This window comes from Rhodococcus globerulus NBRC 14531, from assembly GCF_001894805.1.
Taxonomy (GTDB): Bacteria; Actinomycetota; Actinomycetes; order Mycobacteriales; family Mycobacteriaceae; genus Rhodococcus_F; species Rhodococcus_F globerula.
Genome location: NZ_BCWX01000006.1, coordinates 57,672 through 115,342 on the forward strand (window position 1 = coordinate 57,672; position 57,671 = coordinate 115,342).

Below are 57,671 nucleotides of genomic sequence, written 5' to 3' on the forward strand. Positions count from 1 at the left end.
CACGGTAAGCCGTCGCGTATCTCGTCGTCGTTTGAGGCAGCCTTCCGTGTTTGCGGCAGGTGCTGTGGGCGGGTGTCTTGGCGCAGGATCTTGTAGGTCTGCAGTGCATTCCAGTAGATCGTGGAGGGGAGTACCCGCACAGCTGCGCCGGCGACGCGTCCAATCAGGCCTTGGGTGTGGCCAGCTTCTCGAAGGGCGAGCAGTATCTCTCGTTGTTCGCGGTCTGCAGCCTTCACCAGCGCTGCACCCGACTTGCCCAGCGCTGCTCGTTGGAACGTCCACGGAATGAGCACGAGGTAGCGTGCCCGTGTCTGGACCGTGGAGATCCCGGGGAACAAGAGGTCTGCGAGTCCGTCCCTGATCTGGCCGATTCCGAGATTGTCGAGAGTTCCAGGTTCGCTGAATAGCGCAACCAGCTCGCGCATTCGTCGTTCTTCTTCAGAGGACGTATCAAGCCAGGCGATTAAGGACATGGGTAATGCACGGCTGCTTTCACTTCAGTGGCGACACGGGACGATTGCTGTCAGGTTACTGCAGGTGTACCGCGTATGAAGCATCGTGCTTTCGGTTTAGGTTCTTCTACAAAGCATGAATGATTGACGATGCGTTCGACGGGCAGGACTAGTGCACGGTTCGCTAACGCGCATTTGATGAGGTGCACCTATTTCACGCTGGGCGGTGGGTGTCCTGGAAGATGATGTCGACATAGCTGTCTAGAGTTGGTTTCGATTTTGCTATCGAAGGGGACAAATATGGCGTACGAGTCAAATGATGAACAGTCTGACATCGACGGGAGCGAATTGCCCGCCGATGTGGCCGTTCGGCTCGATCGTCAGCTTGTGTCCTGGCGAGAGAAGCTTCTCGCACTTGATCGGCGTCAGCGATTGCTCTATTTCAAGCACACGAAGAGCGCATCTCTCGAGATTCTGCTGGGAGGGACCGAGGGACTTCTCGAGATGGTCACCGCCGGTGACGTGCCTGTCAGACCTCAGCCCGAAACTGGTGAGGCCGTACCAGCACGGTCGATCGTCGTGAGTAACAAAACGAGTGACACTCTGAAGACAGCGCTTAGTCGACTCGACCAGCAGTCTCAGCAGTCGTATGCCGACAGAGGCGTTTGGACCCTGCATTTGGGTCTCGGGATGCTTCGTTGGAAAGACGCAGGCGACGATGCTCTGGTCGAGAGTCCAATCCTCATGGTCCCGGTGCAGCTCAAGCGGACAGGTGCAGACTCACCGTATGTCCTCTTCCGCGCTGAGGACGATATTACGGTCAACCCGGCTCTCAAGCTGAAGATGGAGGAGTATGGGGTCACGTTGCCTGACGTGGATCCTGATTCGCCGGACGTTGGTGCTCTGACGTCGGAGATCGCCCGAGCGATCCAAGGGCGTGAGGGTTGGTCCACAGTTGATCGTGCGGTGTGCTCGAGTTTCACATTCCATAAGGAAGCCATTTATCGAGACCTTCTTGCGAATTCAGAAGCAGTTGCAGCGCATCCGATGGTGCAGCTCCTAGCAGTCGGCCCCGACGCACCGTCGGCGGGAGAATTTGCATTCGATCCGACTCCAATCGAACGCTTGGACCAAGTATTTCCGCCTGAACAAATGTTCAGCATTCTGGATGCAGATTCCAGTCAGCGTCGTTGCATCCTCGCTGCCACTGACGGGCAAAGTTTCGTCATGGATGGGCCTCCCGGTACGGGAAAGAGCCAAACTATTGCCAACATGATCGCCGAGTTGATCGCGCTAGGAAAGACGGTGCTTTTCGTCAGTGAAAAGGCCGCGGCTCTCGACGTAGTTCGGGATCGGTTGAAAGGCGCAGGCCTGCAGCAGTTCCTTCTCGAATTGCACAGCCATGCTGCCACCCGAAAGCAAGTGGTGCAGGAGCTCGCCACGACGCTGACAACTCGGGTATCTGCTCATCGAACATTTTCCGGAGGTGACGAGGGCCGCCTCGTCGGAATTCGCGAAGAACTGACCGGATATACCGAGGCTCTGAACGAAACGCGCTCGCCGCTCGGGTTATCTGTGTTTGAAGTGCTGGGGCGGCTCGAACAGCTTTCTGACCATGTCGATGCATCGGCAGATCGGGGTATTAGCTGGAGCAGCCTAGATGCACGTGCACTGTCCCAACTTGGTGAGGTTGCCACGAGACTTGGCAACCTATGGCATGTCTCCGAACGTGGCGATGATTTCCTGTGGCGAGGGTTGTCTCGGCGGGATCTCGGCGCCCCTGAGGCTCGCGAACTCAAACGGGTTGCTACGCGTGCAGCTGAGACGGCGAGTGCCCTAGCGGTAAGGCTTGACACCGTGGATACTGCCACCGGCCTGAGATTGACCCGGAACTTGGATGGAGTGAGGAAGCGGTCGGCTTTGTTGGCGTTGCTTGAGGGCTCGTATGCGGTTCCAGCTGAGTGGTTTTCACGCCTTTCCTTGCAGCCGGTTCGCGTTCGGTTGTCTGAGGCAAAGGCAGCTGTCGAGAATATCGTTTCAAAGTCGAACGAACTCGATCGCGTGGTTGGACCGAGATGGAATGAGCTGGACGAGGCTCATTTGTTGGTTCTCGAGAACGGCCTCAAAGACTCACTTCTCGACGGTCGGATGGGTCCGACTGCGATTGAAGCTCTGGAGCGACAGCTAGCTGAGGTACCGGTACAACTTGCAGCAATACAGGACGACGCAATCCAGCTGGCTGCGCTCCTAGGCGTTCCATCTGCAGGACTTACCACTGCCCGCGCGGCTGAACTCGCAGAACTCGCCTCCTTGGGTGGCGTTGTAGAACGCCCAGAAGGGCATTGGCTTAATGCGGCGTTGCAGAGTCAAGTTGCAGAGTCGATCCTCGCCATGGACAAGATGGTGGATCACGCGAGGCGCCGCCAGGAGGCCATGCGCGAATACTTCACTCCCGCTGCGCTCGAACAGGATCTAGGTGCACTGGCAGTTCGATTCCGAGATGTGTACAAGGGGTTTGGAAAGTTCTCCAAGGCAGCTCGGGCCGACAAGAAATCCCTTAGAGACGTAACGGTGTCCGGCAAGTTGGACAAGGCTCTCGTCGCGCGCTTGGAGGAGGCCGCGAGCTGGCAACAGGCTGTACAAGAGCTTGGTGCTGGTGAGCAGTCTCACGCACCACGGTTGGGTAGTGCCTATCAAGGCTTGTCAACAGATTTCGACAGTCTGCGAGTTGCGCTGGGAAATGCGCGGCGTGCCGCGACTCTCGCCGGTATTGAGGTAGATCCGGATCGGCTGGCTAAGCAGCTGGCGAGTGGTGGCGAACCGGACCCCGCGTTGATTCTGATTGCCGACCGACTGAAGGCGGCGTTGATCCAGTGGGGCCGGACCGTTGCGGCATTGTCTGGCCACCTTGAGGATTCGGCCGCACACTCCAGACCAATGGAGAGCATTAGTCAGTGGGCAATCGCCGGTGTAGCTCGACTGACCCCGGTACGCAATGCCCTAGTGCACGTTTCCACAATTGCACAGCGGGAAGTTGGATTGCATGAAGGCGTCTCGCTGATCGCAGCCGCGCGGAGCGTGCGAATTAGCCTCGCGGACCTTGAATCGGACGCCGCAGCGGATCCTGCGCTTTTCGGAGATATAGACCTCGATCTCTCTACCGACTTCGAACTAGTTGAGCAGCAGCTAGATTGGGCAGAGGCTGTGCGTCGTTCCGTTGGGGTTCCGATTTCTGTTGGGGTTGCGAAGAGACTGGAGTACGTGACGGTTCCGGCCAGTGAACTAACTGGCGTTGCCACGAAGTGGGAACAGGTCAGCGCGGAGCTGGTTTCGCATTTCTCCACCGGACGTAGCGCCGAGTTGGAGGTCGATCTGCTCGAGGATGTCGACGGAGCTGCGGAGCTACTGGCAGATATGGAAAGCACCGCGATTCCCGATATCGAGAACTGGTGCAACTATTTGCGAGATCGCGAATGGATGCAGGAGAAGGGTTTCGGAAACGTTCTTGCCGAACTCGAGAAGAGTCCCAGATCACCCGAGATTGTCGCGCATTCGCTCGAGTACGCGGCGTTGGAAGTTTGGGTGGACGAGGTTGTCCGAAGTGACAGCCGATTGGCTGGCTATCAGGCCGAAAATCGAGATGCCTTGGTTGCAGGCTTCAAGAGCCTCGATCAAACCCAGGTGCACGATGCCCACGCGAGGGTTATTGAGATGTGCAACGCACGGGCGCCGCGTTCCATCATTGGTCGACCGGCGCAGGTAATTATTCGCGAGGCCCAGAAGAAGACTCGACACAAGCCGGTTCGACAGCTACTGGAGGAGTCAGGTTCCCTCGTACAGGAACTTAAGCCCTGCTTCATGATGAGTCCGCTGTCCGTCTCGCAGTACCTTCCGACGGGAATCAAGTTCGATGTGGTGATCTTTGACGAGGCGTCGCAGGTGCTCCCTTCGGACGCCGTCAACTGTGTATACCGCGGTAATCAATTGATCGTTGCAGGGGATCAGAAGCAGCTACCGCCCACGAGTTTCTTCTCGGTTAGTGATGACGCTGCGGGCGAAGACGAAGATGATGAGATTGATGTGTTCGAGTCGGTTCTTGATATCGCCAAGGGCGCCGGTGGGCTGACGTCTCTGCCATTGAACTGGCACTATCGCAGCCGTCACGAAGATCTCATCACCTATTCGAATTATCGCTTCTACGGCGGAAGCCTGCACACATTTCCGGGCGCTGTGTTCGACGCCCCAAATCTGGGCGTTGAGCTGGTCCCTGTCAAAGGTACGTATCGCCGTGGAACAACGAGGGATAATCCCGTCGAGGCCGCCAAAGTTGTTGAGCGCGTGCTCTATTTCGCTCAGTCCTTTCCATCGGAGTCGATCGGCGTGGTGACGTTCTCGTCTGCGCAAGCTGATGCGGTAACAGCGGAGTTGGAACTACAGTCGGCGGCACATCCGGTCCTGGCAGGCCTGCTCAGTGACCACGATCGACTGGACGGATTCTTCGTCAAAAGCCTTGAGAATGTGCAGGGTGATGAACGCGACATCATCATCTTCTCCCTCGGATATGGGCCTGACGAGAACGGGAAGTTCACGATGAACTTCGGCCCACTCAACAGGGAGGGCGGCTGGCGCAGACTCAATGTCGCAATTACCCGCGCAAGAAAACGTGTGGAGGTCGTATCCTCGTTCCGTGCATCCGAGATGTCCGCGACGGTTAACGAGGGCCTACGCCACTTGAGGAACTACCTAGACTTCGCGGAACGTGGGCAAAAGGCGCTGGCACTTGATCTGGACGAGGGCGATGGTGATGTGGAAAGCGTTTTCGAAGAACAAGTTATCAATGTCATTCGAGGTTGGGGGTACGACGTAGTACCTCAGGTCGGTGTTGCGGGCTACCGGATCGACATGGCCGTGCGGCACCCCGACCGTCCTGGTCAGTATGTGATCGGTATCGAATGTGATGGTGCGGCTTATCATTCGGCAAAGACAGCCCGCGATCGAGATCGCCTTCGTGAATCGGTTCTCCGCAATCTCGGTTGGGAGCTGCACCGAATCTGGGGGCTGAGCTGGTGGCGTGATCGCGAGGTACAGGAGAAGCGACTGCGAGAGGCGATCGAGGTCGCGATAGCTGAGAGCGATCGTCCGATAGCCCCAACGGCAATTCCGGAGATGGTTGCCCCACCAATTGCGGTCGAGGAAGTGGATTTTGATATCCGGCCGGATTGGGCAACGGAATACACGATGGTAGGTACACCGAGGTGCCTCAGGCGCGATCCCAAAACTCTTGAGGGGCAGCAGGATCTACGAGCGTACTTCGTTCAAGTTGTCGAGGCCGAGGCGCCGGTTCACCGCGACGTACTCTATGAGCGCTTCAAGCAGGCGTGGGGAATTCAGCGGCTCGGCGCCGTCGCGAAGCGAAGTGCTGAGAATGCGCTCGCTGCAGCCAACATCAAGGGGCGTTCGGTTTCGCCGATGAGTGACGGCGTATGCCGATTGCCGGATCATGCATTGTCTGTAGTACGGATACCGGGTGCTGATCAACCGCCCCGTAAGTTGGTACACATCCCGGAGGAGGAACTCGACCTCGCTGTCACACGCTTGATCGAGGATGCGCGCTTGCTGGACGGAGACACTCTCGCGCAGCAGGTATCCAAGTTGTTCGGCTGGCAGCGTGCAACGGAAGAAAACCGTTCGGTGACAGAGCTTTCCGTTGACCGATTGATCGGACGTGGTGAAGTGGAGCGTGTTCGCGGAGGCGAACTGGCTTTGGTGACGGAATAAGGATTCCGCCCTGCTTGATAGTTCCGCTGGCAGCTTGTCGGTTGTCTATGCACTTCTGCTAGCTTTTGATTGCACAAGGTCGAAATTCTCATGAACGAGATTGGTGAAGTTAGTGATTGAGTTCAACTGGTCCGGTGGCAGGATGGCCGACGAGCCCGATGAAATCGCCGATGCGTTGAATTACCTCTTGTCGGTTGATGCGGAACACGAGGCCGACGCGGTCCGGGACCGAATGGAAAGAGCAGTGTGGGAGAAGAATCCGGGCTCCACGGTTCAAGCGGAAGTATCTCCAGTCAGTCATAACGTAGTAGCTGTGCCAAATGGTACTCAGGTCGGTTACCTTGTAACTCTTATCGCAAAGATCATGGTCGATATCGACTTCAATTTTGATTGACTAGATGACCCTCTTAGTGAGGTCAGAGGTAACCCGTTGCCTCGTATGGGCACTCGATCCGGTTGGCGCACTGTTGTTTTCACGGCGATCGCTGCGCGATCTACTGCAGGTACTTCGGTTGCGGAACATTCCGCTTGCGGTTCGGGTTCTTCCGTTTCTTGGCTTTTGGTTGGGTGCTTTGCTTCGCCGGTTTTTTCGCCGGAGACTTCTTGGCGGCATTGAGTTGACGTTGAGCGCTCAGCGCATTCCGGCGAACCTTGAGCTCTTCGTCGCTCTCCGACTCCTCTGACGCGTTGAGCGGTCGGAGTGCATGTTCAGCTAGGTAACGATGTGCATTCGCGATGACAGATTCGAAGTTGAGGCAACGTACGCACCGCGACGGTTCTCGCTTCCCGAGATTGCTGGTCGATCCGCACCATGCGCACTCTTTTGCAGGGGCATGTTGACTGCGTGTGGATCGTCGGGAAGTGGGATCTGACGCGTTCGCAGCGGCAACGTCGCTGGCACCCCACTTGGGGGTTCGTGCATCCGCAGTCGGGTTACCGGTATGAAGATTCACCCCGCGTCGTGCACGAACCATCCGGTTGCCTCTCTCAGACCAAAGAACTACTTCTTCGTCTTGCCCAACAGCTCGGACCTCTTACCGCTCCAAGTGACGATCAGTTCGTCTCGGGCCCGGCTCGAAGCAACGTAGAGCAATGAACGCTCCCGCAGCATCGCTTCGTCACGATCCTCCGGCGCTACCGCGCGCAGCGATGCGGCAGACGGCACGTGGGCATCATCGACACTCGCGAGTACCACCCGTGAGAACTCCATGCCTTTGGATCGGTGCATGGTTAGAACCTGAACGAACCCTGGCGCAGGGGGATTGTTGTCCAAGGCGCGCGCCTCAACGCTTCGCTCGCCCAACGCGCGGACGAAGCGTGCTCGATCGTCCTGGCTTCGGGTGAGCACAGCAATGGTCTCGGGATCGAGTCCGTCTTCGATCCACTCATAGACGTGCTGGGCGACTTTGTCGAGTTCCTCTGTCTGGTCTTTGCATTCGATCAGCTGCGGTACCGGTCCGCTGCGAGCCGAGCGGTATTCGGCAGTTGACTCGGCACCTGTCTCGAGGTCCTTGTATTCAGCGCCAGCCAGGATGCCGACAGCAAAATTCAAGTTCTGCGCCGTAGTGCGGTAGTTGAGAGTCAGTCGTCGCGAGCGGCCGACAATCTTGATTCCGAGTCGACCCAGAACTACCGGGCGTCCATAGATTCGCTGATGTGAATCTTCTGCAATGAAGAGATCATTCGGTCCTTCGTCGACCAATGCGCGGAGCAGTGCCCAGTGTGTGGCATGGAGATCCTGGGCCTCGTCAACGAGGACGTGGTCGGCGAGTCGACGTTTGCCAGCTTCGTGAGAGAGGCGCAAGGATTCTGCGGCGAGTGCCAAGACTTCGGGGAAACTGATGGCCCCTTCCATCCGGTTGTGGCGGCGGTACCCCTCGACCAGCTTCCAGACTGCGATGCGTTGCGGACGAGTGAGGCGCACACCGCGTCCCGGCCGCGCTACCTTTGCGTACTGCTCGAGTGTCGTGACTTTGTTTGCGAGTACAACCGCTACGTACTCGTCTTCGAGGAACGAGGGAGTCGCCAGGGTAGCGTCGAGTCCACTGTCGACAGTCTCGATAACTTCGCGCCACACTTTGTCAGAGCGGTTACGTCCGCGCGTATCGACGCTGGCACCAAGAACTGCCTCGCACGCCTCGTCTACGTTGTCGGCCTGATCGAGTACCGCCTTGGCGAGTGCATCGACGCCTTTCACATAGACACCGACTGCACCGGGCTTGGTCGCAATGTCGACGCCGGGATCAAGCGCCTTGAGATCGCTTTCGAGTCCCATCGCCAATGTCTTGTTATACGTAGTGAGGATGATCCTGGCTTTGGGGTTCTGCCGTGCCAGCTTCCGTGCTCGGTGGATGGCGACGACGGTCTTGCCGGTGCCGGCGCCGCCGGACAGACGGAACGAACCATTCTGGTTCGCGTCCGCGTACTTTCGCTGTTCCGGGTGGAGGAAGGTTCGCCAAGCGCCGAAGTCGCCGCTTTCGATAACCCGGCGCAGCTCCTCGTTGTCTTCGATAAATGCGAACTGCAGCTGAGACGCCGGGTGCTTGAGAGCTTCGAGGATCTGCTCGTCCTCGTCGAGGTTCTCGTCAGGTAGTGCAGCTTCGTCGAGACCGTGCTTTGCACGGATGTCTTCGATACTGATGCCGGTGATGAGGTCGGTGAGAGCGCTGCCCTGCCAGGCCACTGCGGTTTGTGCGATTTCGAATACGGCATCCTGGCTGGATGCTTCGAATGCGAGTTCTGAGATTTCCGGGTCGAGGCCCAAGCGTGTTTTGAGATCGTCGAGGGCGAAACCGAGACCCTCGAGGTAACTCGCCAGCGGCGCAGCGGGCTTGATCTTCTTCAGGGTGCCGTCTGGGTCGGGGACAGCGACCAGCTTCTTCCGGTCATCCACGCCGTCGAGCTCGCCAATGATGCCTTCGAGCACACCGTTGACGGGATTGACCCGTAGGACTGATCGCTCGGCAAGGCCATTCGCCTCATCATGCGGCCAAGTGCCCATATAGATGTAGGTGGTGTCGCCGAGTTTGTCCTCCACCTTGAACAAGATTGCGCGGTAGTGCTTGTCGACGCGGGCCGTGCGCACGCGAGGATCTTTGGAGGCCTGGATCGGTTCGATGTGCAGGCCCGAGCCGGTGTCGTCTGTGTTGAGCTTCTCGATGAAGTCCATCACCTTGGCTTTGACGGACCGGTCGAGCTTTCGCATCGCCTTGTTGTTCGATGCGATAACCAGATGTGCCACGTCAGAACTCCCCGCTCGTCTTCAATGCTTCCAAGATGGATGCCACCTCGGGTGAGCACAGTGTCCACCCTGCTTCGGTAATCGTATTGGCCACGTCGTCGTCATGCTCGAACACCACGCCGACTCGGCTGGAATGCCACGCGAGGTCGAGTACCTCGCCCTCATCTGTCTCGTACCCGAGTTCAGGTGGTGTCAGGGTCGGAGCTGCAGTGCCGAGGGCGTGAACCAAACTGCGCTCAGCTTCGGAAACCGCGTTGTGCAAGGCCTTCTGCCAGATCGGTGACAACTGCTCGGGCTCCGGTGCCGATGTAATCGGTGCTGCGATAGGTGCAGCGTCCAGCAATGTGCGAGTCGTGATCTGGTGCCGGCCTGCTAGTCCGAGCCAGTTCGAGAGACGCAGCCATTCTTTCCACGCACGACCTTCATGGGCTTCGAGCGCGTCGTTACGGTCGTCCAAAGCAAGAACTGCAGTCGCAGATTTGTCGGCACGCGACGTCACTGCGACTGTCACAGCCAACGGGCCTTCGGTCAACGACCAGCAGATATCCGTGCCCGAGATCGAGAAGGGTTTCCCTCCGTCAAGTGCAGCGAGCGCAGAAGCCAGCATCGATTCTGCGGTCGACTGAACCCGATTGTCAGTCCGCAGAAACAGGTACGGCATGGATTGGCTCAACGCAGTCCACGAATCGAGGTCAGGGTCAGCGACAAACGCCAGTAGCTGAGAAATGGGGTCTTTGGTGAGGAGTCGCAGTAGTCCGGGCTTCAAATTGAAGCTCTTCGTTGCGAACTGTGTCGACTTGCTGTTCAACCATGAGGGCTCGTACTCGTCGTTGTTCTTGAATCGTTGTAGATCCTCGTGCCCGAACGACCAGACGATGTGTCCTGATTCGCGGAGCCCAGCGCGTTTACCGGCGTCGTCGGTTACGCGGTTGTGTTGAGGCGATGCGTGATAGCGGCGACCGTCAGCGAAAAGAGCGATCTCCGGGATAGATGTGTCGGAAGAGGTCAGCATAAAGTCAGGAAGAACAAATCCCTTCTGCACCTGCGGGGTCAACGACCACCGGCGAACAGGCTTGCCTTGCAACGTGATAGTTGCAGACGGCCCGTAAGTACCAGGTTTTTCGACCACTGTTGCGCCCATCCCGCGAAGGCGACCGATGAAGGAAGTGTAGAAGTCCTTTTCGAGGTGCGACTCGTCGCTGGCGGGAGGTGGCGGTGGTGCATTCTCGGTGAGTGAGGTCAACCAGTCTTGGATGTCAGGTTGGGCGCGACGGCCCTCCACATCGAGGATCTTGTCGAGGACCGTCAGAGCCGTCATGCGCGAGACCTTGTCCATCTCGTACGGCGCTGCGAAGGGGAGCAAACAGCGGTGGCAAGCGAGACGATCTTCCTCGCGGCAAGGGCATTCGCGCACCACCTTTCGTGCTGCGACCAGAACTTCCCATACTCTGTTCGGATCGGCGAACTCCGCGAGATAGCCGGTTCCGCCGGGAACCGTGTCGTGAATTAGAAGCGCTCGGCGGTCTGGCGTGCGTAGGGCATCGCTGATGGTGACCACGTCGAGGTGTTCGGGAGAACCGCCAATGACCTGTCGGAGTCCGAGAAGCATTGCGGCACTCAAGCTCGGGTGCGCAAAGGTGTCGTATTCGAGCTCCGGAGGCAAGTGCAGCAGCACGCCCTGAGTTCGCAAAGTGCGAGACAGTGCGATTTCGCGAACATCCTCGTTCTTTGCTTTCCTCAATCGGCACCAGGTGCGATGCTCGAACTGGTTGTTGCTCCCGGCCTTGCCATCGAGCTGCCCGCAGGCCGCGCACACACGGAAAAGGCCGGTGTGTGATTCTTGCCCAGCGATGATGCGCTGCTTGCCCTGTGAGGTTCGCTTGCCGAGGTTCAGCCAACGAATATCCATGCGGCGTAGATACTCTGCACCAAAATCTCGATCGGCGACGTACCAGGATCGCCCAACCTGGGCCGGGTCGATATCGGCCGCGACAGTGACGGTGAAGGGTTCTTGATGGCGATTGTCCCGACCGTCGTTGATCGTGGCTTCGTCGCGACGTACTTCTGCAGATACACGCGTCATCTCGACCACTTGCAAGCGTTGACTGACGTCAGCGATTGCAGTGCTCTGACAACGAGGGCACGACGCGATGGGGGCGAGAGTCGCCCCAGCTGGGGTGATCGCAACCCACCCGCACTGCGGGCAGACCTGCCATGTGTGGATATTGGACTCACCGGTACCGAGATCGACAGCATCGATCTTGACTGCCAATCCTTGTGCGTAGAACGTGGCGCCGGGAGCGAGCTCGGTTAGCGCGACGCGGGAACCTCGCTGGTAACTGAGTTCATCACTCATGAATGCCGAGCTGTCCGCGTCGATCCATGTGACGCCGACGTCCAAAGTGACGCTGTCGTCGAGGAGCGTGTAGTTGGGGAGAACCCCGTAGCGCTCGAGTACCGAGATCCAGTAGTCGAGGGTCATGGACACGATTTGTGCACCCAGCAGCTTGATCGACCCCTGCGCAGTGCGCAGCGCGCGACGGTCGTCCTCCGTGGCCGCGGGGGAAGCGAACCTGCGCTCGAACTCTGGCAGCTGCTCGGTGACGGTGTCGCGTCGAGTAGTGAGCTCGGCCAGATCCCGGTTCCACCGATGGACAGTTTGTTGAAGGTGCAGAGTCAATTCGCTGTGGCTGCCGTCGGCTGCTGGTGTTGCCCACGTCTGCAGGGCGCTGATGGCATCGTCGCTGAGCAGCCCGTCGAACTGTCCGAGGAATTCTGCAGTCAGCGTTGGTGCTTCGCTGTCGGCGATAGCGATGAGGTTCGCCATCCAAGTGCCGTCGTCGAAGCTGCCGAGGACAGCTCGGGCTTCCTTGAGCGCTACGGTCTGCGGATCACGGGCAAACCGGTCGATGATGTGTGCGACGTACTGACGCTGCAGGATCTCTTCGGCCCGCAGGAAGGTGGCGGGTGGGCGGACGTCGCCCTGAATGACAGACAGGGGATCAAACAGCTTGGGTAGGTGTTCCCCACGACCACGTATGTAGGCCAGGACAAGTGAGTTTCCGGTCAGACGGCCGGCGCGGCCGACTCGCTGAAGGTACGACGAGACGGTTCGGGGCATCGACCCGAGCATGACGGTCGACAGGTCGCCGATGTCGATACCCATTTCCAACGTCGGTGTAGCCACCAGAACGTTCGGTGCCTGTGGGTCTGCCCCGCCGTTCTTGAAAGCGGTTTCGTATGCGAGGCGCGTAGCGGTGGGCAGGAGCGACGTGTGCTCGCGCGCGACGACGCGTTTCATCTTGGTTGAGCTGTAGAGACGTTGGTAAAAGTTGTCGGTACGCGCTGAGCGGCGCAGTGTTCCGGGGCAGCGCACCAACAGGCACGGTGCGCCCGACATTTCCTTGGTGGTCGTGATGCTGCCGGGGACTGGTGCTTGGCATACGTCGCAGATGAGAAGGTGCTGTCCATCAAGGAGCGCCTCGCTATCGGGAGCCGATAACTGCACCATTGTTGGCTGCAGCCCATAGACGGTGAGGCCGGTCTCGCTGGTGATGGTGTCGAGGATGCGCTGCTCGGTCAGGAGTGTGAACAGTGATTTGGCGAGATGCGTTCCGTCATAGGGCGATACACCAAGGCACTGTGAGGCCCACCTTGCGTACCACGAAGACGGTGCGGTGATCGAGTCAAATCCCTCGGGAAGCGAACCTTGCCCGGATCCGGAGGCTGGAAAGGTAGGGGCTGGACGTCCTTTCGGGAACGCCGGCATTCCTTCCCCTTTGGGTCGGCCACCCCAGACATGGTATCGATTGGCGTTCTTCTCCAGGTAGCTGCGCAACCACTCGTGCCGGATACCGCCCTGGGTCCGGATGCGCTCGACTGTTCCTCGTACCCATCGGGCCAAGGCTACCGGGTCGATTTCTGGTTGATCTGCTTCGCCTAGACGCCCTTGTTCACCGCGGGGGTCGACGAACATTCCCTCTTGTTCGCCTGGAATTGCAGCATTAGTGAGTGCGAGCTGCAGATGCTCGGTGTTCTCGACAGCCAGGCGACCAAGTGTTTCAGCGCGTCCCGGCAAGCCTAGATATACCTCGGCGACCACGCTGCCGGTGAGTTCGAGTGTTCGACCGGTCCGAGACTGCAAGCCGAATTCTAGGTCGATGTCGAATTGCAAGCGGCGCTTGGCTTTTTGTTCTGCAGCGCGGCGGGAACTGTGGTGCGCATCGGATTTCCAGAACGCCGTGAAGTCATCGCGATCGACGATGTCTGGGGGGAGCAGCTGGTAGCGACGGGTGGGATCATTCTCGGCGCGTGCAACCACCGACTGGGTAAGTTCCGTCAGATCGATCGGTGTGGGGCCGAGGGCGCCGCGCAGAGTTGAACGCAAGCTCAGGCTGTGTGAGCGGGATTGCACGAATCCGGCGCGGTGGGCTGCATCTTGGACGCTGTCGGTGAACATCAGCGCCTTCTTCTCGCCGGCGTTGAGATCCTTGTTACCGAACATGTTCGACAGGGTCACCGAGAGTTGTGTTGCAACAGCGCTACCGAGGAATCGGATACCGTCGTCGACGCCGCAGGACGGGCACGCATCCTTCTTCGACAGCTCATCCGCGTCAGGTCCAGTGAGGGTCAGAATCGGAAGCGCTCGGGCGTCGAGGGCATCGTCACTGTCGGCGTCAGGTGCGGCGTCGAGGATCTCGCGGTCATCTATGTGGAACCAGCGCAGCCCTTCGATCTTGTTTTTGTCGGTGTGGAGCTGTGCCTCGGCAGGTGCGGAGATCAATGCGCGGAAGCGAGAAGCGCCAGCTGCGTGGTCGGCGCGGATCGCCTCGTCGGTGACGTCGAGGGCCGTACCTGTGGGGGCGAGACGTGCACCCCATCCGGAGCGTCCACAGTGTCGGCAATAGACGGCAGGCAGGAACAGGTCGTGTTGATCGGCGACAGTGCCGTCGTCTGACCAGCGGTAGCCGGCAGTGGCGTGAACGAGGCGGTCGACTCTGCTGAGTTCTCGTACCCATAGGTGGACATCAACATTCAGTGCGCTGGGGCCGACCTCGGCCCGGATATGAGACAGCAATGCGAAGAAATAGTCGAGGAACTTCTGCTGAGCCGCCGCGACCCGGTGAGCATTGCGCTCGAGCGTTGGTGCGGTGAATACTCGCGATGCCAGATCTGCGAGTGAGATTGCGTCAGTGGCATGTTCGAGGATCCCCGCGAGCAGCGGATGCGATTTGATGAGGTGGAGAACATCCTCCTTGTTGCTCATCACTTTCAAATCCGCATCTGTCAGACCATGGTCTGAATCGGAACCGTCTGTCCGTTCGAACAATTCGGCCAGGACTGCGCGGGCGATCACAGGATTGATATCGGGGACGGTATCGCGGCTCTGTTCGACGGCCTTGGCGATCTTGTCAACAGCATCGCTGACAACAGGATCGATCGGTCGGAATAGTCGATCCAGATCGGGTTGCCGATCGGAGAGCCATTGCTTGGCAGTAGTGCGTGTTTCGCCAACTACGGAATCGTTGTCGAACTCTTCCCCGAACACGGTGTGGGCGAAGCTCAGCATTGACGTGGGATCAGACTTGGACCCGAGGGTCGCTGACGTCGCGACTGGAGTGATCTTCCCGAGTGGTCGCGCTCGATCGGCGTCGGTGGCTTTCGAGGCTCCGGTCCAGTAACTCTTCACTGTGAGGCCAAGCCGACGGAGCAGCATCGCGACGTCCGTGCCTTGAGCGCCGTCGTACGTGTGGAACTCGTCAAGGACGATGTACTGCAAGGATTCTGCTGATTTCCGCCACAGCGCTGCGTCTTCGGGCCGGAGCAGCAATTGGTCGAGCATCTTGTAGTTGGTAAGCAAAATATCCGGTGGGGTATCGCGCATGATCGATCGATCGCTGATCAAGCCATGCTCCGACACCTGTGTTCGGCCGGTCTTCTGCTCGCCGGTGTACAGGCCCGCAGTCACGGCTCCCAGCTCCGGGTACTTCGTGATGAGACGGGCTAGACGCTCGGACTGGTCGTTAGCCAGCGCATTCATCGGATATAGGATCAGCGCCTTGGTGCCGGTGATCCCGGCCTGCTTGGCGCGCAATACATGGTCGATGATCGGGTACAAGAAGGCTTCTGTTTTACCGGACCCGGTTCCGGTGGTGACCATGGTGGGCAATGGTCGGTTCTGGAACTTGGTCGATAGCCGTTCAAAGGCCTTGGCCTGGTGGCCGTATGGCGTGAACCCGTCTGGTCGCCAATCGAGCGGCAAGCCCCAGTTTCCGCCAGCAGGAGCAAAGGGTAGCCGCAGCCGCCCGTAGGGGCCTTTGAACATTCCGCCTTCGGGATCGCCGATGAAGTCCGTCAGCGCGCCCTGCGCATCTGGGTCGGTGAGCGCGAACGTGGTCGCGAGGTAGTCGGTGAGACCCTCGCGCAAATGCTCGGCCTGCAGAGTTGGTAGCAGTGCCCCCATGGTCGGTATCCTTCAGGTAGTCGATGAAGCGTAGGGAGGGTGTTGCGTTGCCGTTACGGAAGGAGCTTCCTGAAGTGTTCGTGCGCCAAAATCATATCTTTTTCACGATCAACTTTCATGAATGGCCCTCGGTACACTTGACCATCTAATTCAATTTTAAATGGGGTAAGTTTTCGTTCTTTATGCAGTTCGCCGACGACTTTCGCAGGAAGCAACCTTCCTTCGCTGTCATAAACTGCTGCATTCTCATTCGTGATTAAAACTGGGAACTGGGCTCGATAAAGTGCAATGAATTCTTCTGAATCAATTTTCAACATCACCGCAACGATGGCATCAATTTCTATCAGCGCCTGTCGGCGATCGATATCTCGCCTTACCGGTGTGGAACGAGTCCAATCTTGACTAATGTCTCCCAGCGGGGTTCGATCATGTGGGCAACCTGAAATGCCAGAAACCCAGGAATGTTCCATCCATTCCGGCGAGAACAACTCCTCCCATAGATCGGAGTACTCCTGTACAAGGCAATTTAGCCGCATGATTCTATGAATCAGATGATGCTCCAGAGGTGAATCATCAATGAACGGTATGGTGGCAATGGTTCCTATGAGGAGATCGGAGAAACCGGCAGCTCGGACTAGGAAATCGACTGGTAGTGACGCCCAGATTCCAGCAGCGATAACTGTCTCTCGATTAGAGGGGAGCCTTCCCGTCATAACTTGATGTACGTGACAAAGGCCTGGAGGTGCGATTGCGGCAAGTACGGTTCGCTCCATAGCATCGTCGAGTCTTCGGCGCCAAATTAGTCGGTAAAAATCGCTACTCGACTTGGCTTCCCATTTAGGATATGCGTCAAGGTATTCGCGTTGCGGTTTGGATACTTGATACCGACTTCGCGGTATGAAGTCTTGATCAATTTTTTCTAGGTCAATTTTTTCGTAGTCTCGATGGCTTTTTGCTTCGATTTTCGTTTGCTGAAATAGTGGATTTGCCACAGAAATTTGCGGACCTTGATAGATGGACTCAGTCCAGGACTCTGGATATGCGGGTCTTTTTACGTAGAAGCCTAAGCCTAGATTCTTACCTTCGGTCCATCCCTGAGTGAAATCGAAATTTTCCCGATTCATTCTCGGAGCTTTCGCGATCTTGTCGAGGGCAGAATTTGCAGAGTTGTTGCAAGTGTAAACCATTCTTGCCGCCAGGCTGGGCGTTCCTGGCGGGTCGACTAGGTCAGACCATGTTCGGAGGACTGCTTCGGTTACCGTAATTATCCTGTCGGCGTGTGGAATTCGTGACCAATTTCCATCCACATCTTTCATGCCCGGTGGAGTTCCGGATCTGTCATGGACTAGCGATCTCTCAATGGTGTCTGGGTGGTAGATGTGGGCAGCGTGAAGGAAATTTGGTTTCGAAAACTGATTTCCGTAGATGTTAACACTGTAGGGGCGCGTGTTACCAATCTCTTCGAATAGTTTGATTTGGTTTCGAAATTCCCAATGTCGCCGCAAAGTAAGGTAACATTTTTCCCGCAACGCTGCTGCATTAGGTTCGATAAAATGATTGTCTGGGTGCAGTAATGCGACCACTCCGTTTGTCCTTCTGGAGCGCCAGCTATGTTCCATGAAAGATCGATATAGATTGGGGTGTAGTCCACGTAGGATTGGATGATTTATAGATGACCCGATGCTCTCGGCGGCGCCGGCTTGTAGGCTTCGTTGGTCGAGGATTTTTCGTATTGCGGAAACATCGTTGTTTATATACTCAATATGCTCTTTCCTGCCCTCGGGCGTGATGTCAGCGGTCAATGTCCACCATGGATCGAACTCGGCGAATGCTGAGACTTCATCCCAGCCTGGGCGCACCCATGGAGGATTTCCAACCTGGAGATCAAAGCCGCCTGCTGCAAATACAGGAGCAAAATCGAGTTCCCAGTGGAAGAACCCTTGAGCTACCGAAATTGATTCGGTGAGCACCAACCATGGAAATTCAACGACTGCATCTTCTATTTTTTTTGCACCACTAAATAAGATGTCGTTAGATTCGGCTGCGTCGAGCTCGAACCAGTCCAAATCGGCAAACATATTGAGCTGCCCTTTTGTGGTCGGCGGTTTCTCTTTGCGCGGAATTCCGAGAATCGCTTCAAGTCCAGCCGTCCACTGATCCCAGTCAGGGGCGTTTATATTCGTTGTCAATGGCCATGACCACAATGCGGACCAGGAATCCATAATTCTCCGCAAGCGTCGGTAGGCGCCATTCGCGTCGTTTAGTGATAGTTCGATATGTTCGCGAGCAATGGCCGGAGTGTATTCAAGCTTTTCGGTGCCCCAGATATTGATATTGCGGTGAATTTCCGACTCGGCGATTTCTAGGCGTCGTGCCGTGAAATCCCATAGGGTTTCAACGCGTTGGGCGAGTGCGCTGAGGCGTTTAACAATTGTCTTGCTTGGGTTTCCTCGAATCCCGTTACGCCACAGACGCAAATCTTCGCGTTTGTTGGCAGCGTAGGTCTTGGCTTCCGCTGTGTCGACAACGGCACCCCAACCTTGCGAGGGGACCAGGAAGTGGTGGATTCCGGCGCCGATTTCCTCGTTCAGCGGTACATCTTTCGGGACTGTCGTCAGCCAGGACTTCTTCGTGAAGAGGCTTGGCGAATAGACTGCACGTCGAGCACCGATCAGGGAGTTTCCGCAGCGCAGGTGAAGACCAAACCAGGGCGCCTGAAGCCCAGCGACCATTGTGTCCAGCCAGAGAGAGATTTCTGCCAATTCAACGGCCGTGGCATTGAGGTCGACCCCATAAACCTGATGAAGCGCGATGTGTGCCTTGACTTTTTGCAGCTCGAACGGAACTTTATCTGCATCGATCCGCTTGCCAAGGTCCTCCTGCTTACGCTTGAGGTACTCAGCGGCTAGCTGGCGTACCGCTTCGATGGCGAATGCACCGGAACCGAGAGCAGGCTCGCAGATGGTGAACTGCAGGATCTGCTCGGGGGTGGTGCGGGTTCCGTCCTGATCGAGCAATTCTTCGAGCGCCTGAGACACAACAAACTTCGTCAAGACCTCGGGTGTGTAATACGAGGCTGATTGCTGGCGCTCACGACCGGCAAGGCGGAAGACAAAGCTGCCTTCCTTGTGTACTACCGGGATTGGTTCTTCACCTGGTTCGCTGGTCAATACGAAATCAGACTTAGATAGGTGGTCCGCTCTAGTCACAGGGACCACCCACGATCCCTTTTCAGAATCGCCATTCTTGGCGACCTCGTAAAGATCTTCCCCAGCGAAGAAGCCGGTGTAAGACATCAAACCCTCGTACACGGCGCCGAGCTGGTTGATGCCTAGTTCGGCATAGCTGATGAAGCCGCGATCGGTGCCCTTGCGTCCCTTCGACTCCTTTGACAGGAGTAGATGCTCAAGCACCTTCTGTGCGGTCTCGTTACCCAAGCCGACCTCATCGATCAGTGCGGTTGCCTTGGGGGAGAAGAGATCAGCACGCAAGCTGTTGAACTCAAGGCCGGGGGCAGGATCGTCGGTGACATGCTCGGGCGCATGCGGGGTGTGGCCGCGGTCAACTAGACGGAACAGTGTCGCTAGAGACTCATACAGGTGTGTTCCGGACTGTGCGTGAGGTGAGACCAATTCCGTGAGGGTCAACTCGCGCAATCGATCTAATCCGTAGCCTTCGCCATACTCGGGTGCGCCGGTAGGAAGCACACGCATCTCGGGTGATGCCTCTGCGTAGAGCAGGAACAGGATTCGGTACAGGAAGCGAAGCGAGTGTTTTGCTAGTTCCTGCCCGTTGATGCCGTCGAGCGTCAGTTTCTTCGCGGCTCGGCGGTTCACCACCTCGTTGGCAATCAATTCGATGGACAGTCGAATGCCCTCGCGTAGATCCTTCGATACTCCGACGGTGTGCTTGACGGAATCTTCGAGAACACCAGTCCACCAGATGTTTCCGTCAGCATCGGAAACTAGAGACTGCCGGCCGAAAATCGCCAGTGCTCTGTCGATTTCGCCGCCGCGCGCCTCATGGCGTCGCTCTGCGACTACGAGGAGATCTACTGCGAGATAGCGTCCTTCCGCCCACCGTTCAGCCTCTGCCAGTAGCAGCCACTGACCGGCCTGCACTACAACGAAGGCTGGCGGTTCGTCGGTGTGGAACACTTCCGATACTGCCTTGGAAACGGCGTGAATCTGCTTGTTCTCAACAATTGCTGGATCGATAAGCTGCCCGGTCGTGGGATCGAGTAGATCATTGATCGATTCGACAGGACGTGCCTGTAAGAACAGGACCTGATCGACGCCAGCCAGTGCGGCGTCGGGGACATCAACATCTGTTCCGGCCCGCTCACCGTGGAAAGGTGCGAGAGTGCCTGCAAAGCCCAGTGATTCGCGAATCAGTGCGTGTGCTACAGGAGCGGCACCAGGATCCTCGGCCAGCGCGGCGATTCGAGTATGGAGATCTCGGCATGCGGCGAGGAAAGCCTGCCGCACTGTGTTGAGGCCTTCCTTGGCCTCCGCATCCCAGTGCTTGCGGAGTTCGAGGACCTTGCCCTGAAACGACTCTTTGACGGAATCGGTAGTGAAATAGTGTTCGCTGATCCAGTCTTCGCCGACGACGATGGAATCAAATGTAGCCACGGTTACTGGTCCTTCTCAGTGGAAACCGCAGCGGAGGTATCTGCGGGAACGATTACGAGCAGCGGGCGCACCAACTGCTGGGTGGGTGCCATCATCTCGGCGAGGCGTTGCTCTTCCTCGATGCGTCGAGCAAGGCGGTTCACTTCTGACTTCTGAGTACCAAAGAGCGCCAGTTGCTCGGCCTCGGAGTGCCATCGGTCTGCGCGAATACGCCATTCGTCGAGACGTTTCTCCGCGCTGGCTTGCTGGGCTGACAACGTCAACGACATTGCATTCTGTGCCTCGGTGACCGCAGTGGGTATCAGCGACTTGTATTGCCCAGCATTCTCGATTCCACCAGGATTCGATGAACCTGGTCGAAGCCCGGTCTCTTCTGTGAGGAAACCCAGATCCGCGTGCGTCTGGACAACGCAGGACGAAGGATTGGCGGGATGACGGAAGACTGCCGTCGAAAACACCCTGGAGATGAGCTGTCCACGGCGGTTCATCAGCGTGCCCATCAGTAGCACTGTCGGGGCTTCCACATCACCACGGATCACAAAGATCTGATTGCGCCCCAGAGCACTCAGTGCGCGGTCGCTGGCCCAATCGAGGACTGGGTGCAACGGGCCGAGGAAATGGGCCTCGGGCCATGTGGTGTTGTTGACGCCCTTGCCTTCCTTGGCTATTTGCAGTTGTGTGTTTCCAACTGCTTTCGACGTGGCGAGCTTGAGTCGTTCGAGAATGCGACCGTGTTGCAGATAGTTCTGCGGCAACTGTCCGAGTCGCTGACGAAGATCCTTGGGTGGTATCAGCTCAGCGATCTGGTGCGTGGTGTTGATCGTCCAGCCCACACCGCCATCGTCAGGATGATTGCCCGGTGCATCGTGAAACGCGGCATGCAGGGCTTCGTCCAAGAAAGTGATGTCATCCCTGTACAGGCTTTGCCTCGGAGCGTCGGGAATCTGGGTGGCGGAAGCGTCGTCAGCGTCGAATTGCGCGAAAAACGCATCCAGATCATCTCCGTCGGCAACGTCCTCGGCGCTACGGACAACTGCGTCGATGTTGGCGCCCGTAGCCAAAACCTTTCGAATTTCTGATTCTTCTTCTCCGACAGTGTGTTTGCCCATGAGAGAAGCGACGTCCCCGAGGGCTGAATGAGCTTCGTTTTCACGTTCGAGAAGTCGAGACAGGATCCGGAGATCGCCAGAGAAGTCGGGATCGGATGGCTCAAGAATCAGCGAGGAGATGACAGGAGGGAACTTCTGTCCATACCGGTCGACACGACCGTTGCGCTGCTCAATCCGGATGAGACTCCAGGGGATGTCGTAGTGAATCAGGTTGTGGCACTGAGCATGCAGATTCACTCCCTCCGATGCGACGTCGCCTGTGACGAGAACGCGGATAGGTGAAGTTGATAGCTTGAAGCTGTCGACGATTTCCTGTTGTTCTACGTCGGAGAGACCGCCGTGCAACATTGCGATGTTCTCAGGCTTGAGTTTCAGTGCCGTAGGAAGATTTTCGGTGAGCCAGTGCAATGAGGCCACACGTTCGGCGAAAACCACCGCTCTGATATCTGATTTGGGACCAACTCCGATCTCGCGGAGACGATCGACTAGCGCGGAGAACTTCCCGGCTTTTTCATTGAGGGCTGCGGCGTTCAACGCATTCAGAGTGGCCAGTGCGTCGAGCTCGAGCCGCTGTTTCGCGTCGTGTTGATCGAGCTTGTTGCGACGCTGCTTGATCGTTTCGGCGAGAGCGGCGGGGGAGGAGAGAAATGCCTTTGCCAACGTCCATCCGAAAAGGGCCTTGGTATCGCCGGAATAAGGGGACGAGGTACCGACTTGGGGATGTAGCCAGGTGCGCGACAGCTCCGCTGCGACGTCGTCTTCCGCGGCCGACGGTGAAATCAACTTGTGTATGGGCTCTGCGCGTTCGGCCCAGTCGCTTCCCACCTCGGCAGCTACTTCGGGGTGATGACGGTGACGTCGGATCAGCAGCGTGTCGACGTCCTCCTTGGTGAAGGAACCGTCGGGGGCAACCATCGTCGGGTCAAGTAGGCGTAGGAGTTCTGCGAAAGACTCTGTGCGTCCATTGTGAGGAGTGGCAGAGGCAAGGATCAGGGCTTCGGTTTTCGGCGCCAGCACTCGCGCCAATTCGTTATTCAGGCTGTTTGTGTTGGTGAGGTTATGGGACTCGTCGATTACCACAGCATCCCAATTGTGGCGCTCTAGATGCGCCTTGTAACGGGGACTTTTCAGCGTGTCGATCGAGATGATGGCGCGCTTGAAATAGGTAAAAGGGTTGCGAGTTGCGGGCAGCTTCTGACGAACCTTTTGAATGCCTGCCGAGTCGAGCCGCACAAATGGCAACGCGAATCGGCACCACAGTTCATGCTGCATCTGCTCGAGTACATGCTTTGGCGTGACAATCAGGATCCGCTCGCCGCGCCCACGCCGGACCAACTCCGACAGAATCATTCCGATCTCGAGAGTCTTTCCCAAACCGACCGCATCGGCGAGCAGAATTCGAGGTCGAATATGTCGTGGGTCGAGGGCTTTCGCCACGGCGGCGCGCTGGTAGCCGAGGGAATCGGCAAGCATGTGGTTCGAGACGGTCAACGACTGCTCGCCGTACGGTACCGGCGTTTTGCGAGTCAGCGCTTCGAGCCACAACCGACTGTTTCGGTATCCGTTCGAGTCGTCGGCGACTACCTGAACGTCCTTGGGGTCCTGGACCTCGATCTTGTCGAGACTCGAATAGAATGCGGCGGTGGTATCCGCGACCAGCTCGGACAGGCCTCGGACTCGGATCAACCAGCCGTCAGAACCCTGCTCGGCGGAGGTGACGAGCCACTCCTCATCGCGCACCACGACAATCGATCCGGGTGCGACATTGAGTTCTGTAGCAGTGGACGTCATCTGCGACCGCTCCGTTCGTTTGACCAGCATGTAGGTGCTATCCAACCACTCGGGCAAAACGGTGCCGGTATCAGGGATGTGCGGCCGGTTTTCTGTCGGTCCGGGGTGTAATACTCGATATCGATTTAACGACAATACGAAGAACGTCTTCGAGGCATCGTCCAAACAAATCCGGCTTCAATCGTGGTGATTGTCGGTGGGTAGTGGCATTGTGCGTCTGCTCAACCGAATTGAGAAAGAGGTGAGAACCGGTGGGGGACCCGTCGTTTCTGGAAAACTGGCTGAGTGACGAGGAATTTCGCCTCAGTCGTTTGCTGGAGAAGGTTTCCCTTGTCATCGAAACCAACCTCAGTGAAGATGAAGTCCGGCGAGCTCAAGGCTTCTACGGTAAGCGCGCCGAAGGCATGCTTCGGCGAGGTTTTTCGCACGCAGACGTAATCAAGAAGTACCCTGCACTCACCCTCACGATTCTGGTCGGACATGCCGCGCTGGCATACGAGCAGGGGCGCTACTGGGAGGATTTCTGGGACGAACTCGGCCTCGATCGTGACCCCAACTTCGAGAATGTGCTTCGTGCCCAACTTCGCACACTCTTCAAGCGCTACCAGCTTGCCGAGTTCGAGGATCTAGGGAACGACTACGTTCGGCTGCTCACCCTGCATGCCGGAGTGCCGACGTATTGCCTGGGCGACTTGGTCGGAATCATCGGGTCCCACCTTGTGGGCGGCAGGGATGCGTCTGGAGCGTCCCTAGTCGAATGGCTCAATGAACCCGGCAAGCAGTCACGAATGAATCCGTTGGACGTTCCTGTCCGGAACTTCATTCTTCGCGGCGGTGATTTTTCGCTCGATATATTGGACCGGATCTTCGAGTTCGTCGAATACACCATTTCCCAACCGGATTCGTGGGACGAGCTGACACTCGATACGTCGACAACAGGCTTACCCACGATGATGCTGGATGGGCTCATCGATCATCTGCGAGACCACCCCATCGGAGGCGTTTCATCTGGAAACGCGTCGTCGATACGGCGTCGCCGCAAACCGACACTGGTGTACGACCTGCAGGACGATCAGGTCTTTGTGTCCATTCCATACCCCACCGATGAACCGGAGGTGGCGTGGCGCGTGTCCTTCGACGGTGACACGCGTGAGGTTTACGCGGAGCGTGGTTGGGGCGTAAGCGGGGATCAGGAACACCCACCGACGTTGGTGCCGGTAGGTTCGCCGATTCGCACTATTCAGCTGAAGCACCATCCGAGCAATGAAAGCCACCGGCTGCCGGTCGTAGACAAACGGGATCCGTTGATTCTGTTTGCAGCGGATGGTCGTTGGATCCAGCAACGTGCAACTCTGCCCAAGGGGCAGGTGATCGCGCTCTTTCCCCGAGATGCACAGCTTGTTGACGCGGTCACTGACAGCCCGATCGAATTAGGGGTCGAACCAAGTGCACCCGTCGGCTGGCAAGGTTGGACGACGGCTTTCGTTGATCTGACCGAACATCACTCCATTCGCCTTGCGAGGACGCAGACGGCCGAAACTGGCGTCGCACGAAGTGTGAGGAACTCCGCCTCGCCGACCTTCGCATTCGGTGAGTCCATTCTCGGATTGAAGGCACTCAATGGTTTGACCGTCTACTCAACCCGTCCCGAAATCACGTTGCCTGCCCACCACAGTGCAGCCACAGTTTCCTGGCGGGTGCGCGTTCGCAGAGAAGGCGAGACTGCTTGGTTGGTGGACGAGGAGTGGATCACGGAGGCTGAGACAACCTCGCTGGATCCGTTCTCCGACAACACGTCCTCGCTGCTAGGACTTTTCGAGATAGCTGTAACCGGTCCACTCGGATCAGACATTCGTCAGAAGGTATTTCTGGCCGAAGACCTCGCGATTTCATTCGACCGCGATTTCCGGTACCCAGTGGTGGGCGGCCTATCACCGATAACCGCCACCGCTGACAGCGTCGGAAAACTCGAAGTCGATCGGGTACAAGTGAGCTTCGACGTCGCGACGCGAGACGCCGAGATTCGTGTGAGCGATGAGAGTCGCAGCTTCCGTTTGGTGATGACACCTCCCTACGTGGAGATGCGATTGGACCCAGTCGGGAAGCCTGCACAGTGGCGTACTTCCGTGCAGGTCCTCACCCCGGGCGACTTGGAGGACTACTCCGTAATCGCTGCACGAATCCCTGGAGATGTCTCTGTCTCCTTCGCGCTGCTCTCGCACAATGGCGACCTGCTTCAAGAGGTCACTCCGGATGTACCGTCCGACAACACGTTTCAAGTCCTCTCGCGTACATTTGTCGACGCGGTTCGGACGGCTACGGGAGACTGTCGTATCGCGGCACTGGTAGACGATTCCGACGGCACGACAACGAGTGTGGCACTTGCCAATATTCGGCCGGCGGAACTGTGCAGCGGAATCGCCGTCGTCGATGGAACGTTGATCTTCGAGGATCTTGCAGCCGAGGACGACCTCGCGATCTATTTGTGGTCGACAACAGCGCCCTGGCTACCGATGCGAACGCTCGAAATCAGTGAAGGCCGAGTTGTACTGCCGGCGGAACTCGTGGATGCCGGGCCTCTCCTGGGGCAGGTCTTCGTCGACGATCCATGGGTGACTATCACTCCGCCGCGCTGGCCGGACTCCTCAGCAATCAGAATCGAACAGCGTGGGTGGGTTCGTGACGCCAACGGAACCCGGGACAAGTTGGCTCGGTTCCTTGCTGGAGAAGGCTCGCCGCCCACCTCGGGATTAGCGATGCCGGAGACCTGGGCCGCACTTGCGATGCTGCGCGAAGATGCAGAAGACGTCGCAACGCAGAGATTGCGTGCGGCACTTGTTCGCATTCTCGCGATCCACCCTCGGTCTGCCTTGGAAGCGTTGGGTAGCAGCACCATTCCTGCCGAGGAGATGGTGGCACTGCTGATCCGGACAGGTCTCGTGAATCGAAGCTTCAGCGCCGAGTACACGCTCAATGATCTCCACACCAACCCGTGGGTCGGTTCGATGGTTGAAATCGCTGACCTTCCGTCCTTGTTCGAACGGCGTGGTGCTGTCGGGGAGGAGCGGGCCGAAACAATCTCCTATCTCTCCGAGCAGTGCGGTCCGGTGCTGTTCGAGGTATTGCGAGGCAGCTCAGAGGCTCTGAATTCAGGGTACTTCGATCTGAATGTCGCACGCGTACACTCGCTTTCCAAGCCCGCGGTCGACAAGATGTTCGAGCAATTCCGGCTAGTTCCCGGAGCTCTGCTCGATCTCGATACCCGTGTGGACGCAACAATCGATGCCTTTCACCGCCGAGGCGAGTGGATGTCATCTGGAGCACATCAGATGCTCGCCTCGGAATCGTTGAAGTCGCTGCGTTTGGTTCGACAATCGTCGAAGGCGATCTACAACGTCATCTCATCCCGAAGTGAGGCATTGGACGGAGTCGACACAGTGACGCATCCGTGGATGCTGTTGTCGATGCAATCTCTGACGCTCGCAGCACTTGCACGGCTGGATGCCCACGGAATGCTCGCATACTCCCCATTGACGACGGGGTTGATGGAAGCCTGGGCACGTATGGCGTGGCTGTGCCCGAAACTCGTTATGACTGACCTGCTGATCGCTGAAGCGCTGGTGACTTATGCCCATTGTGGGGACTTGATCGGAGTGGAAAATGAGTGATCGTCTAGACCCGCTGGAAACCGGGCACCAGATCGAAGACGGGTACAAACGCTATCTCAAGACACTCCTAGCGCCGAGTGATCCTGCGATCGCGCACGCGTTCTCCGGCGCTATTGACAACACAGATCTGTTGACCAAGGGGCCATTGCTCGAGCTGACACCGCCGTACGCGGCAGGCAGCACTTTGCAGGAGATGGTCAACGACGGCGTGCTGCACCCGGAATTCGTGGGGATCAACAGCCGCGTCGTCCCTTTGGATCGACCTCTGTACGTGCATCAGGAGACAGCGATCCGCAAAGTTGTGGCTGGGCGCAACCTCGTCGTCTCGACCGGTACGGGTTCTGGCAAGACAGAGAGTTTTCTGCTTCCCATCCTGAATTCGCTGATTGTGGAGCGTGCGGCAGGGACATTGGGACCAGGAGTGCGGGCATTGCTGCTCTACCCGATGAACGCGCTCGCGAATGACCAGCTCGGGCGTCTCCGCGAGATGTTGAAGGTGCTGCCAGACATCACTTTCGGACGTTATACCGGCGAGACGCAGGAAACTGCAGCAAGAGCGGAATCCCTGTACAAAGCCACGAACCCAGGGCAGGAGCGACTGCCCAACGAACTGCTCAGCCGTCAGGAAATGCGCGAGAACCCGCCCAACATCCTGCTGACCAACTACGCGATGCTCGAATACCTGTTGCTGCGTCCGACCGATCTTGATCTATTCGACGGTCCGCACGCGGGAACGTGGCGATTCATCGCACTCGACGAGGCGCACGTATACGACGGTGCACAAGGCTCGGAAATCGCGTTGCTCTTGCGGCGACTCCGCCAACGAGTATCTGCAGGAAATGATTTGCAGTGCATCGCCACCTCAGCATCTCTGGACGGTGATCCAGCGGAAGCAATGACGTTTGCACGCAATCTGTTTGACGCCCCATTCGAGTTTGTCGACGGAGATGCCAACCGTCAAGATTTAGTCCGAGCGACGCGTCAAGCGCGAGCGGCCACGCCAACATGGAAGATGACAGACGAAGAGCTCTTCGAATGGGCTGCCGCTGACGGTGACCTCACGAAACTCGAGACCAAGACGTCTTCAGGCGATGCTGCGGACGCATTGCATAGTGAATACCGGATCGCTGAACTTCAAACGCACCTACGGGCTGAAGACGGTGAAGCGATTGGCTTACCTGTCGCCGCACAGGACTTGAAAAGTCGCCTCTGGCCGCATGATTCTGCGGCCGAAGCGAAGCTGGAAGCGCTTGTTGCGCTTGGAAGCAAAGTTCACGACGCCTCTGGCAATCCTGTGTTGTCGGCCCGGTATCACATGTTTGTGCGTGCTACTGAAGGCGCTTTCATCAGCTTTGCTGACGAAGGTCCGAAGGTGATGCTTGGCCGTCACGAAATCGATCCGGAAACCAGCCGTGCAGTATTCGAGTTCGGTACCTGCCAACGTTGTGGTGCTGTCCACTTGGCGGGTGAAGTGGAGAACCGACAGCGCCAGCAGTTCTTCATCCCGCCAAAGGACGATTCATCTGTGCGCTGGCTTGTGCTGGCAGATGGAGACTCCGACAGCACAGTGGACGAGGACGAAGCGACCTTGTCCGACGAGGAGGCCAAGGAAGAGCCAGGTATTCGGTACCTGTGTACAGGATGCGGTCATCTCGGTGATACTGACGCAGGCTGCGGTCATTTGGACTGCCCCGGGGGCGCGGTGCGTCGTGTACGAGAACACAAGTTTGCGACCAGAGTAATGAGTCAATGTACCGAGTGCGGTGCCCGCGCAAGGCAAGTGATTCGCCGTCTGCGAACTGACACAAATGCTGCTCCGGCTGTGATCACCACCGCGCTGTACCAACAGCTACCACCAGCAACGGATTCGACGGTCGAAGAGGTTGGTGAGGGTCGCAAGCTGCTGATGTTCTCGGACTCGCGGCAGTCTGCAGCCTTTGCGGCGCCGTATCTCGAACGAACCTACGGACGATTGCTTGAACGTCGGTATCTCACTCAAGCATTGCAAGATAAGAAGTACGAGGACGACGATCTCACGGTCGAAGACTTGGCGTTGGTGGTCCGCAAGAAGGCTAAGGACGCCAGCCACTTTCCCGAGAATGCCGGTCGTGTGGCCATGGAGAAAGCCGCCAACGAGTGGGTGGTCGGCGAACTCATGACTATGGACCAACGACAGTCGTTGGAAGGGCTCGGACTGATGCGTGTCTCGCTGGCACGTTCGAAGAAGATAGCGCTTCCAAAGGCATTCGGTCGACTCGGACTCACAGAGGATGAGAGCTGGGGCCTACTCGATGAACTGGTAAAGACCGCCAGGCTTCAGGGCGTCATGAACCTGCTCGACGAGGTCGACATCAAGAGCGAGCGATTCGAGCCGCGAAATATGCGGATTCGCATGCGGCTGATGGAATCCGACCGAACCAGGAAGGTCCTCAGTTGGCTGCCCAGTGGCCGTGCAGGTACGACGAACAACCGTGTGAAGTTTGTCGACAAGGTTCTTCGCGCGGTGGGCGTCGATGCGCCTGTGGAGAAGGTTCTTGATGGGTGTTGGCGTTTCTTGCTCGATGCCGGCTACATCTCACCTGAGAGTGACAAGTTCGCAGCCGACGTTTTTCAGATCAATCACGCCAAACTGTGCGTTCACAACGGTCTTGATGTCGACTGGTATCGCTGCGATGCATGCCGCCGCGTGACGGCGTTCAGTGTGCGGGGCGTGTGCTCAAACAGCAGCTGCCCAGGGACGTTGGAGTCGTATGTGATTCCGTCCGTCGAAGCTGACAGTAACCACTACCGCAACATCTACCGGACTCTCAATGCTGCGCCGATGTCGGCGATGGAGCACACCGCACAGTGGGATGCCAAGGAAGCAGCCACTATCCAGAAAGACTTCATCGACGGCAGAGTCAACGTTCTGTCATGTTCGACGACATTCGAGCTCGGTGTTGATGTGGGCGACCTTCAATCCGTCGTCATGCGGAACATGCCGCCGAAGACCTCCAACTATGTTCAGCGGGCCGGTCGAGCTGGTCGACGAGCGGCTTCGGCGGCATTGGTCGTGACATACGCCAACCGCAACTCTCATGACCTGGCGAAATACCAGAGCCCTGAATCCATGATCGCAGGGAAGATGCGTATCCCGTGGGTGCCTATCGAGAACGAACGAATCGGCCGTCGGCATGCACATTCAGTTGCTCTGTCCGCATTCTTCCGGTATGCGTTCCAATCGGGCGGGACCACGTGGAAGTATGCCGGAGAGTTCTTTACCCCACCTGAGGCGCAACAGGATTCGCCAGCATCGACGGTGCGTGCATTCCTCACTCCGGTCCCTGCGGAGATCAAGGATGCATTGCGTCAGGTCTTGCCGCTGGAAATCCAGGAGGAGATCGGCGTCGAGACCAACGCGTGGGTCGAGTACTTGGACAAGCTGCTTACGCTGGCTGAGGAAGACGTTCGAGAAGACCTGAAGGTCTTCCGGCAACTGATCGACGATGCGAAAGAGGTTGACCAACTTGGCTTGGCCAACAAGCTGTTGAAAACCCTTCGGACAATCGAGAATCGTCAGTTGCTGGGATTTCTCGCGAACAAGAACATCCTGCCGAAGTACGGATTCCCTGTTGACACAGTCGAACTGCGTACCCTGCACTGCCAGGAGCCAATCGGCAGCAAGCTGGAGCTGTCGCGCGACCTGAGCCAGGCGATCTACGACTACGCGCCTGGCAACCAAGTTGTTGCGGGCGGCAAAGTCTGGACGTCACGTGGGTTACATAAGCTTCCCAAGAGAGAACTCGACGAGCTCAAGTACAGGGTGTGTCGCAACTGTGCTCGGTTCCAATGCGGTCGCGAACTCGATGTCGATGAGAGGTGCCCTAGCTGCGATGCTCAGTTCGACAAGATTCGCTCCTTCGTGATTCCCGAATACGGGTTTGTTGCGGATCGCGAAGCGCACGATGTTGGTACGGTGCCGCCTGAACGGCGTTGGCACGGAGCAAGTTATGTCGAAAATGTAGGCGACCAAATCGATATCTTCACATGGAACTCTACGGGCGGAATGGAAGTATCCGCGCGGGCTGGAACGAGAGCCACGTTGGCAGTCATCTCAGACGGTGATGGCGGCGGCTTCTACATCTGCGATTGGTGCGGGTGGGGTAAACCGGTTGGCGGAAAGCTCTCGAGTCGGAAGCATGAACGGCCGCATACTGGTCAAGCGTGTGATGGCCCACTTCGAGTTGTTTCGCTTGCACATCGATACCAGACCGACGTTGCCGAGTTCACGTTCGCGGACGTTGCCTACAGCAAGGAAAGCGAAGCACAGTGGATGTCGGTGCTTTACGCACTCTTGGAAGGCGCGTCCGAAGCACTCGAGATCAGCCGAGACGATATTGACGGAACGTTGTCGTGGAGCGCCGACGGGCGACGAAGCATCGTACTGTTCGACACCGTCCCGGCAGGTGCGGGTGCAGCGAAGAAGATCGCCGAGAACCTCGGTTCTGTTCTGGAAGGAGCCGTTGAACGCGTCCAGTCATGCGAATGCGGCGAAGAAACTTCTTGCTACGGATGTCTTCGTTCGTACAGAAACGCACGACACCATGAAAAGCTCTCGAGGAGAGGCGCTCTGGCGATCTTCCGACACCTACAGATCGACGGTGCGGATTCCACTGGCGCATGGGGGCAGGATCTAGAAGGGACTTCAGCGTCAGTTTCCGAGTTGTTGTTGGCACTCGCTTTGCTCGGGGTTCATAAGCCGGAGATGGGAATCGAAATGGGCGACATCGGGTGGCCTGTCGAAGCAGTATGGCGCCAACCTGCCGTCGTCTTGGTTGAGGGAAACGATGGAGAGCGTGACACCTGGCTCAAGGACGATGGCTTTGTAGTGGTTCATGCGGAGGAAACGAACGCAGACCTGCTGGTCGGGATGCTCGCGCGAAACTAGGTGGGACCGAGCTCTCGCGACAATTGGTCGTAGATGAGCGTGCTTCCTGATGACTGCGTAATCGGGAGTGGAGGTTCGGCGATCGGGGTTGGCACAGGCGCCCCGATCGCCGGGAACGATTCGAGCAACACAGCGATCAAGCGTTCTGCCATCTGCTGATCCAACTGAATGGATTGGCTGCTCTTCGGTGAAGACTTGCGATGGTCCGAACCGAACGTGCTGAGATGGACGAGCCGCGCTCCAGACTCGTCGTCAACCAGGTTATAAAAGCAGTCAACCTCGCTACTGTGTGCACGAATCGACTGTGTCCCGGGCTCAATGGTGCGAATGCGTGCCATGTCCGAATCGTATCGAGTATCCTTCCCTAGTCCCAATCGGTTGCTCTCCGAAGTGCGTGAAAGTGAAATCGATACGTCGAGCTATGTCGATGACATCGAAATCATTGTCGGTATTAGCGTGTAAGTTCGGTGCTCGAAGGCATGCAGGCCTGAATCTCCAGAACGTGAACCGTGTTCGGTACGAGGAGATCACCCTGTTGCTTTGAAGAATCCCTGATCGCCCGCATCTTAGGATCGAAGGTAAATGAAGACAGTCGTCATTGTTGCAGTCATCGTCGTGATTGTTTCGGGTTTGGTGATTTGGAAGTATCTCGAGAAGCAGAAGTTCGATGCGCTGTCTCCAGAGGTTCAGCAGGCCCTTACGCTCACGAAAGATCGAAAGAAGTCGTACAAACGAAAGGCAAAAGAATACGATCAACGAGTGAAGGTGGCTCAGCTAACGCTAGACGCCTTGAAGGACCAAAAGGGGCGTCGTTTGAAGAATGTTGGCGGTGTGGTGCTCTTTGAGAGGTGGATAGAAACCCCACAAGGCTCCGGTTCGATCATTGGTGTCAAGGCAACTGCAGCCGATGAGTCGAGCATCAAGCAGCGGCTCACAGCGACCAGGATCGTGGCGCTGGGGGTCTTCGCGCTCGCGGCACCGAAGAAAAGTGGCGGAGGAAACGCGTACGTAGTGGTTGATGGCCCGAAGGTCTCTGGAGTCGCGACAATTTCGGGGAAGAGCAACACGAATGCGGGTCCTGACGCATTCGCTTTTGCAGCTGCTGTCAACAACGCGGCGCGAGCGGAAGAGATTGCAGCCTCCACGAGGCCCCGAGACATCGAATGCGCGAGTAAGGCACTCACACAGGCGAGTGATAACGCCGATCTAGTGCGAGAGAAGGACCTGTACTCTGCGGCGATTGACGCATTGCCTGCCGAGCTGGCTCAGTCTTTCGCGCGCCCGTAGTAGTGGAATAGCGACGCTGGGATTAAGTGCGGCGGCGTATCTTGGGTCTCAATTTCTGCTATTCGCCTTCCGAACCGGCTGTATGTGGGGGTTCGAGGTGTGTTAAAACTGCGGACTTCTTGTCAAACGAGGCTTCAGCATTAGCGTATTCGAGGAAGCTTCGGGATTTCCGGGTGAATACGCGGCCCGTTGGAAGCATGTCAATTTCGGCACGGCGAACTGACCAGGGAAGATTCGTGATCCGCGACTTTCCTCGAGCTCGTATTCCGCAATCTGTATGGTTATGACTTCTTGTACGTACAACCTGACAACGTTTGGGCATCACTCTGCTTGCTAGATGCCGACTCGTTGTTTTGTCGGCTGTCGCATTGCGGTTTGCGTGCTATTGCTTGCTGCTCAGACCGGCGCAGTCCGTGCGGTGATGACGGAAGTCAGAACAACATCGGTATTGCGCTTCCGCGCTGCCGAGCCTCGTGAACCCGAGCATTCCAGCGCTTGATCAGCCACATTTCGATCAGCTCGGGGCGGGTTTGGGCAGTGGTTGCCCACGAACTGAGCAGTTGGTTGTAGCGGTGGTACCTGCGAAGTGTGAAACCGCTGACCGATGGATCTTCCAGCCAGCCTTCGTGAATCAGGGTCGAGACACCGAATTGGTCGATCAACTGGGCACGGCCACCTGCCTCTGATACTTCCGCTGCCCACATGAATGCAGCAAGGAGGGAAACTCCAACGCCAGGTGTCACCGGCCACCCTGACCAGGTGCCGCGGTGGATGGCTGGCAACGTGCGAGTTTTCAAGCAGTAATCGAGGATGGACTTGATCGGCTGTAGCGGATCCTCGCCCTTCGCGATTGGTGCGCCGAATACGTCGGGAAATCGGCGTTTGAAGCGACGTCCTCGGTGAGCGCTTTGCCACGCCGCGCAGAGAAATAGCAGTCCGAGACCGTCGTGGGTCGCGATAATGAGTTCGCTGCCAGGCCGAAGGTCATTTCGCTGTACGGTTGCTATTCCCTCGGTGACGATTTTTCCATCGTCGTTTCGACCGCGTAGCTGAATCTCGTGCTCGGAATCGCGCAGGTGGGAGTTCCACCAGTCGAGGTCGACGCTGGCTTCGTCGTCGAGGATATGCAGATCGTAAGTTCTTGCCTGGCACCAGTGAACGCATGCCTCTGGCGGTTCGAATCCAGCGTCTTCGATCGGCATGTGGCGATCCTGGCACGTTTCGCGGCTGTTGTGGTGTAGCCGCGCTTGCACTTCACGGTATTGACTGAATTAGCGTTCGCCGTGAAGGTTGGATTCTGTCGCTTCCGGCAGTCCCGAGAAGCGACGACAAACGTCAACGCGCGTACACCCCTGCAATCGCAGAGATGCACGCGCGCAATATAAGTCGTGGGGTGCGGGCTACTTGCCGGGCGTCGACACGACTGCTTTGATATCGATCTCGCTGTCAGGTGCGTCATCGCCGCAATCGCAGTCACAATCGTCGCCGCAGCCACCGGTGTTGCATTCGCCGGCGTAACTGTCGTCATCTTCGTCGCAGTCGAGGGTGCCGCCGAAGGACTCTGCAAAATCGTCGTCGAGCTCGTGAGTGAAGGCGTGAACCTCGTCGACCAGGTTGAGGAGATGCTGCGGGGCGAAGGGGTCCGCATCAAGCATCGTCGAGACCAGCAGGTGGTCGCCGCTGAAGGCGAAGCGCAGGCGCGGCCATTCCTGTGCGAGTTCGATCAGCTGGGTTGCAGCATGGGCGGGATTACCGAGACCCGTGAGGACCGAGGACCAGACGTTGATCTGGGGGCCGTCATCCGCGACCGTCACGTAAACGACAAACCCGTGAACCGGCACGACAATGTCGCCGTCATCGTCGGTGTCGGGCTCGCTGCCCAGCAGTTCGGCGAGGGTCTGAACGCACAGGCGAACCAATTCGTCGCGCTCGTCCGTCACTAGGGCAATGGCGCCGTTGATGTGGAGGGGCTGGTCGGCGGTCGTGTCGTGGTCGCTCATGGATCCTCATGTTCTGTGCCAGTCCGAGCAGGCGCTTGGCACTGTTTTCGTGCGGTGGGTGTCAGGTCTACGGTAGTCGGCGCACACTCTTGTCCGCTTAGTGGATCATCCAATAGTGTCCCTTTCGACGGGCGCTGAGTAGAACTTCGCCGGCGCAGAGCGACGTGACTCGAGTCCCGACAAATCCGGCAGCTTTGTGGCAGTGAGTATCTCGGCTTGTCGGTAGGTAGATCTAGTCTCCACAAATGACGGGTCAGCGAGTTCGACGAGCTTCACATCTGCGTTTGGTGCCTGCATTTCAAGCGGCACAAACCGTCCGTACGCCGAGGCAGATGCGGAATCAGCGTCGACGGCCGGAGGTGGCGAACTTTGTCATGCGGATCGAACTTGATTGCGTCGCGCCACCCATTTGGCGAAGGTTCTCGGTGCCGTCGAATATCGAACTCGACCAATTGCATTCGATCATCCAGGCGGTCATGGGATGGGGTGATCAACACGCACATCAGTGGGTGAGCGTCCATCATTCAACGAGCAATGGCCCAGATCGGTATATCGCGCGAGAGGCGATCGAGCGCGATGGATATCAGGAAGACGAGTTTGGTGAGGACGAAGTCCGGATCGACGAGGCGGTCACCGGGGTAGGGGACTACGTCCGATACGAGTACAACGTCCGCGCGAGGTGGAGCCACACGTTGGTTCTCGAGCAGATTGTCGAAGACCAGCCGATTTCTGCGCCATCCTGTCTTGATGGCGCGAGAGCGTGCCCGCCGGAGGATTCTGGCGGTCCGGTCGGGTATCTCGAGTTCCTGAACGCGCAGGTGAGTACCGGGCTGTTCGATCCCGAACGTTTTGTTCTCACAGAGTCCAATGCGGCAGTCACCACTGCAGTGGCACTGCATAAGTCACCGCCTGTGGGCAGCTCGCTGTTCGAGACGTTCTTACGCCGTATGTCGGTTCATTCCGCGCCGAAACTGTTTGCCGCAGTTGCCAAAGCGGAGCTAAGTGGTGGGTATGACAACTACTTCGAGACGATGCGTGAGGGAGCAACCCGCCAGTTGCTGTGGCTGCTGAACTCCGCGCGAGGCGGTGGGATTGTGTTGACGTCGTCCGGGTCACTGCCTCCGGACCTTGGTGCGTCTGCCCGAGACGAACTCGATTGGGACAGTGAGTGGATCGATGCCGCGGTAGGGAGTGACTCGCAATTAGCAGTACTTGTTGAGATCGCCAAGACCCTGAGATTGGTCCGGAAACTCCGAGGCACTTTGATTCTGACTCGACTCGGCGCGTCAGTTCTAGCGTATGAAGGCGAGCTGTGGCGCCACATCGTGATGACCATGCCGTTGGGAAAGGGCGAGCTGGCGCAGGAAGCCGGCCGAATTCTGTTCCTTACGTTGGCTGCCGGCTTGTCGGAGTCCGAACGTAGTGAAGTGATGATCGAAGGACTCACGGCATTGGGTTGGTCGACAACAGACGGAACACTCCTCGGCGACGACGATTGGACGTGGATGGTGAGAGACACTCTCCTGTACCTGCGAATGATCGGGGCGATTGTCTCCAATCCGTTGGACCAGCATGTTTCCGCCGATCCTGAGTGGGGCCGACGTTTTGCCCGGATGGTTCTGTCTAAATAATTACCCGATCGAATCGACCGTCGATATCAATCGATGCAGAGTTGTTATATGTGCTGGAAGCGCATGATTTTCCGGCGACGGAATCCCGAATATTTTCGGGTGGCAAAATATGCGAGTTTTTGTTCGAAATTGCCATCATGCTAGGGTCGATCCTCAGTTGTTGAATTGCGAGGTCGAGCCAAAAGCTTGCGCAGAAGATTTATTTTGTGGAGGTTGGGTTTCGGAAAAGACGAAGTGCGTGTTGCTAGTCAATTGAATATGTGACCGGTGTTGGTATGACGGTCGCTCCTAGGGCGTGCAGAAGCGAAGCGCAAAGATCCTGAACAGGGGTTTTTGTGCGTCGTTCTGCCGATTATGTGCGAAGGATGTGGCGTGTGACGGGGTCCGACATGGTCCAGTTCAGTACCTTGGTAATTGTTTCACTGCTTGTTGCTTTTTATGGTGGAACATTTCTGATTTCTCTTCGTATTGGTAAGAAGCAGGAAAATGCCGACGGTTTTATGACCGCCGGAAACAAATTAGGATTTGGTGTTTCGGCCGCGAGTATGACGGCCACTTGGATTTGGGCGTCGTCGATGTACGCATCCGCCACTTCTGGCTACACCTACGGAATCTCCGGCCCCATTCACTACGGTTTGTGGGGCGCGTTGATGATTCTCTTCATTTATCCCTTTGGGCAGCGAATTCGTAAAGTAGCGCCGAAAGCCCACACTCTGGCTGAGGTCATGTACGCGCGGCACGGACGCTCGAGTCAGCTGATGCTTGCGGGCTCCAATATCGTCGGCAGTCTCATCAGTTTGATGTCGAACTTCCTCGCTGGTGGTCTGCTGATCGCGTTGCTTTCGCCGTTCAACTTCATCCAGGGTGTGTTCATCGTCGCGCTGGGCGTCCTGCTGTACACGTTGTGGTCAGGTTTCCGTGCTTCGGTGTTGACCGACTTCGTTCAGCTGATCGGAATGCTCGGTGCGGTAGCGGTTTTGGTGCCGTTCATCTTCTTCGCAGCTGGGTTCCCGGCGGCCTTCGAATCCGGCGCAGGCAACCTCACTGCTGAGCAGGGCAACTTCTTCTCGAGCGTTGCCTTCTTCGAACAGGGTGCACCGTACATCGCGGCAGTTCTTGCCTACGCAATCGGCAACCAGACCATCGCCCAACGACTCTTCGCGGTCCGCGAAGACCTGATCAAGCCCACCTTCATCACCGCAACTGTGGGATACGGCGCAACGGTCATCGGTGTCGGAATGCTGGGTGTTCTCGCGCTGTACCTCGGAATCGAGCCAACTGATGGTGACGTCAACAACCTGATTCCTCAGATGGCCGCGTCGTACCTGCCCGGAATTTTGCTTGCTGTCTTCTTTGTCATGATCATCGGCGCGCTGTCGTCGACGGCGGACTCGGACCTTGCTGCACTCTCGTCCATCGTGATGACCGACGTCTACGGCCAGGCTGTCGCCGGCAAGGGTAATGCGAACCCTCGACGGATGCTGCTTATCGGCCGAGTAACGATGATTGTTGCCACGGCGGCGGCTATCTCCTTGGCAAGTCTGCAATTGAGCATTCTGGATCTGTTGGTTTTCGTCGGCGCGCTGTGGGGCGCTTTGGTGTTCCCGGTTATTGCGAGCTTCTACTGGGGCAAGGTCACCAACAAAGCCTTCACTGTGTCGGTGCTGGTGGCTCTTGCTGCCTTCTTGCCCGTCCGATTCAGTTGGGTGCCGATGGATGGGATGTTCGGGATCCTCTCCGACATCGTTGCCGTTGTCGGTATCGGAGTGGTGCTGGGGCTCATGACATTTGGATTCTTCGGTCTGAAGGTTGCGCAGATCGTCGGTGGCCTGGCGATCGTGCTGTCCGCGCCGTTCGCGATCGGCTTCCTGCACGACTACCCAACGCTCAGCGGATCTTTGGTGGCCTATGCCGTCAGTACCGTCGTGTGTTTTGCGATGTCCGTCAATCAGCGTGAGACGTTCGATTTCGAACTGATCAAGCAGCGGACGGGAGACTTCGACAAGGAAGAGTTTCCTGCTGTGGGAGCGTCCGGAAAGTAACCGTCGAGGCAAGTGGAAGGGATACGAATGAGTACAGCTCTACTGACCATTTATGTTCTGATCTGGCCGGCGTTGGTGCTGGTTGTCTTGGGAGTCATCAGCAAGGGATTCTTCAAGGATTGGGCAACTGCTCGCCGCAACGGTGAGGATCTGGTCTAGCTGTTCACGCCGCCACCGACGCACTTGCTGTCGGTGGCGGCGGTCATATTGCGTCGGACACAGGGGTCGGCGTTATAGTTGCTCAGTGCAACACAACGGAGCAATGTCGCTCACCGGGCCGCCGGCCGTCCATGACGAGCTGGTGCATCTGACGCGACAGCTGATGACGGGGGATCGGCATTCCGACGATCAGCCGTCCATCGCGCAGCACTCGTTCCTCTCGTTCATCGGCCGCAATGACGGCTGCCGGGCAACAGAGATCTCCGACGTTTTCGGCGTCAACCGCTCGACCATCTCGCGCCAAGTGCGTGGATGCATCGACGCAGGCTGGGTGTATGCCGATCCGGGACCCGTTCGCTTGGGCAATCCGCTCCACCTCACTGACGAGGGTCGCAAATATCTCGACGCCGCCGACGCGCGTCGACTCGACCAAGTCGTCAGCAGGCTGCACGATTGGACTGAGTCCGAGATCGAGGAATTCGCCCGTGCACTTCACCGCTTCAGAATCAGCACAGAATCGCAGACCGACGGAGATGACACCCTGTGAGTGAGTACAGCGCCAAAGCCCAGTTCACTATCTCCGACAACGAGTCGGTGGTGCACACAGTCTTCACTCACGCCGAGCGCACCCCGAACCTCACGGTGTTCTCGCGGCCGATGGGCAACGGGTGGGTCGACGTCTCGGCGAAAGAATTTGCCGAGCAGGTCATGGGCGTGGCAAACGGGTTGATTGCCGCCGGTGTTCAGCCAGGGGACCGCGTCGCGCTTCTGTCGGCCACTCGCTACGAGTGGACGCTTTTCGACTTCGCCATCTGGGCGGCCGGCGCTGCGACGGTTCCGATCTACGACTCGTCATCGAAGGGCCAGGTTGCTTGGATCCTCGAGGATTCCGAGTCCGTCATGGCCATCGTGGAGACGGGGACGCACGAGCAGTTGTTCCAGGATGCGCCCCCTAGTCTGCGCGCTGTCATGCAGCTCGATGCCGGCGCTGTGGCAGAGCTGACCAAGCAGGGCATCGACGTCGACGAAACCGAGTTGAAGAAGCGCCTCGACGGTATCCGCGCTGACGACCTTGCATCGCTCGTCTACACATCCGGTACGACGGGGCGGCCGAAGGGCTGCATCCTCACTCATCGGAATTTCTTGTCCGAGGTGCGCGGCATTCTGACTGCGTCGATCGGTAAGGTCGCGGTTCCGGGGAACCGAGTTCTGACCTTCCTTCCCCTGGCACATGTACTTGCTCGCGCAGTGTCCTTGGCGACGTTCGAAGCTGGTGCTGCGCAGGCGCATTGGTCTGATTTCTCGAACATTACAACGCAATTCGAGCGGTACAAGCCCAATACGATCCTCGGCGTCCCGCGGGTCTTCGAGAAGGTTCGCGACGGTGCGGCGCGGAAGGCGGAATCCGGCGGCAAGGTTCCCGGTGCAATCTTTGCTTTTGCAGAAGCAACGGCCAAGGAGTACAGCCAGTCTCTCGACGCCGGTGGCCCGTCCCTGGTGCTCAAGGCGAAGCATGCCGTCGCAGACAAGCTCGTGTACTCGAAGCTACGTGCAGCACTCGGCGGCGAGTGCTGGTTTGCCATTTCCGGCGGCGGTGCACTTACCCCGGAACTCGGCCACTTCTTCCGTGGACTCGGCGTTCCGATCTACGAAGGCTACGGACTCACCGAAACCACGGCAGCGCATTGCGTCAACATTCCCGGGGCTCAGAAGATCGGCACCGTCGGGCAGCCTATGGGCGGCAACGGAGTTCGCATTGCCGAAGACGGCGAGATCGAGCTCAACGGCGGAGTGGTCTTCAAGGGCTATTGGAAGAACGAGAAAGCCACCGAAGAGTCCTTCGACAACGGTTGGCTCCGCACCGGCGATCTCGGTGAGCTCGACAGTGACGGTTACCTTTCCATCACCGGTCGTAAGAAGGACCTCCTGGTGACGGCTGGTGGCAAGAACGTCTCACCCGGCCCGATGGAAGACCGTATTCGGTCGCATTCCATCATCTCGCAGGCAGTGGTCGTCGGCGATGGAAAGTCTTACGTCACGGCACTTCTGACGGTTGATCCCGAGGTTTTCGAGAAGTGGAAGGCCGATAACGGCAAGCCCGCCGAAGCAACCGTCGCTGAACTGCGTGACGACAAGGATCTTCGGGCAGAAATGCAGAAGGCGATCGATGACGCCAATTCTGCTGTCTCGCATGCCGAGTCGATCAAGAAGTTCGTGATTCTCGATCGGGATCTCACCGAGGAAGACGGTGAGATGACGGCAACCCTCAAGATCAAGCGAAACGTAGTCGTCGACCGGTTCTCCAAGGAAATCGAAGGCATGTACACCAAGAGCTAGGAGCGCTTGGGGAACTGCTCGCGGTAGGCCATGACGTCGTCGAGTCGGAATCGGCGGTGGGTTCCGCGTAGCTCGATCGGGAGCTTGCCGGCATCGGCAAGCTTGCGGACATATGTGTCCGAGACGCCGAGAATTTCCGCAGCTTGAGACGTTGTGAGTAGTTCGGCAACGGCACCGAGCGCAACACTGTCACCGTTGGCGAGGTATTTCAGCAGCGCTACGACGGCATCGCCCACTGAGGCCGGGACGTCGATTGTCACGCCGTCGATCACGAGCGTCGTCGTGGCAGTTGAGGTTTGAGCGAGCGCTGACAGCGCGGTCTTGATCTTTTCTGCGTCGGCGCTACCGACTGCTGAAATTACGTGGTCAATGCTCACGTCGAGCTCCGATCGAAGTAGTTGTCACATGAGTGTTGTCAGGCGATGGCGAAGAAGGCCGGCGAGAAGTTCTGTTGTCCTTGCATCGAATCCGATCTCGGTGCATCGCTCGGCCCAGCCGTGTGCAGCTTTGACCAGCGCGTCGATCATTCGGGTGACCGCGCGTTCGCGAAGTCCGAGCCGTAGTCCGGCGTCGATGAAGTTGGCGCGGGTCAGGCGATTGGCGCGCCCGTACAGGTTCATCGCCATCGGATCATTCCAGCCGGTGTACGGCTGAGTGCTGAGTAGATCGTAAGCCGGACTCGGTTGCCACAATGCGTTGGGCGCGTAGATCGACAGGTTCTTTCCGTGTAAGTCTCCATTGCCGATGAGCCATGAAAAGGTCACTGTGCGAAGCAATTCCAGTGTGGATGCAGATTTGGAGCCGCCGCCCGCTTCGCAGGCATCGGTAAGCGCCGTGATGGCAGTCTCGGTTTTCATCCGGTACTTGGACGCCGGATAGATGCCGGCAACTTGGCATGCATCCTCTTGAGCGATGCGGTGGCCATCGCGACGGTCGAAACGCTCGACAAGTAACGCACTCCTGCCGTCGGCGTCGTGGAGAAGTTGAGTGGTCGGCACGCGTAGCCCACATGCTGCCGCCATTCTCATGAAAAAGTGTTCGTTCTCCGACAACAGTGGGAATCCAACGGGCGGAGTGAGTTTGAGGATCGCGGGCCCGGCGGGAGTGTTTGTCGGTACCGACCACATATTGGCACTGACCTTGGGCTGGACTCCGGAAAGTGCAAGCGGATCTGCGTCGACCGAACCGGCGAGGCGATTGAATAGGCTGTGGAAGTTGGCGTCTCGTTCCGGCGCAAACATCGGTTGCGGTTCCGGTGGGACACTACCTGCGGGCGCGATCCGCACATTTCCGATGGTGTCGGCGCCGACGGCCAATAGCAGAGTCAGATGGTCGTCGATCGAGGTTTTGGTCGAGGAAACTACCGCGCCGAGGCGAACACCCTCCGGGAGAAGGCCTGCGAAGAAGGGGGGAACCGCACCGCCGGTGGTGACCACGGGGTAGTGCCCATTCGCGAGCAACGACCATGACACTGAGTGAGATCGGATCGATGCCCCGGTCGATGACAGCGTGCTGTAGTCGAATTCGATCGTGTCGTTTGTTTGGCGTGTGAGGGTGGCAACCTGCACGTCGTCGATGTAGACGTCTGCATTGTCGATGTCCGTCAGCGTCGTGCTGAGAGGGCTGCTCATTGAGGCGCCTCGAGTTCGGCGATCGTGATTGGCTGCAGGCGCAGTCCGAGGGCGTCGGCAATTTCGACGATTGATGCCAGCTTCACGGATCCGGTGCCGTATTCGAGCGCTTGAACGCTGGATCGGGACACCCCGGCTAGGTCGGCGAGTGTTTGCTGGGTGAGTCGGAGTTGGACCCTGCGTTCGGCAAACAGCTCGCCTATGCGTGCAATTTCAGGCATAGGACTGCTGCGCGTCGGTGAACTTCTACGTGGCTGACTCATTGCCGCTCCTATGCCTTATTTTGCAAGCATAAGTCAGGGTGGGGTTGCAGGGCAATCTCAAATGCTCGTTGTGCTTGCATTTTCGTGCATTAGCTTCCCCGTAGCAGGGTAGTCGAGGAGATCGCCCATCGGAGCGTAACCTACCGACAGAGTTGGTGTTCCCCAGCTTTCAGACCAGCCTGATCGGAATTCAAGTCGTTTGGCGAGAAGAGTTTTCGGGTGTCGCTCGAACCTAGCTCCCAATATTGCTGTGACTCGACGTAGCATCCTGAATGTGGCTAGACGATCGGTAACAGTGAGATTTGATTCAGAGGAACTCGAGGCTCTCGAGGCGCTCCGGGAGCTTACGGGCGCGGACATATCCAGCGTCGTGCGCGAAGCAGTCATCGAGCACGCGAAGCGATGTGCCAGGCAGGCGCCGCCGCGCGATATCGGCGACAAGCGTAAGTCCCTGACCTTGAACGATGCCTTCGCGCGATACTCGGCGATGTGTGTTGAGCAGGAGCGGGAAGCCTCCTAAACCAAGGAGCGGTGGAGACATGACGTCCCCACCGCATTTCCCGGTTGTTGAATTATGAACGAACTAGAATCTTGACTGCTGTGTCGTTGTGTTCGATCAAGGTTGTGAAGCCTTCTGAAATCAACTCTTCGAGGTGAATGCGTCCGGTGATGAACGGGGCGAGGTCGACAACTCCGTCCTGAACCATTTTGATGACAGCTTCATGATCGCGGACGTACGCGATTGTTCCTCGCAGATCGATCTCTTTGAGGACGAGCTTCTGCATGTCGATGGTCGCGGGCTTGCCCCAAATTGACACGTTGACAACCACTCCCGCGGGTCGAACGGTGTCGAGCATGGTGTCGAGCACTGCGTTGACACCGGCACATTCGAATCCGATATCCGCGCCGATGCCATCGCTGATCTCGAGAACGCGGGCCTTCACGTCCTCGCTGCTCGGATCGATGACATAGTCAGCGACACCGCTGGACAGTGCCTTTTCTTTACGCGCACCGCTGAGTTCCGTGACGATCGTTGTTGCGCCAAGACCTTTGAGTACTGCGGCGACCAGCAGCCCGATAGGTCCGGCGCCTCCGACTATCGCGATGTCGCCACTTTGGGCGCCGCTACGAACGACGGCATGGTGTGCAACGCTCAACGGCTCGATCAGCGCAGCTTCGTCCAATGGGATGTTGCCGATCTTGTGAACCCAACGTCGGTCAACCACAACCTTTTCGCTGAGTCCGCCACCGCCGCCGGCCAATCCGATGAATCCCATCTGAGTGCACAGGTGATAGTTGCCGGCCCTACATGGAGCACATTCGTTGCAGACGAAATACGGTTCAACGACGACGTTTTCGCCCACTTCGACGTCGGTCACGCCTTCGCCGACTTCTTCGACAGTGCCCGAGAATTCGTGTCCCATAGTGACCGGCGCGTTCTCATGAGAGAGGGGGTGGGGGTGGCCGGGCGCCGAGATGAAGATTGGACCCTCGAGGTACTCATGGAGATCGGTGCCACAAATCCCGCACCAGGCGACCTTCAATTTGACGGTACCTGGCCGCACTTCGGGCTCGGGAATGTCTTCGATTCGGATGTCTTTCTGACCGTGGAACCGTGCTGCCTTCATAGATCCGCACCTCACTTCGTTGTGAATCCGCTGGTAGATCAACGCTAGGACTCCGATGGTGGGGTGTGAAGGGTTGCAATGGATTGCAATGTGGTGGAACGGGGAGCGTGTCCAATGGTGTCGTCGATGATCTGACAGTGGGGAATGAAGTTTGATGTGCGCACTCGCCACCTAGACTGCAGTCATGTTTTCGAACGAAGTTAGCCGGCGAACCTTCTTCGTGGGAGCTGCCGCCGCGGCCACCTCAACCCTTGCAATGACGAACGCGTCGGCCTCCGTTCCAGCGTCAGCGAATCCGACTATCGTTGCGCGCCAACGGTTCTTCGGCCCCGAGAATGTTGATCCATCGACCGGCGAATTGGACTCGTCGAAGACGATTCTTTCCTGGTTTGGTGTCACGAATTTTGCTATGTCCATCGCAGGCAACGTCGTCCTTCTGGACGCCTGGGTTCCTCGAGGCGAGTTCTCGAACTATGTGCCGACCAGCCCAGAAGAACTGGCCGCGCTAGCGCCGAGCCACATCCTGATTGGGCATGGGCATTTCGATCACGCCGCTGACGCTGCCGAAATTGCCTCGATGTGTGGAGCAACCATCGTTGGAACAGACGAGCATTGCAGTCAGATCGCAGAGCAAGCGACAACTGAGCTCCGAACGTTGCCGCTGGATTCTGACCGAACTGACTTCTCGCTATCCAACGGTGTTGCCGTGCACTCTGTTCGGCACTTGCACTCCGCGCTGCGGGCCCCGCGAGGCGAGCAGCCGCCACTCGTTCTTGTGCCCGATTTCAGTCCGGCCATCGAACATCCGCCGACACCTCACGACACTGCACACCTGGCGTCGCATTTCAACGATGCCGAGGGTGGATCGTTGCTCTACCAGTTCGTGATCGGTGACTTCGTACTGACTTGGCACGACAGCACAGGGCCGCTCTTCACCGACGCTCCGGAGATCCTGGAGGCCCTGCGTGCGTTGCCAGCGTCCACAGTTCAGATCGGGTCTATTCAGGGCTACAACCAGTACACGAACGGGCTCAGTGACCCACTCGACTACATCCGGGCACTGCGGCCTTCACTCTTCGTGCCGGCGCACCATGATAATTGGCTCGCACCGCTCTCCGCGCCGGCCGTCGCATACGAAGAGAGACTGCGTCAAGCGCTTGCAGGCTTGCCGACGTCACCCGAACTACTGTTGCTCACCGATCCGGCAGACTATGTCCAGCCTTCACGGCTCACGTTCGACATACCGGTGAAGTGACAGACGTAGATTCAGATTCAGTGAATGTGCTCCTGCCAATCAGCTGGCACGCGGCCGGCCGGACCAGGAACCGGCTGGTCGGTGGGATGCGAAGTGGGCGGGGCCAATTCAGGACCGTCGTAGGCTTCCTGAGTTTCGAAGCTCCAGAACCAATCCTCGCCAGGCTCGAAACTCTGCATGAAGGGGTGCTTGGTCGCCGCGGCGTGAGCGCTGGCATGTTGTGACGGGGATGAGTCACAGCATCCGATGTGACCGCACTGAGTACATCGACGCAAATGCACCCACCAACCGCCAGCAGCGTCGCATTCGACGCACCCGGCACCGCTCGGCGGCACACTCGGATCAATTCCGGCTGGAAGTCCGTCGGTCATGGTCAGTCCCTTCGTTGAAGTGGCTCTGCCTATTCATCGTGCGCGCCGAGTCGGGCGCGCTACTCGGCATCGTCGACATGGTTGCGCTCTGGTCCAGAGATCGGCAGGAGAACACGGAAGCGGGTGTCCCCGGGTTCGGATGTGACCCGAAGTTCACCGTGATGTTTGCCGACAACGATTCTCCACGAAATGTCCAGGCCCAAGCCCGTTCCCTCGCCGACCGGTTTCGTGGTGAAGAAGGGCTGGAAGATTCTGTCGATGACGTCGTCGGGGATTCCTGATCCTGTGTCGCAGATTTCGATGCAGACTCGATCGCCGTCGCGGCTGGTGCGAACAGTCAAGGTCCCACTGCCATCCATTGCGGCGACAGCGTTGTCGATCAGATTGGTCCACACTTGATTCAGTTCGCCTGCATACGCATCGATGGGTGGGAGTGCCCGGTCGTATTCCTTGACGACGGTGATGTCACCGATTTTCTGTCCCAACATAATCAGCGTGCTGTCGAGCAATTCGTGAACGTCGATGGTCTGGAAGGGCGCGCGGTCCATTTGCGAATACTGTTTGGCCGCACCGACAAGCGTGGAGATTCGGGTGGTGGAATCGGCGATCTCGTTCATCAGTAGCTCAGACTCGATGGTGTAGTTCAACCAACGGATTGCCCCCTCGAGCACGGACTCGTCCACTGCTGCGGCAACAGTCTCCAGCCAGTTGGTGTCGAGGCCAGCTTGGACGAAGGTTGGTGCTAGGTCCCAACCTTCGCGGATGGAATGGTCCTCGAACCATTCACCCAGGGAGTCTTCTCGATCGGATGCTTCAAGGGGCGTGAGCGTCGGAGCCTTGGCAACAACTTCGGCGACTTCCTCTTGCATATGCATGAGGGTGACAAGTGAGTCGCGATCGTAGAAGCCTGAGGCGATCATCCCCAGTTTGCGCCGCATGCCGGCGACGCGTTCGCGTAACGACGCGGTCGCCCGCACTGCGGCGGCTGCGGGATTGTTCAGTTCGTGGGTCAATCCGGCGGAGAGGGAGCCGAGGGCGAGAAGACGCTCACGTTGATCCATGATCTGGCGGGTGTTCTGGTTCCCGAAGAACACTCCTTCGAGAAGGTGCACAGCCATCGGAAACCATTCGCGCACTACAGCGCCGAACTTGTCGGCGTCGAGAACGAAGAAGGTCGACGGCTTCGTTACGCGCAGCGACACCGAATAGATTTGCGGGACACGATCACCCAAGTACGACGTCCAACCGCCGGAGTAGACGCCTCTCTGGGAGGTGCGCACCATCTCGATGTCTTCGCCGCCGGAGAGTTTCGACATGATCAGTTCGCCCTCGATCAGGACGTAGAAGCACGATGCCGGGTCGCCTTCGAGGTAGACCTGGCCGCGGTCGATTTCAGTGATGTGGCCACTCTGGCAGAGTGTTTCGAGTTGATCGTCGGTGAGCTCCTCGAACAGGAACAGTGTGCGAAGAAGTTCTGGACTGCATTCTGGGACAGACATCAAATCTCCCTATTGTTGAGCGAGATAGCGGTGGACGAACATCACGGCCATCGCTCCTTCACCGACAGCCGATGCGACCCGCTTGGCTGATTCGGCATGCACGTCACCGGCGACAAAGACTCCGGGAACACTGGTTTCGAGGTGGTGGGGTGCTCGGTCGAGGGGCCACCCTTGCGGTGTGATGCCGTCGGCGGCGAGGTCGGGGCCGGCGACGATAAATCCATGGCGATCACGAACGACAACGTCGCCGAGCCAATCCGTCAGCGGAGCGGCGCCGATGAAGATGAACAGCCAATGGGCGTCAACGATCTCTTCTTCACCAGTTGCTCTGTTCAGCAGCGTGATTCGCTCGAGGTGATCGTCACCGTCAGCGGCGATTACTTCGGTGCAGGCGCGAACCGATATCTTCGGATTTTTCTCGATCTGTTGAATCAGGTAGTAGGACATGGATGCTTCGAGTGAAGCGCCCCGGATGAGGATCGTGACGGATCGTGCACCGCGTGAAAGATAAACAGCTGCTTGGCCGGCGGAGTTTGCCCCACCCACGATGTAGACATCCTGCTCGCTACATCGCGCGGCCTCGGTGACAGAAGACCCGTAGTACACGCCTCGGCCGGTGAACGTGTCGAGACCGGGAGCCGAAAGTTGACGGTACGAAACACCCGTGGCCAAGATGACAGAATGCGCATCAACGGATGTGCCGTCGTCGAAACGAACTGTGCGGGCAGAGCCGTTGATTTCGAGACCCGTCACATCGCGGGCTGTGATGACCTCAGCGCCGAACTTTGTTGCCTGCCTCCGCGCGCGATCGGCCAACTGTGATCCGGAAACACCGTCCGGGAAGCCGAGATAGTTCTCGATACGAGAGCTTTGACCGGCCTGTCCACCTGTGGCGCGTCGTTCGATGAGGACAGTTCGCAAACCCTCCGAGGCTCCATAGAGAGCAGCACCCAACCCCGCCGGTCCACCGCCGATGACAACCAAATCGTAGAAGTCCTCGGACAGGGTGGTGCTCAGGCCGAGTTTGTCCGCGAGTTCGGTGTCCGTCGGCTCGACCAGCACGTCACCATTGGGAGCAATGACGACGGGAAGGTTTAACTCGTCGACCCCTGCGGCGGTGAGGAGTCGTTGTCCCTCAGGCTCGTCCGACATGTACCAGCGGTATGCAAGTTGATTGCGTGCCAGGAACTCTCGAACATCAGAGGATCGTCCAGACCAACGATGACCGACGACTTTGGTCTCCTCGGCAGGGTGGTGACTGGAGCCGGCCCAGGCGTCGAGGAGAGCGTCGATGACCGGGTAGAGCTTTTCTTCCGGTGGGTCCCAGGGTTTGAGCAGGTAGTGATCGAGGTCGACGACGTTGATGGCGTCGATCGCGGCCTCGGTATCTGCATACGCAGTGAGCAGTACGCGCCGAGCTATCGGGTAGAGATCCATTGCCTGCTCGAGGAATTCGATTCCGCTCAAACCGGGCATGCGGTAGTCGGCGACGATAACGGCGACAGCGTCTCCGCGAAGCTTCATTTCGCGCAGAGTTTCGAGCGCTTGATCGCCCGATTCGGCGCGGATGATCCGATATTTCTCGCCGTAGCGTTTACGAAGGTCGCGGACGACGGCGCGGGAAACTCCGGGGTCGTCGTCGACGCTGAGGATAGCTGGTTTGGCAGGTGCTTTCGGCGTGTTCACTCGGTGCCCTCCCCGACGTTGTAGTCAACCCCTCCAGTATGCGACTGTCACGAGCAGCGTCAATCGCTACAGATGCGCTGCAAGCGAACATGTGGATGTGAACTGGGAATTTGTCGGTAGCGGGAACCGATTGAGTTTCCGGCGCATCAAATAGAGTGAGTTCATACCGAAGGGGGCCCGATGAGAATGTCGATGGGGGGTCGGCTTCTCGTGGCAGGGATATTGGTATGGGCTTTGGTCGGATGCGGCTCAGCCGTGGAGGGGGAGGCTGAGCCGCTATCCGGTCAAGCGGGATTATTCGATCCGTGTACGGACATTCCGGATTCTGCGATCAGGGGCGTCGGACTTGATCCGTACACGAAGGAGGTTGACATCGAGGGTGTTGAAATCCCCGGATGGAAGATCTGCTCGTGGAAAGGCCCGTGGTACTTCGTTGTCATTTTTTCGAACATGCACTCATTGCAAGATATTCGGGCGAACACCGATTTCACCGGATTTCACGAAGTTGAAATCGGCCAGAGGCAAGGTGTTCAGTACTCCAGTGCTCAGGATCAAGTTGGTGCGTCCTGCTATTTCGCGACGCAAGTTAAACAAGGTTCGATCTGGCTTCAAATCTCCCGGATGGGCCTGCGTCCGATCGAGGAGCCTACATGCGTGCTCATGCAGAGATATGGTTTGGAACTTGAAACTTATTGGCCAAGTTGATAATTGAATTACTGGACAAGGGGAAGTGAAGTGGCTAATCCTGACGGATCCCAACTGTCACAGTGGCTGACTTGGAAAGACGGAATCGAAGGCGGCGCCATCGCGGTGGACTTTGAGGTGGCCCGCAAACTCCGTGATAGCTGCAGCGCATTGCGTGCGGAGTTGGAAATGGCCCTTGGGGAGGTCGATTGGGTATCAAATGTGAAGGGAATGGGCACGCTCCAATCAGGTATTGATTTGGCGCGCAAATTCTCCCTGAAAGCGTCTGGAGGCGAGGACTCGCTCGAGAAGTCGCTCCTCAGTCACATCGACGTTCTCAATGAGATGGAAGCGTACTTTCAGGAATGCGTGACGCGCTATTTCGCTGTGGAGGCGGAGAATGCGGGTCGTCTGGCGCGACATGAAGTGTCAGGATCCTAGATTGGCGGGGCTTCGACTTATTGTGGCGGCCATTGTGATTGGGTTGTTTGCGGTGGGGTGTGGCTCAACCGTCGAGGGTGAACCTGAGCGTGCGTCTGGTCAGGAAGGTTTATTTAACCCGTGTACGGACATACCGGACTCGGTGATCGAGGGAGTTGGGCTTGATCCGGCGACGGAAAGCGCCGATATTTTCGGGGTCGAACAGCCCGGGTGGAAGATCTGTTCTTGGGACGGAAGTTGGTACAACGTCACCATCTATTCGACGAGTTACACCATATCGGATGTTCGCAGCAATCCGGACTACGTGGATTTCATTGATGTCGACATCGGTGATCGACGTGCCACGCAATACCGTCGTGCAGACAGCACAGACGAAGCTTGCTATGTGATCTTCGCGGTGGATCAGGGTTCAGTTTGGATCAATGCCGAAAAGGATGCCTTGAGCGAGCACACAGGGAACAGTTGTGACGAGGCGAGGAGGTTGACCGATGAGCTCGACAGCTATCTTCCACGCTGACCCAACGCAGAACTTTGAAAACTGCAAGATCTGGCTGCTAATCAAATCGGGGGTAAGAGAGTCGTGAGTTCACCACAGTCGGCGACAGATCTACAACTGACACTAGATCCGATAGTCGCTAAAGACATCTTACTTGCATGTAATGCGTGGCTGGGTGAACTCGGTTCAATTAGGAATGGATTGACTCGCATTGCAACGGTTTCGGGGATGGGAACCCTGGAATCGGGGCGAGCCTTAGCGGCCAAGTTCTCACAAAAAGCCGTTGGCGGCGCGGACTCGTTGGAGAAATCTCTCGACAGCCACATCGCCGTTGTGAAGGAGATGCGAGCCTACTTCCAAGCCTGCATCGACCGCTATGAATCTGTGGACGGGGACAATGCGAATCGACTGGCCCGGCATGAAGTATCGGGATCCTAAATTGGCGGGGCTTCGACGTATTGCGGCGGCCATTGTCATGGGGTTGTTTGCGGTGGGGTGTGGTTCAACCGTCGAGGGTGTGCCTGAGCGTGCATCTGGTCAGGAGGGATTGTTCAACCCCTGTACGGACATTCCGGACTCGGTGATCGAGGAGGTCGGTCTCGACCCTTCGACGGAGCTCATCGATATTGACGGTGTAGAGCAACCAGGATGGAAGATGTGTATGTGGAAATCGACGTGGTACTTCTTCACGATCATGTCGACGAAATACACGCTTGATGATGTGCGAAGCAATTCGGATTACACAAAATTCGATGAGTCGATAATTGCTGATCGAGTCGGACTGTGGTTTCAGCGGGAATCTGACGAAACCATCGACGGGTGCTACCTAGCGTTTGCGGCATCTCAAGGTTCGGTGTGGCTCAACATCGAAGCAGACGCGGGGACGCCGCACCAAGGCTCTACCTGTGGACTTGTCGAAAGTTTTGCATTGCAGCTTGTTTCGTCCTTGCCCCGATAAATCTCCGAGAGTAGGTCCAGTGGCGAGTCAGGAATCTGGCGAACTGTTCGTCGATCCGAAAGTGGCCAAACCAATGGTTGCAGCGTGTGACGCATGGATAGGTGAACTTAAGTTGATGGTCGTGCTCAGCGAGCGACTCAGCGACGTCAAAGGCATGGGAACTCTGGAATCGGGACGCGCCTTGGCGGACAAGTTTGCAAAGAAGGCCATTGGTGGCGAGGACTCGCTGGAGAAATCTCTCGACAGCCATATCGCCGTGGTGAAGGAGATGCGAGCCTACTTCCAAGCCTGCATCGACCGCTATGAATCCGTGGACACGGAGAACGCCGCCGCCCATGGGAGGCTCGAGATCCTCGAATAGGCACAAAAAATCTCGCTGAGCGGGAGGCCATCCGACTCAGCGAGACTGTGGAACGACTAGGCGGTGGGCAGAGACTTCAGCGAGGTGACCGTAGCGTCCACGGCGCGGGCTGCTTCGGCGCCCTTCTTCACGAAATGGGTGCTGAAGTAGTCGACATGCTCGGCATGCTCGTGGAAGTTGTGCGGCGTCAGAACGACGGAGAAGACCGGAACATCAGTATCAAGCTGCACTCGCATCAAACCGTCGATGACGGCGGTCGCCACAAAATCGTGGCGGTAGATGCCACCGTCGACGACGAGGCCAGCAGCAACAATTGCCTGGTAACGGCCCGTCTGCGCCAAACGGCGCGCATGCAGCGGGATCTCGAAAGCGCCCGGCACCTCGAAGAAATCGACTGAATCGCGGGCGTAGCCCAAACCGACTATTTCGTCTGTGAATCCGTCACGTGCACGGTCCACGATGTTGCGATGCCACGTCGCCTGAATGAACGCGATGCGCTGTCCCTGGATGTCACTCATAATGACAAAACTACTGCACCAGGAAGCGTCGTCGCGAATGCATGTCTCAATCCTGCTGCCGCGGGAACGCCGTGGATCGCCCCCAGCCTGCATCGTTGGTGAGGTGCTCGAGCAGCGGCTGGATTCGGTAGGGAAGAGGATTGGTCAGCGCGATCGTGGTGGTGGAATGAGTGACACCCGGAAGGCTGACGATCTGCTCCGCCAACTTCTGCAGCGCAGCGTGGGTGGAGGTGGCTACGCGCACCAGCAGATCTTCGCGTCCCGTGGTGGCGTGAATTTCGATCACCTCGGGCAACTCGGCCAAGCTCCTCGCGATGGCGCTGATCTTTCCCTGCTCCAGTTCGAGGCCCACAAATGCCTGGATGGGGATGCCAACTTCGGGGAGATCGAGATTGGGGCGGAACCCGGTGAGGATTCCGCCTGATTCCATGCGCTTCATCCGAGCCTGGACAGTGTTCCGGGCGACTCCCAACGAGTTGGCGAGTTCGGCGACACTCATGCGCGAATCCTTGCTGAGCAATCCGAGTAGCTGGACGTCGAGCTTGTCGATGCTGAGCACTTTGTGAACCTTTCTTCAGTGATCGAGGTCACTGGATGATCGTATTGCTTAGTTCAATAGATTTGCATTGACCAAATCGTAGCTCAGGAAGAGCATTGGTTCTACGAATTGCTCAGCGGAACAGTTTGCGTAGATCACTGTACCCATCGACGATTCGTCTCGATCTCACGCCTGTGTCGTACAAGTCCTTTGGAAAGGTCTATCTCACAATGACTCTCACCGCCGAGCCTGTGAACTCCGCCCACATCTCCGACGACACTGCCGGCGTATTCGATCGCGCAGACTATCTTCGCGATTACCCGCACGAGCAGGTGAGCTTCTTCCAGGATCCGGCGAGCGGACTCAAGGCGATTGTTGCAATCCACTCCACGACGCTCGGGCCGGCGCTCGGCGGCACCCGCTTCTACCCGTACGCGGACGAATCTTCCGCTGTCACAGACGTTTTGCGGCTCTCTCGCGGAATGACCTACAAGGCCGCAGTTGCGGGTGTTGATCTGGGCGGCGGAAAGGCCGTCATCATCGGCGACCCGGCAACGGCGAAGTCTGCCGAATTGCTCGGCGCCTACGCAAAATTCGTTCAGACACTTGGCGGCCGCTACATCACGGCCGGAGATGTGGGGACCAACTCGGACGATCTCGACGTGATCGGGCTCGGAACGGACTTCGTGGTGGGGCGCAATGCGAAGGCGGGCGGCTCGGGCGACAGCGCGCCGATGACGGCGCTCGGTGTTTTCCAGTCGCTGCTGGCAGCGGCACAATCGCACTGGGGCTCGCGTGATCTGGCCGGAAAGACGGTGGGAGTCGAGGGCACCGGCAAGGTCGGGTACGAACTCATCAAGCTGCTCCTGGCCGACGGCGCGACCGTGCTGGCCACTGATGTCAACGCGACGGCACTCGACCGCGTGAAGGCGGATTTCCCGCAGGTGCAGATCGTGGACAGTGTCATCGACGCCGATCTCGATGTTTATGCGCCCTGCGCAATGGGTGCGACGCTTTCGCACGCCACAGCAGAGGCAATCACAGCCGCGGTGATCTGCGGCGCAGCCAACAACCAGCTGACCGAACCCGAGGTCGAGTCCGTTCTGAGCGATCGCGGCATTACGTGGGTACCTGATTATGTCGCCAACGGTGGTGGCCTCATTCAGGTTGCGGGCGAGCTGAAAGAGCATACGGCTGAGCAGGTCAGGGCTCAGGTGGAGAAGATTTTCGACACGGTAGCCGAGATTCTTGCCAAGGCGAAGGCTGAAGCAATCCTCGCGGGCGATGCAGCAGACTCCGTCGCCGAGGCGCGTATCGCACAGGCAGTTCGTTTGCGCACGGCGAGCTGAGACGCCAGGTGCTGACCCACTGCGCGTAGGGATGCGTCGGATCTGCATCCAGAACTTCCCGCGCTGACGCGGCCAGGTCGCGGCCGACCTCGGCGTAAATCCAGAAGCAGGGGAGTACCGCAGCGGCCGAGACGGCGTACGGCGCGGTGGCGGCAGTCGCGATCAGATAGGACACGTATCCCAAGCAGGCTTGTGAGTGCTCGAGCCGACTGGTCTCGGTCGGCAGAATCCCGCCGGTGAGAAGGCCGTCATGCAGTGACGACTCGACCGTGGCTGCCGTGGATGCGGAGTTGGACCAGAATCCCGCTGCCTGCGGGTTCGGTGCGTGAGCGGCGACAAGAGACAGCGCTTGGGAGTACCCCTCGAGATAGAGCTTGTCTTGCTCGATGTAGGTGCGGAACGCGTCGAGCGGCAAGGTGCCGTCGCCGAGTCGGCGCAGGAATTCGAGTGAGTCGATGGACTCACGCAGCACTTTTGTCTCGTCCCAGAGGCGGTCGGTGAATCGGTCCGAAGTCGATTCGATGAGCGCCGTGTTCGAGACGGACGTATTTTCGGCAGAACTGTATGCAGGCTGTGTGGTAGCCATGACATCCCTTCGTCAGCATTACCTGATCAGGTTCCCGGGTTTGATCTCAGCCCCGCCCATGCGGAGCACCCCGTGTCAGAACAAGGCGACCTTAACACCGCCGCTTTTCGTTGCTCGTCCCCACCTCTCGGAAATTGGTAGGTTTGGGACAGATTCTCTCAAAGTCGAGGTCGTGAGGAGATTCAGGCATGGACACCGAGATTCGACCGGGAGACACAGGCCAGAGCACCCTTGTCGTCCATACCCCAGCCGGTGACGTCCGGGGATATGCCGATGGTTCGGTTTTCGCCTGGAAGGGTATCCCGTACGCGGCCGCCCCGACCGGGGAGCGAAGGTTCCGAGCGCCACTACCGGCCGAACCATGGGACGGCGTGCGGGATGGCCGCGCCTTCGGTCCCATCGCACCGCAGGGGCAAAGCCCGGCGGTGCCGATAGATCGGGCGTTTGTGGTCGACGAGGATTGTCTGTCTGTCAATGTGTGGGCGCCACGCCCAGACGGCACACCTCGGCCGGTCATGGTGTGGATTCACGGCGGTGCCTATTGTCTGGGTTCTGCAGCCCAGAGCATCTACGACGGTCGGCACCTGGCGGAGACCGGTGACGTCGTTCTCGTCTCGTTCAACTACCGCGTCGGCGCGATGGGGTTCCTTGACTTGTCTTCCTTCTCGACACCGGACGTGGTGTTCGAGTCGAATTGTGGCTTGCGCGACCAGATTGCAGCGCTCGAGTGGGTGCGTGACAACATTGCTGCGTTTGGCGGTGACCCGGGTGAGGTGACGGTATTCGGGGAGTCGTCGGGTGCCGGTTCCATCACGACGTTGATGACGTGCCCCACGGCCGAAGGCCTATTTCATCGCGCGATCGCTCAAAGCCCGCCGGCCACATCGGTATACGGACGTGATCGCGCGCGCTCGGTGGCACTCCGCTTCCTCGAACTTATTTCGATTGCCCCAGTCGATGCCGGCGATCTGATCGACGCCGATCTCGAACTGATCATCAAGGCCGGTGACGAACTGGTCAACGAAATCCCGACCCGCATTCCAGGCACCCTCGCCATGGCCCCAGTGGTGGATCGAGATCTGGTGCCGCACTACCCCGTTGCAGCTTTCCAGAAGGGGTATGCCCACAGAATCCCACTGATCATCGGATCGAACAAGGACGAGGCGTCGATCTTCAAATTCATGAAATCGCCGTTGATGCCGGTGAGTGCGCAGTCGGTGGAGGCGATGCTGCAGGCACTGGCCGACGACCACCCGGACATTTCGCCGACGCGGCTGGCCGAGATCATGTCCGCCTATCCTGATCACGCCAAACCCAGCGGTGCCTTGGCGCTCTCGCGTGACGCGGCGTTTCGGATGCCGACACTATGGATTGCCGACGCGCATGCACGGCACTCGCCGACGTGGCTCTATCGATTCGACCACGCCACGCCCATGCTCAAGGCCGCGCGCATCGGAGCTGGGCACGCAACCGAATTGCCTTATGTATTCGGCAATTTCGGAACCCTGGACGTCGATCCGACATTCTGGTTGGGTGGACGCAAGGCTGCAATGGAGGTGGCCGGTCGGATACAACGACGGTGGCTGGCATTTGCCCGGCATGGAGTGCCGGCCGCGCTCGACGGGTCCAAACACTGGCCGCCGTATGACGAAGAGGCCCGATCCACGCTACTGATCGATTCGCCGGACTCGTTGGTCCACGACGCTGACGAGGTGCTGCGCATCGCCTGGGGGACCGAGGTGATGGGATTCAAATAGCGGTCAGGGGTGATCGAGTTCGCGCAGCACCGGAAGCGCAGCGCACACGATCGCGATGACAACGATCGGAATCGACAGTGCCACAAAGGTTGATGCAATACCGAGCTGATCGAGAAGTGGGCCGACAACGA

General features: G+C 58.0%; 36 protein-coding genes, 1 pseudogene and 1 riboswitch (2 of these 38 cut by a window edge). Of the genes and pseudogenes, 19 read left to right on the plus strand and 18 right to left on the minus strand.

What is annotated here, in order from left to right; genetic code table 11:
* Nucleotides 1–425: the 5' portion of a DUF6361 family protein gene (locus RG2_RS26020; protein ID WP_051730667.1), read on the minus strand. 706 nt of this gene lie to the left of the window's left edge; the window shows 425 of its 1,131 coding nt (coding positions 1–425); the start codon lies at nt 423–425; the stop codon falls past the left edge of the window.
* Between the two features lie 327 nt (nt 426–752).
* On the opposite strand from RG2_RS26020, the gene RG2_RS26025 reads away from it, so the two are divergent.
* Nucleotides 753–6,230 carry a DUF3320 domain-containing protein gene (locus tag RG2_RS26025; protein ID WP_051730668.1) on the plus strand — a complete coding sequence of 1,826 codons (5,478 nt, stop codon included), beginning with the start codon at nt 753–755 and terminating at the stop codon, nt 6,228–6,230.
* Nucleotides 6,231–6,342: 112 nt separating this feature from the next.
* A complete protein-coding gene (locus RG2_RS26030) occupies nt 6,343–6,624 on the plus strand; it encodes a hypothetical protein (RefSeq protein WP_133637967.1) in 282 nt (93 codons plus the stop codon).
* Between the two features lie 606 nt (nt 6,625–7,230).
* Here the strand turns inward: RG2_RS26030 and RG2_RS26040 are convergent.
* From RG2_RS26040 to RG2_RS26055, 4 genes are read right to left on the minus strand one after another with little or no spacing between them, the layout of a single operon-like run.
* Complete coding sequence (locus tag RG2_RS26040) at nt 7,231–9,471, minus strand: 3'-5' exonuclease (protein WP_033236013.1); 2,241 nt, start codon at nt 9,469–9,471, stop codon at nt 7,231–7,233.
* A gap of 1 nt (nt 9,472) precedes the next feature.
* Nucleotides 9,473–15,934, minus strand: a complete 6,462-nt coding sequence (locus RG2_RS26045) for a DEAD/DEAH box helicase (protein ID WP_033236014.1) — start codon at nt 15,932–15,934, stop codon at nt 9,473–9,475.
* A 53-nt stretch (nt 15,935–15,987) separates the two neighbouring features.
* Complete coding sequence (locus RG2_RS26050; protein ID WP_033236015.1) at nt 15,988–20,568, minus strand: Eco57I restriction-modification methylase domain-containing protein; 4,581 nt, start codon at nt 20,566–20,568, stop codon at nt 15,988–15,990.
* A gap of 2 nt (nt 20,569–20,570) precedes the next feature.
* Complete coding sequence (locus tag RG2_RS26055) at nt 20,571–23,468, minus strand: SNF2-related protein (protein WP_033236121.1); 2,898 nt, start codon at nt 23,466–23,468, stop codon at nt 20,571–20,573.
* 251 nt (nt 23,469–23,719) lie between these two features.
* Here RG2_RS26055 and RG2_RS26060 point away from each other — a divergent pair, with 251 nt between their 5' ends.
* The 3 genes from RG2_RS26060 (at nt 23,720) to RG2_RS26075 (ending at nt 33,350) form a co-directional block, all read left to right on the plus strand.
* Nucleotides 23,720–27,136: a hypothetical protein gene (locus RG2_RS26060; RefSeq protein ID WP_230590320.1), complete on the plus strand. Its 3,417-nt coding sequence runs from the start codon at nt 23,720–23,722 to the stop codon at nt 27,134–27,136.
* A complete protein-coding gene (locus RG2_RS26065; protein ID WP_033236016.1) occupies nt 27,129–32,063 on the plus strand; it encodes a DEAD/DEAH box helicase in 4,935 nt (1,644 codons plus the stop codon). The genes RG2_RS26060 and RG2_RS26065 overlap by 8 nt, the downstream gene beginning before the upstream one ends.
* A gap of 582 nt (nt 32,064–32,645) precedes the next feature.
* Complete coding sequence (locus RG2_RS26075) at nt 32,646–33,350, plus strand: hypothetical protein (RefSeq protein ID WP_033236018.1); 705 nt, start codon at nt 32,646–32,648, stop codon at nt 33,348–33,350.
* A gap of 431 nt (nt 33,351–33,781) precedes the next feature.
* On the opposite strand, the gene RG2_RS26080 is transcribed toward RG2_RS26075, so the two are convergent.
* On the minus strand, nt 33,782–34,552 hold the full coding sequence (locus RG2_RS26080) for an 8-oxoguanine DNA glycosylase OGG fold protein (protein WP_033236019.1): 771 nt from the start codon (nt 34,550–34,552) through the stop codon (nt 33,782–33,784).
* A 198-nt stretch (nt 34,553–34,750) separates the two neighbouring features.
* Nucleotides 34,751–35,350: a T3SS (YopN, CesT) and YbjN peptide-binding chaperone 1 gene (locus RG2_RS26085; protein ID WP_033236020.1), complete on the minus strand. Its 600-nt coding sequence runs from the start codon at nt 35,348–35,350 to the stop codon at nt 34,751–34,753.
* A 374-nt stretch (nt 35,351–35,724) separates the two neighbouring features.
* Here RG2_RS26085 and RG2_RS26090 point away from each other — a divergent pair, with 374 nt between their 5' ends.
* The 5 genes from RG2_RS26090 to RG2_RS26105 all read left to right on the plus strand — a co-directional run bounded on the left by RG2_RS26090 (nt 35,725) and on the right by RG2_RS26105 (nt 41,519).
* Complete coding sequence (locus tag RG2_RS26090) at nt 35,725–36,981, plus strand: plasmid pRiA4b ORF-3 family protein (RefSeq protein ID WP_051730675.1); 1,257 nt, start codon at nt 35,725–35,727, stop codon at nt 36,979–36,981.
* A 389-nt stretch (nt 36,982–37,370) separates the two neighbouring features.
* A complete protein-coding gene (locus tag RG2_RS26095) occupies nt 37,371–39,023 on the plus strand; it encodes a sodium:solute symporter family protein (protein WP_230590332.1) in 1,653 nt (550 codons plus the stop codon).
* A 27-nt stretch (nt 39,024–39,050) separates the two neighbouring features.
* Nucleotides 39,051–39,182, plus strand: coding sequence for a putative transporter small subunit (locus RG2_RS32100; protein ID WP_003941363.1), 132 nt, complete (start codon nt 39,051–39,053; stop codon nt 39,180–39,182).
* Between the two features lie 103 nt (nt 39,183–39,285).
* Nucleotides 39,286–39,729, plus strand: a complete 444-nt coding sequence (locus RG2_RS26100) for a MarR family winged helix-turn-helix transcriptional regulator (protein ID WP_033236023.1) — start codon at nt 39,286–39,288, stop codon at nt 39,727–39,729.
* The gene (locus RG2_RS26105) at nt 39,726–41,519 is read left to right on the plus strand and encodes an AMP-dependent synthetase/ligase (protein ID WP_033236024.1); all 1,794 of its coding nucleotides are present in this window, start codon (nt 39,726–39,728) and stop codon (nt 41,517–41,519) included. The genes RG2_RS26100 and RG2_RS26105 overlap by 4 nt, the downstream gene beginning before the upstream one ends.
* Here RG2_RS26105 and RG2_RS26110 read toward each other — a convergent pair.
* The 3 genes from RG2_RS26110 to RG2_RS26120 are packed head-to-tail and all read right to left on the minus strand — an operon-like array spanning nt 41,516 to nt 43,413.
* Nucleotides 41,516–41,896, minus strand: coding sequence for a helix-turn-helix domain-containing protein (locus tag RG2_RS26110; protein WP_033236025.1), 381 nt, complete (start codon nt 41,894–41,896; stop codon nt 41,516–41,518). The genes RG2_RS26105 and RG2_RS26110 overlap by 4 nt on opposite strands.
* A gap of 24 nt (nt 41,897–41,920) precedes the next feature.
* Entirely contained in the window at nt 41,921–43,150 is a 1,230-nt protein-coding gene (locus RG2_RS26115; RefSeq protein ID WP_033236026.1) for a type II toxin-antitoxin system HipA family toxin, read from the minus strand.
* The gene (locus RG2_RS26120; RefSeq protein ID WP_033236027.1) at nt 43,147–43,413 is read right to left on the minus strand and encodes a helix-turn-helix domain-containing protein; all 267 of its coding nucleotides are present in this window, start codon (nt 43,411–43,413) and stop codon (nt 43,147–43,149) included. The genes RG2_RS26115 and RG2_RS26120 overlap by 4 nt, the downstream gene beginning before the upstream one ends.
* Before the next feature lie 295 nt (nt 43,414–43,708).
* Between RG2_RS26120 and RG2_RS26125 the strand changes: the two genes are divergently transcribed.
* Nucleotides 43,709–43,933 carry a hypothetical protein gene (locus RG2_RS26125; protein WP_033236028.1) on the plus strand — a complete coding sequence of 75 codons (225 nt, stop codon included), beginning with the start codon at nt 43,709–43,711 and terminating at the stop codon, nt 43,931–43,933.
* A 52-nt stretch (nt 43,934–43,985) separates the two neighbouring features.
* Here RG2_RS26125 and RG2_RS26130 read toward each other — a convergent pair whose 3' ends face one another.
* Nucleotides 43,986–45,041: a 2,3-butanediol dehydrogenase gene (locus RG2_RS26130; protein WP_033236029.1), complete on the minus strand. Its 1,056-nt coding sequence runs from the start codon at nt 45,039–45,041 to the stop codon at nt 43,986–43,988.
* A 184-nt stretch (nt 45,042–45,225) separates the two neighbouring features.
* Here RG2_RS26130 and RG2_RS26135 point away from each other — a divergent pair, with 184 nt between their 5' ends.
* Nucleotides 45,226–46,296, plus strand: coding sequence for an MBL fold metallo-hydrolase (locus RG2_RS26135; protein ID WP_051730670.1), 1,071 nt, complete (start codon nt 45,226–45,228; stop codon nt 46,294–46,296).
* 17 nt (nt 46,297–46,313) lie between these two features.
* Here RG2_RS26135 and RG2_RS26140 read toward each other — a convergent pair whose 3' ends face one another.
* Genes RG2_RS26140 through RG2_RS26150 form a run of 3 tightly spaced genes read right to left on the minus strand, consistent with a single transcriptional unit; the run spans nt 46,314 to nt 49,852 of the window.
* Nucleotides 46,314–46,667 (minus strand): UBP-type zinc finger domain-containing protein, encoded by a 354-nt coding sequence (locus tag RG2_RS26140; RefSeq protein ID WP_033236030.1) that lies wholly within the window; start codon nt 46,665–46,667, stop codon nt 46,314–46,316.
* Between the two features lie 59 nt (nt 46,668–46,726).
* Entirely contained in the window at nt 46,727–48,166 is a 1,440-nt protein-coding gene (locus tag RG2_RS26145) for an ATP-binding protein (protein WP_033236031.1), read from the minus strand.
* Between the two features lie 9 nt (nt 48,167–48,175).
* Entirely contained in the window at nt 48,176–49,852 is a 1,677-nt protein-coding gene (locus tag RG2_RS26150) for an NAD(P)/FAD-dependent oxidoreductase (protein WP_033236032.1), read from the minus strand.
* A 180-nt stretch (nt 49,853–50,032) separates the two neighbouring features.
* Here RG2_RS26150 and RG2_RS26155 point away from each other — a divergent pair, with 180 nt between their 5' ends.
* The 5 genes from RG2_RS26155 to RG2_RS26180 all read left to right on the plus strand — a co-directional run bounded on the left by RG2_RS26155 (nt 50,033) and on the right by RG2_RS26180 (nt 52,792).
* The gene (locus RG2_RS26155; protein WP_051730671.1) at nt 50,033–50,557 is read left to right on the plus strand and encodes a DUF3558 domain-containing protein; all 525 of its coding nucleotides are present in this window, start codon (nt 50,033–50,035) and stop codon (nt 50,555–50,557) included.
* Nucleotides 50,558–50,587: 30 nt separating this feature from the next.
* Nucleotides 50,588–50,977 (plus strand): hypothetical protein, encoded by a 390-nt coding sequence (locus tag RG2_RS26160; RefSeq protein ID WP_230590324.1) that lies wholly within the window; start codon nt 50,588–50,590, stop codon nt 50,975–50,977.
* Nucleotides 50,937–51,494 carry a DUF3558 domain-containing protein gene (locus RG2_RS26165; RefSeq protein ID WP_116538763.1) on the plus strand — a complete coding sequence of 186 codons (558 nt, stop codon included), beginning with the start codon at nt 50,937–50,939 and terminating at the stop codon, nt 51,492–51,494. Before RG2_RS26160 ends, RG2_RS26165 begins: the two co-directional genes overlap by 41 nt.
* A gap of 376 nt (nt 51,495–51,870) precedes the next feature.
* Nucleotides 51,871–52,431: a DUF3558 domain-containing protein gene (locus RG2_RS26175; RefSeq protein ID WP_230590326.1), complete on the plus strand. Its 561-nt coding sequence runs from the start codon at nt 51,871–51,873 to the stop codon at nt 52,429–52,431.
* 19 nt (nt 52,432–52,450) lie between these two features.
* Nucleotides 52,451–52,792, plus strand: a complete 342-nt coding sequence (locus RG2_RS26180; RefSeq protein WP_230590328.1) for a hypothetical protein — start codon at nt 52,451–52,453, stop codon at nt 52,790–52,792.
* Between the two features lie 56 nt (nt 52,793–52,848).
* On the opposite strand, the gene RG2_RS26185 is transcribed toward RG2_RS26180, so the two are convergent.
* Together RG2_RS26185 and RG2_RS26190 are read right to left on the minus strand one after the other, a co-directional pair.
* Nucleotides 52,849–53,310, minus strand: coding sequence for a 6,7-dimethyl-8-ribityllumazine synthase (locus RG2_RS26185; protein WP_033236033.1), 462 nt, complete (start codon nt 53,308–53,310; stop codon nt 52,849–52,851).
* A gap of 46 nt (nt 53,311–53,356) precedes the next feature.
* A complete protein-coding gene (locus RG2_RS26190; RefSeq protein WP_033236034.1) occupies nt 53,357–53,869 on the minus strand; it encodes an Lrp/AsnC family transcriptional regulator in 513 nt (170 codons plus the stop codon).
* Between the two features lie 209 nt (nt 53,870–54,078).
* Here RG2_RS26190 and RG2_RS26195 point away from each other — a divergent pair.
* Nucleotides 54,079–55,119, plus strand: a pseudogene (locus RG2_RS26195) (Glu/Leu/Phe/Val family dehydrogenase); the annotation flags it as partial.
* Here the strand turns inward: RG2_RS26195 and RG2_RS26200 are convergent.
* On the minus strand, nt 55,052–55,783 hold the full coding sequence (locus RG2_RS26200; protein ID WP_307718112.1) for a TenA family protein: 732 nt from the start codon (nt 55,781–55,783) through the stop codon (nt 55,052–55,054). The pseudogene RG2_RS26195 and the gene RG2_RS26200 sit on opposite strands and share 68 nt — an antisense overlap.
* Nucleotides 55,771–55,866: riboswitch (TPP riboswitch) on the minus strand. Its footprint overlaps the gene before it by 13 nt.
* 105 nt (nt 55,867–55,971) lie before the next feature.
* Here RG2_RS26200 and RG2_RS26205 point away from each other — a divergent pair.
* Nucleotides 55,972–57,540 carry a carboxylesterase/lipase family protein gene (locus RG2_RS26205; protein WP_051730672.1) on the plus strand — a complete coding sequence of 523 codons (1,569 nt, stop codon included), beginning with the start codon at nt 55,972–55,974 and terminating at the stop codon, nt 57,538–57,540.
* Between the two features lie 3 nt (nt 57,541–57,543).
* Here RG2_RS26205 and RG2_RS26210 read toward each other — a convergent pair whose 3' ends face one another.
* Nucleotides 57,544–57,671, minus strand: partial view of an MFS transporter gene (locus tag RG2_RS26210; RefSeq protein ID WP_230590330.1) — the 3' portion only. It continues 1,117 nt past the right edge of the window; only the last 128 of its 1,245 coding nucleotides appear in the window; its start codon lies beyond the right edge, outside the window; it ends in the stop codon at nt 57,544–57,546.

Coding starts and splice junctions, on each gene's coding strand:
- RG2_RS26145 (WP_033236031.1), bottom strand. CDS start 48,166: ATGTCTGTCCCAGAATGCAGTCCAGAACTTCTTCGCACACTGTTCCTG.
- RG2_RS26200 (WP_307718112.1), bottom strand. CDS start 55,783: ATGGCTACCACACAGCCTGCATACAGTTCTGCCGAAAATACGTCCGTC.
- RG2_RS26130 (WP_033236029.1), bottom strand. CDS start 45,041: ATGAAGGCAGCACGGTTCCACGGTCAGAAAGACATCCGAATCGAAGAC.
- RG2_RS26205 (WP_051730672.1), top strand. CDS start 55,972: ATGGACACCGAGATTCGACCGGGAGACACAGGCCAGAGCACCCTTGTC.
- RG2_RS32100 (WP_003941363.1), top strand. CDS start 39,051: ATGAGTACAGCTCTACTGACCATTTATGTTCTGATCTGGCCGGCGTTG.
- RG2_RS26045 (WP_033236014.1), bottom strand. CDS start 15,934: ATGGGGGCACTGCTACCAACTCTGCAGGCCGAGCATTTGCGCGAGGGT.
- RG2_RS26025 (WP_051730668.1), top strand. CDS start 753: ATGGCGTACGAGTCAAATGATGAACAGTCTGACATCGACGGGAGCGAA.
- RG2_RS26115 (WP_033236026.1), bottom strand. CDS start 43,150: ATGAGCAGCCCTCTCAGCACGACGCTGACGGACATCGACAATGCAGAC.
- RG2_RS26080 (WP_033236019.1), bottom strand. CDS start 34,552: ATGCCGATCGAAGACGCTGGATTCGAACCGCCAGAGGCATGCGTTCAC.
- RG2_RS26075 (WP_033236018.1), top strand. CDS start 32,646: ATGAAGACAGTCGTCATTGTTGCAGTCATCGTCGTGATTGTTTCGGGT.
- RG2_RS26090 (WP_051730675.1), top strand. CDS start 35,725: ATGCGGATCGAACTTGATTGCGTCGCGCCACCCATTTGGCGAAGGTTC.
- RG2_RS26100 (WP_033236023.1), top strand. CDS start 39,286: ATGTCGCTCACCGGGCCGCCGGCCGTCCATGACGAGCTGGTGCATCTG.
- RG2_RS26140 (WP_033236030.1), bottom strand. CDS start 46,667: ATGACCGACGGACTTCCAGCCGGAATTGATCCGAGTGTGCCGCCGAGC.
- RG2_RS26095 (WP_230590332.1), top strand. CDS start 37,371: ATGGTCCAGTTCAGTACCTTGGTAATTGTTTCACTGCTTGTTGCTTTT.
- RG2_RS26155 (WP_051730671.1), top strand. CDS start 50,033: ATGAGAATGTCGATGGGGGGTCGGCTTCTCGTGGCAGGGATATTGGTA.
- RG2_RS26085 (WP_033236020.1), bottom strand. CDS start 35,350: ATGAGCGACCACGACACGACCGCCGACCAGCCCCTCCACATCAACGGC.
- RG2_RS26120 (WP_033236027.1), bottom strand. CDS start 43,413: ATGAGTCAGCCACGTAGAAGTTCACCGACGCGCAGCAGTCCTATGCCT.
- RG2_RS26055 (WP_033236121.1), bottom strand. CDS start 23,468: ATGACGTCCACTGCTACAGAACTCAATGTCGCACCCGGATCGATTGTC.
- RG2_RS26135 (WP_051730670.1), top strand. CDS start 45,226: ATGTTTTCGAACGAAGTTAGCCGGCGAACCTTCTTCGTGGGAGCTGCC.
- RG2_RS26165 (WP_116538763.1), top strand. CDS start 50,937: ATGCGGGTCGTCTGGCGCGACATGAAGTGTCAGGATCCTAGATTGGCG.
- RG2_RS26175 (WP_230590326.1), top strand. CDS start 51,871: ATGCGAATCGACTGGCCCGGCATGAAGTATCGGGATCCTAAATTGGCG.
- RG2_RS26185 (WP_033236033.1), bottom strand. CDS start 53,310: ATGAGTGACATCCAGGGACAGCGCATCGCGTTCATTCAGGCGACGTGG.
- RG2_RS26065 (WP_033236016.1), top strand. CDS start 27,129: ATGAGTGATCGTCTAGACCCGCTGGAAACCGGGCACCAGATCGAAGAC.